At 54.1% G+C, this 52110-nt stretch carries 41 protein-coding genes and 1 pseudogene (1 of these 42 cut by a window edge); 34 read left to right on the top strand and 8 right to left on the bottom strand.

The features are described 5' to 3' along the window. From JMF85_RS19395 to gyrA, 7 genes are all read left to right on the top strand, one after another. Positions 1–1772 (top strand): dynamin family protein (locus JMF85_RS19395; protein ID WP_201318764.1); only part of this gene is annotated, 1772 nt, incomplete at its 5' end. Between the two features lie 159 nt (positions 1773–1931). Beyond that, the gene (locus JMF85_RS19390; protein WP_201318763.1) at positions 1932–3371 is read left to right on the top strand and encodes a peptidoglycan DD-metalloendopeptidase family protein; all 1440 of its coding nucleotides are present in this window, start codon (positions 1932–1934) and stop codon (positions 3369–3371) included. Positions 3372–3594: 223 nt separating this feature from the next. Next, positions 3595–4560: a GDSL-type esterase/lipase family protein gene (locus JMF85_RS19385; RefSeq protein WP_141335686.1), complete on the top strand. Its 966-nt coding sequence runs from the start codon at positions 3595–3597 to the stop codon at positions 4558–4560. Positions 4561–4577: 17 nt separating this feature from the next. Then, entirely contained in the window at positions 4578–5549 is a 972-nt protein-coding gene (locus JMF85_RS19380; RefSeq protein WP_141335685.1) for an ABC transporter ATP-binding protein, read from the top strand. Then, on the top strand, positions 5542–6534 hold the full coding sequence (locus tag JMF85_RS19375; protein ID WP_054798116.1) for an ABC transporter permease: 993 nt from the start codon (positions 5542–5544) through the stop codon (positions 6532–6534). The genes JMF85_RS19380 and JMF85_RS19375 overlap by 8 nt, the downstream gene beginning before the upstream one ends. 147 nt (positions 6535–6681) lie before the next feature. After that, on the top strand, positions 6682–8655 hold the full coding sequence (parE, locus tag JMF85_RS19370) for a DNA topoisomerase IV subunit B (protein ID WP_155615285.1): 1974 nt from the start codon (positions 6682–6684) through the stop codon (positions 8653–8655). Between the two features lie 15 nt (positions 8656–8670). Beyond that, positions 8671–11106: a DNA gyrase subunit A gene (gene gyrA / locus JMF85_RS19365; RefSeq protein ID WP_201318762.1), complete on the top strand. Its 2436-nt coding sequence runs from the start codon at positions 8671–8673 to the stop codon at positions 11104–11106. A gap of 4 nt (positions 11107–11110) precedes the next feature. On the opposite strand, the gene JMF85_RS19360 is transcribed toward gyrA, so the two are convergent. Then, positions 11111–11278 carry a hypothetical protein gene (locus JMF85_RS19360; protein WP_196426959.1) on the bottom strand — a complete coding sequence of 56 codons (168 nt, stop codon included), beginning with the start codon at positions 11276–11278 and terminating at the stop codon, positions 11111–11113. Positions 11279–11469: 191 nt separating this feature from the next. Here JMF85_RS19360 and JMF85_RS19355 point away from each other — a divergent pair, with 191 nt between their 5' ends. Both JMF85_RS19355 and JMF85_RS19350 read left to right on the top strand, forming a co-directional pair. Then, on the top strand, positions 11470–11889 hold the full coding sequence (locus tag JMF85_RS19355; protein WP_155615343.1) for a MarR family winged helix-turn-helix transcriptional regulator: 420 nt from the start codon (positions 11470–11472) through the stop codon (positions 11887–11889). A gap of 127 nt (positions 11890–12016) precedes the next feature. After that, positions 12017–14659 (top strand): PAS domain S-box protein, encoded by a 2643-nt coding sequence (locus JMF85_RS19350; protein ID WP_201318761.1) that lies wholly within the window; start codon positions 12017–12019, stop codon positions 14657–14659. Positions 14660–14715: 56 nt separating this feature from the next. On the opposite strand, the gene JMF85_RS19345 is transcribed toward JMF85_RS19350, so the two are convergent. The 3 genes from JMF85_RS19345 to JMF85_RS19335 all read right to left on the bottom strand — a co-directional run bounded on the left by JMF85_RS19345 (position 14716) and on the right by JMF85_RS19335 (position 16800). Next, positions 14716–15405, bottom strand: coding sequence for an RluA family pseudouridine synthase (locus JMF85_RS19345; RefSeq protein WP_155615287.1), 690 nt, complete (start codon positions 15403–15405; stop codon positions 14716–14718). A 3-nt stretch (positions 15406–15408) separates the two neighbouring features. Beyond that, positions 15409–16272: a class I SAM-dependent methyltransferase gene (locus tag JMF85_RS19340; RefSeq protein WP_054800273.1), complete on the bottom strand. Its 864-nt coding sequence runs from the start codon at positions 16270–16272 to the stop codon at positions 15409–15411. A gap of 315 nt (positions 16273–16587) precedes the next feature. Continuing rightward, positions 16588–16800: a cold-inducible protein YdjO-related protein gene (locus JMF85_RS19335; RefSeq protein ID WP_155615288.1), complete on the bottom strand. Its 213-nt coding sequence runs from the start codon at positions 16798–16800 to the stop codon at positions 16588–16590. A gap of 332 nt (positions 16801–17132) precedes the next feature. On the opposite strand from JMF85_RS19335, the gene glgB reads away from it, so the two are divergent. The 5 genes from glgB (at position 17133) to JMF85_RS19310 (ending at position 24646) form a co-directional block, all read left to right on the top strand. Further along, positions 17133–19088: a 1,4-alpha-glucan branching protein GlgB gene (glgB, locus tag JMF85_RS19330; protein WP_196426960.1), complete on the top strand. Its 1956-nt coding sequence runs from the start codon at positions 17133–17135 to the stop codon at positions 19086–19088. After that, entirely contained in the window at positions 19081–20250 is a 1170-nt protein-coding gene (locus JMF85_RS19325; protein ID WP_141335680.1) for a glucose-1-phosphate adenylyltransferase, read from the top strand. The genes glgB and JMF85_RS19325 overlap by 8 nt, the downstream gene beginning before the upstream one ends. A gap of 7 nt (positions 20251–20257) precedes the next feature. Beyond that, positions 20258–21367, top strand: a complete 1110-nt coding sequence (glgD, locus tag JMF85_RS19320) for a glucose-1-phosphate adenylyltransferase subunit GlgD (protein ID WP_164751902.1) — start codon at positions 20258–20260, stop codon at positions 21365–21367. Positions 21368–21441: 74 nt separating this feature from the next. Further along, a complete protein-coding gene (glgA, locus tag JMF85_RS19315) occupies positions 21442–22881 on the top strand; it encodes a glycogen synthase GlgA (protein ID WP_127608931.1) in 1440 nt (479 codons plus the stop codon). Positions 22882–22960: 79 nt separating this feature from the next. Further along, entirely contained in the window at positions 22961–24646 is a 1686-nt protein-coding gene (locus tag JMF85_RS19310) for a GAF domain-containing sensor histidine kinase (RefSeq protein WP_201318760.1), read from the top strand. Positions 24647–24745: 99 nt separating this feature from the next. Here JMF85_RS19310 and JMF85_RS19305 read toward each other — a convergent pair whose 3' ends face one another. Beyond that, positions 24746–24955 (bottom strand): hypothetical protein, encoded by a 210-nt coding sequence (locus JMF85_RS19305; protein ID WP_155615292.1) that lies wholly within the window; start codon positions 24953–24955, stop codon positions 24746–24748. 169 nt (positions 24956–25124) lie between these two features. Here JMF85_RS19305 and JMF85_RS19300 point away from each other — a divergent pair, with 169 nt between their 5' ends. The 5 genes from JMF85_RS19300 to JMF85_RS19280 all read left to right on the top strand — a co-directional run bounded on the left by JMF85_RS19300 (position 25125) and on the right by JMF85_RS19280 (position 31372). Beyond that, entirely contained in the window at positions 25125–25463 is a 339-nt protein-coding gene (locus JMF85_RS19300; protein WP_230876248.1) for a metal-sensitive transcriptional regulator, read from the top strand. Positions 25464–25744: 281 nt separating this feature from the next. Continuing rightward, positions 25745–26605 carry an iron uptake system protein EfeO gene (gene efeO, locus JMF85_RS19295; RefSeq protein WP_201318759.1) on the top strand — a complete coding sequence of 287 codons (861 nt, stop codon included), beginning with the start codon at positions 25745–25747 and terminating at the stop codon, positions 26603–26605. A 3-nt stretch (positions 26606–26608) separates the two neighbouring features. Continuing rightward, positions 26609–27919 carry an iron uptake transporter deferrochelatase/peroxidase subunit gene (gene efeB, locus JMF85_RS19290; RefSeq protein WP_397375999.1) on the top strand — a complete coding sequence of 437 codons (1311 nt, stop codon included), beginning with the start codon at positions 26609–26611 and terminating at the stop codon, positions 27917–27919. A gap of 28 nt (positions 27920–27947) precedes the next feature. Then, a complete protein-coding gene (locus tag JMF85_RS19285; protein WP_201318758.1) occupies positions 27948–29750 on the top strand; it encodes an FTR1 family iron permease in 1803 nt (600 codons plus the stop codon). Positions 29751–30106: 356 nt separating this feature from the next. Next, positions 30107–31372 carry an L-lactate MFS transporter gene (locus JMF85_RS19280; RefSeq protein ID WP_201318757.1) on the top strand — a complete coding sequence of 422 codons (1266 nt, stop codon included), beginning with the start codon at positions 30107–30109 and terminating at the stop codon, positions 31370–31372. An 88-nt stretch (positions 31373–31460) separates the two neighbouring features. Here JMF85_RS19280 and JMF85_RS19275 read toward each other — a convergent pair whose 3' ends face one another. Continuing rightward, positions 31461–33233, bottom strand: coding sequence for a SulP family inorganic anion transporter (locus JMF85_RS19275; protein ID WP_201318756.1), 1773 nt, complete (start codon positions 33231–33233; stop codon positions 31461–31463). Between the two features lie 154 nt (positions 33234–33387). Further along, complete coding sequence (locus JMF85_RS19270) at positions 33388–33714, bottom strand: ArsR/SmtB family transcription factor (RefSeq protein WP_127608937.1); 327 nt, start codon at positions 33712–33714, stop codon at positions 33388–33390. A 424-nt stretch (positions 33715–34138) separates the two neighbouring features. Between JMF85_RS19270 and JMF85_RS19265 the strand changes: the two are divergent. Both JMF85_RS19265 and JMF85_RS19260 read left to right on the top strand, forming a co-directional pair. After that, a pseudogene (locus JMF85_RS19265) lies at positions 34139–34672 on the top strand (nitrite/sulfite reductase); the annotation flags it as partial. Positions 34673–34925: 253 nt separating this feature from the next. After that, positions 34926–35756, top strand: coding sequence for a uroporphyrinogen-III synthase (locus JMF85_RS19260; protein ID WP_127608938.1), 831 nt, complete (start codon positions 34926–34928; stop codon positions 35754–35756). A 52-nt stretch (positions 35757–35808) separates the two neighbouring features. On the opposite strand, the gene JMF85_RS19255 is transcribed toward JMF85_RS19260, so the two are convergent. Beyond that, positions 35809–36810: an ABC transporter substrate-binding protein gene (locus JMF85_RS19255; RefSeq protein ID WP_127608939.1), complete on the bottom strand. Its 1002-nt coding sequence runs from the start codon at positions 36808–36810 to the stop codon at positions 35809–35811. A gap of 209 nt (positions 36811–37019) precedes the next feature. On the opposite strand from JMF85_RS19255, the gene JMF85_RS19250 reads away from it, so the two are divergent. From JMF85_RS19250 to JMF85_RS19190, 13 genes are all read left to right on the top strand, one after another. After that, on the top strand, positions 37020–38030 hold the full coding sequence (locus tag JMF85_RS19250) for a FecCD family ABC transporter permease (RefSeq protein WP_174817603.1): 1011 nt from the start codon (positions 37020–37022) through the stop codon (positions 38028–38030). Further along, positions 38023–39018, top strand: coding sequence for a FecCD family ABC transporter permease (locus JMF85_RS19245; protein WP_127608940.1), 996 nt, complete (start codon positions 38023–38025; stop codon positions 39016–39018). Before JMF85_RS19250 ends, JMF85_RS19245 begins: the two co-directional genes overlap by 8 nt. A gap of 206 nt (positions 39019–39224) precedes the next feature. After that, positions 39225–40613, top strand: a complete 1389-nt coding sequence (locus JMF85_RS19240; RefSeq protein ID WP_269103581.1) for an aspartate aminotransferase family protein — start codon at positions 39225–39227, stop codon at positions 40611–40613. Next, positions 40610–42196: a pyridoxal phosphate-dependent decarboxylase family protein gene (locus tag JMF85_RS19235; RefSeq protein WP_236595925.1), complete on the top strand. Its 1587-nt coding sequence runs from the start codon at positions 40610–40612 to the stop codon at positions 42194–42196. Before JMF85_RS19240 ends, JMF85_RS19235 begins: the two co-directional genes overlap by 4 nt. Further along, positions 42141–43982, top strand: a complete 1842-nt coding sequence (locus JMF85_RS19230) for an IucA/IucC family protein (protein ID WP_201318755.1) — start codon at positions 42141–42143, stop codon at positions 43980–43982. The genes JMF85_RS19235 and JMF85_RS19230 overlap by 56 nt, the downstream gene beginning before the upstream one ends. Further along, on the top strand, positions 43960–44649 hold the full coding sequence (locus tag JMF85_RS19225) for a GNAT family N-acetyltransferase (protein ID WP_127608943.1): 690 nt from the start codon (positions 43960–43962) through the stop codon (positions 44647–44649). Before JMF85_RS19230 ends, JMF85_RS19225 begins: the two co-directional genes overlap by 23 nt. Continuing rightward, a complete protein-coding gene (locus JMF85_RS19220; protein WP_201318754.1) occupies positions 44576–45922 on the top strand; it encodes a lysine N(6)-hydroxylase/L-ornithine N(5)-oxygenase family protein in 1347 nt (448 codons plus the stop codon). The genes JMF85_RS19225 and JMF85_RS19220 overlap by 74 nt, the downstream gene beginning before the upstream one ends. Then, a complete protein-coding gene (locus JMF85_RS19215) occupies positions 45919–47166 on the top strand; it encodes an MFS transporter (RefSeq protein ID WP_141335667.1) in 1248 nt (415 codons plus the stop codon). Before JMF85_RS19220 ends, JMF85_RS19215 begins: the two co-directional genes overlap by 4 nt. Further along, positions 47139–48998 (top strand): IucA/IucC family protein, encoded by a 1860-nt coding sequence (locus JMF85_RS19210; RefSeq protein ID WP_236595924.1) that lies wholly within the window; start codon positions 47139–47141, stop codon positions 48996–48998. The genes JMF85_RS19215 and JMF85_RS19210 overlap by 28 nt, the downstream gene beginning before the upstream one ends. Positions 48999–49022: 24 nt before the next feature. Next, a complete protein-coding gene (locus JMF85_RS19205) occupies positions 49023–50303 on the top strand; it encodes an AMP-binding protein (protein ID WP_201318753.1) in 1281 nt (426 codons plus the stop codon). Then, positions 50303–50581, top strand: coding sequence for a petrobactin biosynthesis protein AsbD (asbD, locus tag JMF85_RS19200; RefSeq protein WP_054797982.1), 279 nt, complete (start codon positions 50303–50305; stop codon positions 50579–50581). The genes JMF85_RS19205 and asbD overlap by 1 nt, the downstream gene beginning before the upstream one ends. 17 nt (positions 50582–50598) lie before the next feature. After that, positions 50599–51594: a DUF6005 family protein gene (locus tag JMF85_RS19195; RefSeq protein WP_201318752.1), complete on the top strand. Its 996-nt coding sequence runs from the start codon at positions 50599–50601 to the stop codon at positions 51592–51594. Then, positions 51587–52110, top strand: partial view of a sugar phosphate isomerase/epimerase family protein gene (locus JMF85_RS19190; RefSeq protein WP_201318751.1) — the 5' portion only. 334 nt of this gene lie beyond the right edge of the window; 524 of the gene's 858 nt are visible here — the first part of the coding sequence; it begins with the start codon at positions 51587–51589; its stop codon lies off the right edge, out of view. Before JMF85_RS19195 ends, JMF85_RS19190 begins: the two co-directional genes overlap by 8 nt.

Raw genomic sequence — 52110 nt, 5'->3', positions numbered from 1 at the left:
GCAACCGCTTCACGATCGCGCTGTTCGGGGCTTTCAGCGCAGGCAAATCGTCGTTCGCCAACGCGTTGATCGGCGAACGGGTGCTGCCCGTTTCGCCGAATCCGACGACGGCGGCGATCAACAAAATCATGCCGCCCGATGCGGAAGCGGGCTGGCCGCACGGAACGGCCAAAGTGCGCATGAAGAGCCGCGACCGGCTGATCGCCGACGTGTTGTACTCGCTCGAGGTGCTTGGCGAGAAGGCCGTTACGATCGAGCAGGCGCTGCAGGCGATCGGCGGGTTGAAGGCCGACCGGATTCCGGGCAAGGGCAAGCCGCATTATGCGTTTCTCCGTGCCGTTCAGCAGGGCTGGAGCGGCATGAGCGATTTCCTCGGGCAGGAGCTGCGCATCACATCGGATGAATTCGGCAGTTACGCCGCGGACGAATCCAAATCGTGCTTTGTCGAACTCATCGAATTATATTATACGAACCCGTTGACGGAGCAGGGCGTCGTGCTGGTCGATACGCCGGGAGCGGACTCGATCAACGCACGTCATACCGGCGTCGCCTTCGACTATATCAAGAACGCGGACGCGATTCTGTTCGTCACGTATTACAACCATGCGTTCTCCCACGCCGACAAGCAATTTCTGCTGCAGCTCGGCCGGGTCAAGGACAGCTTCGAACTGGATAAAATGTTTTTCATCGTCAACGCCGCCGACCTCGCTTCCTCCGCGGAGGAGCTGGAAGGTGTCGTCGGTCATGTCGAAAGCAATTTGCTTCAGCACGGCATTCGCCATCCGCGCATTTATCCGCTCTCCAGTTATTACGCCCTGGAAGGCAAGCAGAACGGCGATCCGCAGACGACGGAGCAATCGGGCATCGTTCGCTTCGAGCGGGACTTCGTCCGCTTCACCTTCGGGGAACTGACCGACATCGCGGTCAGAGCCGGCGAAGCGGACATCCGCCGCGCGGCGGACACGCTGCAGCGCTGGATCAACAGCGCGAAGAGCGATGCGGCCGACCGGGCCAAGCAGGCGGAAGAACTGCGCAGCGCCCTGCGAACGAGCGCCGCCCGGCTGGAGCAGGACGCCGATAAGGCTGACGTCCGGGAGCTCGGCAAGGAAATCGAGGAGCTGCTGTATTATGTCAAGCAGCGATCTTCATACCGTTTCGGCGAATTGTTCAACGTGGCGTTTAACCCTTCGCTGTTCCGTGAAGACCCGCGCGACGCCAAAGTGGTGCTGCAATCGGCTTGGGAAGACCTGCGCCGGATGATCTCCTTCGATTTGTCCCAAGAGATTTTGGCCACGACGCTGCGTATCGAGAACAAGATCAACCGGATGGCGAAGCAGGCGGCTGACTCGTGGACGGAGACGATACGTACGGAAATTCCTTCATTCGAGCCTGCCGATGTGCAGCCGTTCAAGCTGCGTACGCCGGAGTTGACGGACACGCTGCTGGCGGACGAGGTGCAGACGAAGTGGTTGGCGTCCTTCTTCAAGAATGCGAAGCAGTTTTTCGAAGGAGAGGGCAAGTCACAGCTGCGCAAGGAGCTGGGAGCGAAGCTGAACGATCCGATGCGCCGCTTTACGGAAGCGCAAGCCGCCCGGCTGGAGGAGGCTTACGCCGATCAATTGCGCAGCGTCATCGCCGAGCTGGCGGGGCAATGGCGCACGGCGCTTGAAGAGCAGGCCGAAGGGCTGCTTGAGGCGCTCGACATGAAGCTTGACTTGGAAGCGTTGAAAGAAAAGCATTGCCGCCTGCTGCAGTATTTGCCGCCGAGCTAATCCGGGTGGCGGGCCGTCCAAACCTCCGATTTCTAGCCTTACGGCGAAGTCGGGGGTATTTTTTTGTCTTTTTCGACGCAAGGTCTCATATACATGTGGGGATGCGGAGCACACCCGCCCGGGAGCGCGAAGAACGTAAATTTCAGGGAGGTAGAGACGTTGAAGAACTCGACACGTCTGTGGAAGCGTACGTTAGGAACGATTCAATGGGTCACGGCCTTTGCTGTCATTGTCACCGTTGTGCTGTCAGGCCGGTGGTTTATCAAGGCGCAAACCATTCCGCGCTATGATGTGTTTCTGGACGAACAGCTGATGGGAACCGTCTCGGATCCCGATGTGGTGAAAAGGTGGAAGAACGAACGTTACGAGGAAATGGAACGCCAACAGCCGAATTTACGGGTAACCTCGAATATGGAGAGGCTTCATTTCGTGGGCAACGAAACGTTTCACGGTGTTATCGATAACGAAGCCGTTATTGCCGCGCTGAAAGACAGAATCGTGTTTTATTTCTTTGCTGCGGAAATCCGCATTGACGGCAAATCGGTCGGGGTTGTGAAAGATGTAGCTGCGGCCGCCGAGCTGCTGGAGCAGATTAAAGCTCCATTCCTGCCGTCCCCGGACAGGAAGAACATAAGAGTGCGGGCGTTATCCGCCGAATTCGTCGGATCCTCCCCGGATTCCGCAGTTGCCGCAGCCCAAGCGCGGACAACCGGTACGTTCGTCCAAGACGTCAGCATCAACGAGACGCTCGTCAAGCCCGGGAAGGTCGAGGCTTCCGACGTAGTGAAGGAGCGCATATTATCGGGGACCTACGAAGCGCAAACGTATACGGTGGAGCGCGGCGACTGCTTGTCCTTAATCGCCCAGAAGTTTGCGATCCCGCTCGAGACGCTTCGGGCGAACAATCCGGAAATTAAACGCGATTTGATCCGCGTCGGGCAGAAGCTTGCGATTACGGTGAAACAGCCGCTGCTTACGGTCAAAACGACCGAGCTGCGCACCGAACAGAGGAAGGTGCCCAGCGGCGTCGTTTATGAGAAGGATGACAGCCTGAGGGCCGGCGTCATTCAAATTGTATCGCAAGGCAAGCCCGGGCTTAAGAAGGTGACGGTTCAATCGATCCATGTGAACGGGCGGTTTACGGAACAATCGACCGTAGGCGAGGAGTTGTTGGAAGCGCCGGTGCAAACCGTCGTCAAACAAGGTACGAAAGTGATTGCCGGCGCCGGGTCCGGCAAGTTCGCCATGCCCGTACTGCGGGGCGAAGTGACGAGCCAATTCGGGCTGCGCTGGGGCAAATCGCATAACGGCACCGATTTTGTGTCCGAGCAGCGGGGGATTATGGCGTCCGACAGCGGCAAGGTCGTATATGCCGGTTGGAAGAGCGGATATGGCAATTGCATTATGATCGACCATGGGAACGGGTATGAGACGCTTTACGGGCATTTAAGCAAAATCGAAGTCAAGAAGGACGAATTCGTCAGCAAAGGCGAAAAAATCGGAGTGATGGGAAGCACCGGAAATTCAACGGGCGTCCATCTGCATTTTGAAATTATTAAGAACGGTTCCCAGCAAAACCCGATGAAATATTTGAGTTGACCCGCAGGACCTCCGCCGCTATAAATCCCCCTTGGGCATGTTTGTTCACTCCGGCCCTATACACCATCCTATATTTCTGCCTGACTTTCTCTGTCCGCACCTTATACAAGTAGTATACAGCATAGGCATAAGTCCGTACATTTGCAAATCGGTCAATGAACGGCTACTCTAAAAAGTATAGTGGATGCTGTGACAAAATTAGACATGGGATCGGGGGAGAAGCATGAGCTCTACACGCTGGTTATGGCGTTCCGTCGGCTTCGGGGCGCTTCTGTCCACAGCGGTATGCGCTGCCGGCTTTGCGTATGCCGTCAATCAAATCATATTCCCGCAAGCGGCTTCAGGGGTAGGCACCGGTTTTGTCGGTACCGTACCTGCACCCGCTGCAAATGAAGGGGCGGCGGCGCCATCCGAACCACAATCCGGTCAAGCCTGGGAAGCGAAAACGCAGATAAGGATCGCAGCGCTCGGCGACTCGTTAACCGCCGGTACGGGGGATATTACGGGCAAAGGGTATGTGCGCAGCGTACGGGACAAGCTGGAGCAGCGACTCGGCAAACCGGTGTACGTTTATAACAATTTTGCGATTCCGGGGTTCCGCACGACCGATTTGTTGAAGGATTGGGAGGCCAAGAAGGACATCGCGAGGTCGATCTCGGAATCGGATCTCGTTCTGCTCACGATCGGCGGGAACGATTTATTTCAAGGCGGCGAAGGCATCTTCAACGCGCCGAACGGCCAAGCCGGCCAAGCGTCCAAGCCTGATGAAGCGAACCCCGGCGAAGGAACGGACGGCCGGACTGCAGCGCCCGTCCCGTCAGGCTCCGACGTTCAGCTGGGTGAAGCGTTCAACCCGCAAGCGGCACTCACGCGGATGCCGGAGGCGCTCCAGCGGCTGGAGCAGATCATCGACCGGGTGAGCAAGGCGAATCCGAATGCGCGCGTCTTGTACGTCGGGCTGTACCATCCTTTTCTCGACATCGATAAAGACCGTGCCGGCGCTCCGATCATCCAGCGCTGGAATACGGCCGCTTTCGAAATCGCAAGCCGTTACCCGAATGTAACGGTCGTTCCGACGTACGATTTATTCGAGCTGCAGGGCTCGAAATATTTATACACCGATCATTTTCATCCGAACCAGCAAGGCTATGAGCGTATTGCCGAGAGGATCGCGGACATTTTACAGTAAACGGGGGAGAGAGGGTCATGGCGGAGCGGACGAGCAAGGGCGGGGACGCCGACATCGTCTTGTCGGTGGAAGGGGTTAAGAAGAAGATCGGGAACAAGCTTATTATCAAAGGCATTTCGTTCGATGTTCGTGCCGGTGAAATCTTCGGTTTCTTGGGCCCGAACGGGTCCGGTAAAACGACGACGATCCGGATGCTGGTCGGTTTAATCAAGCCGACGGCAGGCGAGATTCATATCTGCGGGTACAACGTGCTCAAGCAGCACGAGGAAGCGCTGCAGTACGTCGGCTGTATCGTCGAAAATCCGGAGCTGTACCCGTATTTAAGCGGTTGGGAGAACCTGGAGCATTTCGCCCGCATGCTTCCCGGGGTGACGGAGAAGCGCATCCGCGAGGTAGTGGAGATCGTCGGCATGGACGCGCGCATCCGCGACAAGGTGAAGACATACTCGCTCGGCATGCGGCAGCGGCTCGGTATTGCGCAGGCGCTGTTGAACGATCCGAAGCTGCTCATCCTGGACGAGCCGACGAACGGTCTCGATCCGCAAGGCATCAAGGAGCTGCGCGAATTTATTCGCCGCCTCGCCCGGACGGGACTAAGCGTGTTCGTGTCGAGCCACCTGCTGAGCGAAATTCAGCAGCTGTGCGACCGCGTTGCGATTATAAGCCACGGCGAGGTGCTGCAGGTTGGCGAAGTGTCTTCGCTCGTCGACGAATCGGCGAGCAGGGTCGTCTGGAGCGTGCGGCCGGCCGGCAAGGCGCTGCAGGTGCTGGAGCCGCACGGCGCGGGTACGGACACGCCGGATCTGAGCGCAGATGCGGGTTCGGACGAGCAGCCGGCGAGGATCGCCATGCAGATGAACCCGGACGATATCCCGCTGTTGTCCAAGCGTCTGATTGAAGCGGGGGTTGAGCTGCACGGCATCGAAATCAAGCTTCCGACGCTGGAAGATTTATTCTTGAAAGTGACGGAGGGTGAGCGCATTGGCTAGCTTGTACGGGCTTGTGATGAACGAAAGCATCAAGATGGTCAAAAAGAAACGGCTGCTCGTCGTGCTGCTCATCCTCGCGGCGATCATTCCGATGTTCACCTACGCCCAGATGAAAGTGGCGCAAAACAATCAGAAGCAGTTCGGCACGACCGACTGGCGCGTGGAGCAGCGTCAGAAGGTGCGCGATTACACGCAAAGGCTCGGCAGCGCAAGACTTCCGGAGGAGTGGAAGCAGCGTTTGCAGGTTGAAGTGAAGCTTGCCCAATACTATTTGGATAAAGATGTGAATCCCGCTTCGCCGAACGGGGTAACCTTTACAGTAACGTTCGTTCAAAACGCCGTCGGCTTGTTTATTCCGCTGATGGTCATGGTCATCGCCGCCGATATCGTCTCCGGCGAGCATACGAGCGGGACGATCAAGCTGCTGCTGACGCGGCCGGTGCCCAGGTGGCGGGTGCTTCTCAGCAAGCTGATCACGCTCATCTTGTTCACTTCCGTCGTCGTCGTGGCCACAGCGCTGCTCAGCTACTTGATCTCGGGGCTCTTCTTCGGTTACGGGGGATGGGATATGCCGCGGCTGCTCGGCTTCTCGGTGACGGGAACGGACGTCGATTTCTCCCGCGTTCGCGTGGTGGAGCAGTGGTTTTACCTGCTGCTTGAGCTGGGGCTCGTCTGGTTTGCGGCCGTTGCCGTGGCGATCATGACGATGATGATTTCCGTGCTCGTCCGCAGCACGGCGGCGGGTATGGGCATCATGCTGGCGGTGCTAATTTCCGGCACGATCTTGACAAGCATGGTCTCCTCGTGGGAGACGGCGAAATATTTATTTATGGTCAATCTTGACCTGACGGATTACTTGACCGGCGGTCTTCCACCCATCAAAGGGATGGACCTGCCGTTTTCGTTAACGGTGCTCAGTGTCTGGGTCGCGTTGTCGATCCTCGTATCATTTGCCGTTTTCACGAAAAAAGATGTGTTGAACTAATCCGTTCAAATGTTATAATGCATGTTAGCTGAAAGCATACTTGGACGATTTGGCAGAAATGGACAAGCGGTCCAAGTTCGTCACCTTCGGCTAATGAAAACTCAGCGAAACTTTGATTTCTCGTGCTGTGTTGTTTGGGAGGCTGCGATGACGGAACAACTCGATTTGTTTGGAAATACAACGGCGGCGCCTGCGGATTACGGGGCGGACGATATTCAGGTGCTCGAAGGACTCGTTGCGGTGCGCAAGCGCCCGGGGATGTATATCGGCAGCACCACGACGTCCGGTCTGCATCATCTGATCTGGGAGATCGTGGATAACGCGGTGGACGAGCACTTGGCCAAGCACTGCTCGCAAATCGATGTGATCATACATAAGGACCAATCGGTGACGGTGCAGGATAACGGCCGAGGCATCCCGACCGGTATGCACAAAACGGGCATTCCGACACCGCAGGTGGTGTTTACAATTTTGCATGCGGGCGGTAAATTCGGCGGCGGCGGATACAAGAAATCCGGCGGCTTGCACGGCGTCGGCGCATCCGTGACGAACGCGCTGTCCGAATGGCTCGAAGTGGAAATTTACCGCGAGGGCAAAGTGCACCGCCAGCGGTTTGAATATTGGGTTGACGATACCGGGAAAGAGCATGTCGGCGAGCCCGTAACCGGTCTTGAAGTGATCGGCAATACGCGCAAAACCGGCACGAAAGTGACGTTCAAGCCCGATAAGCGGGTATTTCAGGGCGGCACGACGATCAATTACGATACGTTATCTGAACGTTTGCAGGAGATCGCGTTCCTGAACTCGGGTCTGAAAGTAACGGTGACCGACCTGCGCAACAATAAAGAGGACGTATTTCAATACGAGGGCGGCGCGAGTCAGTTCGTCCAGTTTTTGAACGAAGAGAAGAACGTGCTGCACGACGTCATTCATTTTATGGCGGAACGCGACGAGATCGAGGTCGAAGTAGCGCTGCAGTACAACGACGGCTACACGGAGACGCTCGCTTCGTTCGTCAACTCGATTCCGACGCGCGGCGGGGGTACTCACGAAACCGGATTCAAGACGGCGTATACGCGCGTTATGAACGATTACGCGCGGAAAGCCGGATTGCTCAAGGAGAAGGAGAAAAATCTCGACGGCCAGGATTTGCGCGAGGGACTGATGGCGGTCATCAACATCAAGATGGGCGAGGTCGAATTCGTCGGACAGACGAAAGATCAGCTCGGCAGCGCCTCGGCGCGAAGCGCGGTCGACGCGGTCGTGTCCGATAAGATGGCTGTGTTCCTCGAGGAAAACCCGCAGGTCGCGCAAATGATCATGAAGAAGGCGATCCAGTCGGCCCGGGCGCGCGAGGCGGCCCGTAAGGCGCGGGAGGAAGTGCGCAGCGGCAAGAAGGGCAAGAGCGAGAGCTCGAATCTCGGCGGCAAGCTGACGCCCGCGCAGTCCAAAGATTATACCCGCAACGAGCTGTTTATCGTCGAAGGGGATTCGGCAGGCGGTTCGGCCAAGCAAGGACGCGATTCGAAGCATCAGGCGATTTTGCCGCTCAAGGGCAAGCCGATGAATCCCGAGAAGGCGAAGCTGGCCGACATCATGAAGAACGACGAGTACAAGGCGATTATCGCCGCTATCGGCGCGGGTGTCGGACCGGAATTCGAAGTTTCCGAAAGCAATTATGCCAAAATCATCATCATGACCGACGCCGACACCGACGGCGCGCACATTCAAGTGCTGCTGCTTACGTTTTTCTACCGTTACATGAAGCCGTTGATCGACGCCGGCAAGGTGTATATTGCCCAGCCTCCGCTGTTCAAAGTGACCAAGAAATCGGGTAAATCCAGCGAAGTGCGTTACGCCTGGACGGACGAGCAGCTGCAAGCGCTCATGAAGGAGCTCGGCAAGAGCGTTGAGCTTCAGCGGTATAAAGGACTCGGCGAGATGAACCCGGATCAGCTGTGGGAAACGACGATGGATCCGGCGACGCGCACGCTTCTTCAGGTGCAGATCGAGGATGCGGCCAAAGCCGAGAGACGGGTGTCTACGCTCATGGGCGACAAGGTCGATCCGCGCAAACGCTGGATTATCGAGAACGTCGACTTCACGGAATATGAAGAATAAACGGGGGGCAGCAAGTTGAGCATACTTGAGAACTTTTTGCCGGCCTTTCTCGAAGAGGTTGTCGGCGACCGCTTCGGCCGGTATTCCAAATATATTATTCAAGACCGCGCCATACCCGACGTACGCGACGGCCTGAAGCCGGTGCAGCGGCGGATTTTATATGCGATGTACGATGCCGGCAACACGCCGGACAAGACATACCGCAAGTCCGCCAAGACGGTCGGGGATGTGATGGGCAACTATCATCCGCACGGCGACTCGTCCATTTACGACGGGATGGTGCGGATGGCACAGCCTTGGAAGATGGGGCATGTGCTCGTAGACGGCCACGGCAACTGGGGCTCGATGGACGACGACCCGGCGGCCGCGATGCGGTATACGGAAGCCCGGCTGTCGCAGATCGCCATGGAGCTGCTGCGGGACATCGATAAGCGGACCGTGCTGTTCAAAGACAATTTCGACAACACGACGAAGGAGCCGGTCGTGCTGCCTTCGCGTTATCCGAATTTGCTTGTTAACGGCGTCAGCGGTATTTCCTCGGGCTTCGCCACGGAAATTCCGACGCATAACCTGAGGGAAGTCATTAACGGCTGCATCTCGCTGATCGACCGCCCGGACAGTACGCTGGAGGAGCTTATGATGTTCGTCCAAGGTCCGGACTTTCCGACCGGAGGCATCATTATGGGCTCGGAAGGCATACGCGAAGCGTACCGTACGGGCCGCGGCCGCATTTATGTGCGGGCAAAGACAGCGATCGAGGAGCTGCGCGGCGGCAAGCAGCAAATCATCATTACGGAGATTCCGTATCAAGTGGTGAAGTCCCGGCTCGTGACCGCGATGGAAAATATACGGCTGGAGAAAAAGATCGAGGGCATCGCCGAGGTGCGCGATGAAAGCGGCCGAGAAGGCATGAAAATCGTCGTGGAGCTGAAGAAGGATGCCGATGCGCAGGGGATTTTGGCGTATTTGCTGAAGAAAACGGATCTGCAGATCACGTATAACTTCAACATGGTCGCGATCGTGAACAAAACGCCGAAGCAGCTCGGTTTGCTGGATATGCTCCAGGCGTATATCGAGCATCAGAAGGAAGTTGTTACCCACCGCACCAAGTATGAGCTGGAGAAGGCCGAGGACCGCGGGCACGTGCTGGAAGGCCTCGTGAAAGCATTGAATATACTGGACGAAGTGATTGCCGCGATCAAGGCTTCCAAGAACCGCCAAGACGCGCAGAACAACTTGGTCTGGATGTTCGGTTTCACCGAGCGGCAAGCGGACGCCATTCTTACGCTGCAGCTGTACCGATTGACAAATCTGGAGATCCATTCGCTTGAGAAAGAGCTGAAGGAAGTTCAGAAGACGATCGCTTACCTGCAGAGCATTCTGGGCAGCGAGAAAAAGCTGCTGGGCGTTATCAAGGACGAACTCTCGCAAATTCGCGATAAATACGGCATCGACCGGCGTTCGGTCATTCAGGACGAGGTTGAAGAGCTGAAGGTCAATCTCGAAGTCATGGTAACGGCGGAAGACGTGTTCGTTACGCTGTCCAGAGACGGGTATATTAAACGGACGGGCAAGCTGTCGTTTATCCGCTCGGGCGGCGAGATCGATAAGACGGGCTTGAAGGAAGGCGATTATCTCCGGCATTTGTTCGACGTGAACACGCTGGAAAATCTGCTCATTTTCACGCAAAGAGGGCAGTACTTCCTGCTTCCCGTCCATCAGATTCCGGAGTACAAATGGAAGGAAAACGGAACGGCGATCGTCAACGTCATTCCGATCCCGAAGGACGACCGAATCGTGAACGTGATTCCGTTGAAAGATTTCAACGAGCCCGGGAAGTCGCTGCTGTTCTTTACGCGCAAAGGCCAGGTCAAACGTACGGAATTAAAGGATTACGCGACCAACCGCTCGAGCGGAATCGTGGCGTGCAAGGTCGGCGAACAGGACGGGCTGTTGAACGTGCTGCTCAGTACGGGAACGAAGGACGTCCTGCTGATTACGAAGCAGGGAATGGCCATTCGCTTCAAAGAAGAGGAAGTAAACCCGATGGGCCGGGCGGCTGCGGGCGTTCGCGGCATCGCGTTGAAGGAAGACGACGAAGTGGTTGCGGCCGATTTGGTGGAAGGCGATGAAGGCGAAGTGGTGGTTGTGACAGAGCTTGCGTACGCCAAACGCTCGCTCGTCGCCGATTATCCGGTTCAAGGACGCGGGGGCAAGGGGATTCTCACCTTCGAGTTCAAAGAAGGCAAGCGTGTGAAACCGAACGGTTCCACGCTGCTCGGCGCGTTTACAGTAAAAGAACCGTTCGACTTGACCGCTATTCTAAACTCGGGGGAGAAAGCGACTTTCTCCACGGAGCAAACGCCGATCGATGAGCGAAAGTCGTCAGGGAAGCAGATGATCGCGCTGGACAAGAAAGATTGGATCGTCGATCTGCTAAAAATTACGTGACGGATTAATCGTAACTCGAGTACGTCGGTTCCACCCGTTCCAACAATTCAAGCATCAGCTCCAACACGGCCCACACCGGCATCGGATCGTCCAAGCGATCCAGCCAGTGTGGGTCTTTAATGATGCCTTTATGCAAAGCGCTTTCTCCGATTTTTGTTTTCCAGTCCTCCATAATGTTCCTCCTTGCTACAAGGATTGACAAGCTGCCCCTATGGGCGATCGCCCTCTGCTGCATGATATGTTGAAGCCCGTCAAATGGTACCCGAATTTATCGTTTCATGTCATAAAATATTTAGGTGATTAACCTTTTATTGGACAGGAAGAGATGTTATAATAAGGAAAACGATAGGATTCTCGGGAGTGATGGTAGTGATAACTCAAGAATTCGCCAAACTATGGTGGAAATTGTCCAAAGACCTCCGCACGCATATGGAAACAGAGCTGGCGCCTTCGCTGACAGAAGGTCAATTAACCGTGCTCGAGCTGCTGCAGGTCGCCGGTAAGACGAAGATGAAGCCGTCCGATTTTATCGATTATTTGGCCACGACGCCTGCGGCGATTACAACGCTACTGGATCGGATGGAGAAGAGCGGCTTGATCGCCCGCGAGCGGGACGAGAAAGACCGGCGCATTGTTTGGGTAATCTTAACGGAGCACGGACGGACGGAGTGTGAACGCGGCGTGCAAGTCCGCGAACAGTTTCTGCAGCAATATTTAAGCCGGATTTCATCGCACAATCAGCAACTGCTCGTGTATTTGCTCGGTAAAGTGGCGAACGCCTAACAGTTGTGCCCTTGTATATATACGAATGCCGAATACGAAGTAGACCTCCCGTGCCGACATGGCGAGGAGGTCTACTTCGTATTGGGCCTGAATATAACGTACTACATTTGAACGGGAGGATCTTTGTATGCGGAACATACAACTCGATCACCATACTTATTTTGAGCAAGCATACACCTTTGCTCCAATCGGCATCGCCTTGGTGTCCATGGATGGAACATGGATTAAGGTGAATCCCGCTTTATGCAAAATTATGGGTTATTCGGAAAAAGAATTGCTTGAGCTTACCATTAGGGACATCACCCACCCGGATGATTTGCAAAGGACGGACGATTTCATCGATGAGCTGCTGGACGGGGGCTCATCCAATCGCGAAATGGAAAAACGGTATGTCCAAAAAAACGGCAGCGAGCTCTGGACGTCCCTGCATGTTTCGCTTGTTCGCGAAGAACCGCATGGAACTCCCCTCTATTTCATTTCCCATATTATTGACATCACTGAGAAAAAAGCTGCCGAACAGAAATTGCTTGCAACAGAGGAATTGTACAATCTGATAACGAAACATGCATTAGACATTATATCGTACAACACGCCGGATGGAATAACCCGATATATTTCCCCCTCCATTCGCGAAATACTAGGTTACGAGCCGGAAGAGGTTATTGGAAAAAGCAGCCCTGCCTTTTATCATCCTGACGACCTGGAAAAATTGCGGACGATGTCTCTATCCGATAACGATGTCATTACCTACCGGGTGCGTCATAAAAACGGCAGCTATATCTGGTTTGAATCCACGCTTAGAACGATCAGGAATGAGCACGGCCAAATCGAAAAAATTTTGGGGATTGCCCGCGATATAACAGAACGAAAGAGAAACGAGGATAATCTTGCCGAGGTACAGCGCATTACGCTGGTGGGAAGCTGGGAATGGAATATCTCCTGCAATAAACTTTCATTATCGGATCAAGCTTATGAAATATTCAGCCTGAACAAAAATGAACTTCTTCCAAGCGATGTTGCGTCTCTGATTCATCCGGACGATCGGCAGCGGTTTGCAGCTTGCATGGAACAAGCCTTCCAAGGTCATGATTTCAGCTCGGAATTTCGTCAATTGAACCCTGGCGGCTCGACCAAATATTTGCATATTCGCGTATCTGTTTCATTTGATGATCACGGTCGTCCCCTGATCGTAAAAGGAATTATCCAGGATATTACCGAACGTAAAACTATCGAATTAAAACTGCAAGAGACCATTGAACGATATACCTCATTAAAAAAATATAACCACGATGCTGTCATTTCATTTGATTTGAACGGCAAGATCACGAACACAAATGTAAGGGCCGAACAGCTGACCGGCTATAGTGTTCATGAGATGATCGGCATGAAGATTGCAGCCTTCATTGGGGTCCGCAATCTGGAAAGAATATTGTTAGATTCCGCTAACCATACATTCGCAGAAAAACACATTGATAAATTCAAACATAAAGCCGGTCATGTCGTGGAGCTGATAACAACCATTGCCCCCATCATCATCAATCGGGAAACCGTTGGCTATTATATTATTGCCAAGGATATAACCGAACAGAAAAAGCTGTTAATCGCAAAGGAAGCGGCGGAAAGCACGAATAAAGCAAAGAGCGAGTTTTTAGCTATGATGAGTCACGAAATCCGCACGCCCATGAACGGTGTTATCGGGATGACAGACCTGCTTATAGAAACGACGGATCTCGACGCTCAACAACAAGAGTATGTCGAAATCATAAGCAAATGCGGACATACACTTCTAGCCCTGATCAACGATATTCTGGACTTCTCCAAAATTGAAGCCGGCAAGACGGAACTGGCGGAAGAGCCTTTTAGTGTGCAGGACAATATTTCCGAGACGCTTGACGTCCTGCTTTCAAAAGCGCTTGCAAAAAATTTGGAATCGACTGTATTCATCGATCCCCAAGTTCCTCAAACCGTTATCGGAGATTCGAACAGGCTGAGGCAAGTGCTGTTGAATTTGATCAGCAATGCCATCAAGTTCACGTATAGCGGCGGAATCACCATCTCCGTGAAGAAAGTAATGGAAGCCCGGAATCAGGTGCAGCTTCAATTTATGATTAGGGACACCGGAATCGGCATACCGGAAGATAAGATCCATCGGTTGTTTGAGCCCTTTTACCAGATAGATCACTTCTTGAACCGCAAACCGGAAGGAACCGGGTTAGGCCTGGCGATTAGCAAGAGGCTCGTCGATCTGATGGGCGGGGAAATATGGATTGAGCCTACGCATGGACCCGGGGCAACCTTTGTATTTACGGTTATGGTTAAGGCGGAAGGCGATAAGGAGTCGCTGCAGCAGCATCCGTCTATAGAGGAGGATAATTATGTTCGACAGCCTCTGAACATTTTAATTGCAGAAGACAACGTCATCAATCAGCTGGTCCTGCAAAGGATTCTGGAAAGTCTCGGTTATCGCGCCAGCATTGTTGAGAATGGCGAAGAGGCGATCCAGGCTGTCGCCCGCGAGACCTATGATCTTATTTTTATGGACATTCAAATGCCTGTGATGAGCGGTCTGGAAGCCACAAAATCGATAAAAGCATCGCTGCCGCCGGAACGATGCCCTTACATTATCGCCGTAACCGCCAATGCGCTGAATGGCGATCGCGAACAATGTTTAGCCGCTGGCATGGATGAATACATAAGTAAGCCCATTAAATGTGAGGTTGTCTCGAATCTGATGGAACAATTCTATAAAAATAAACACATACCTCGTTAGGTATGTGTTTATTTTTCAGGGGTCAGAACCGCGAGCGGAGCGGCGCAGACATCGAGCTACCGTTGCTCCCACAGCAGCCACGGATAGGCTGTCGGCGGCTGCGAATGAAAGCGCAGCGCCTCTTTCGTTACCGGGTGCTCGAACGCAAGGCTTACCGACCAGAGCGCGATCTGCTGGCCGGGGACTGCCGAAGCGCCGCCGTAGCGCTGGTCGCCGACCAAGGGGCAGCCGATTGCAGCGAACTGCACCCGAATTTGGTGCGGCCGGCCGGTATGCAGCTCGATCTCGAGGAGCGACAGGCCGTCTTGAGAGCCGACGATCCGGTAATCGAGAATCGCCTCTTTGGCGCCTTCCTTGTCGGCCGGTACGACCTTAACCATATTCGTGCGTGAATCTTTCAGCAGATGGTGGCGCAGCGTTCCGCTTGGTTCCTTCGGTTTGCCGTTCACGACGGCGCGATACTGCTTGCGAATCGTCCGCGTCCGTACCGCATCGGATAGCCGGGAGGCGGCTTTCGACGTCTTGGCGAACACCATCACTCCGCCTACGGGACGATCAAGCCGCTGCACCAGACCGAGATACACGTTGCCCGGCTTTCGGTGCCGGACCTTCAGGTCCGCTTTAATCAAGCTTAGCAAATCCGGATCCCGCGAATCGTCTTCCTGTGTCGGCACGTTCGGCGGTTTGATGACGACAATCACATGATTGTCTTCATATAACACGGGGATAGAGGGAACACCGGCCATTCGTTAAGCCTCCCAGCGTCCCAGAATGCCGCACGGCAGCATCAGCTTGGAAGCGGTAATCGGAAGTCCGATCTCGCCGCAGGTGATCGTGCCGCCGTACCGGCGTCCAAGCGATAGCGACAGCACATTCTTGAGCACGGACGCCGAGATGCCGGTCGTATACGAATTGATCAGCATAAACAACGGCTTGTCCGTTAAGATGCTCATGCAAGATTCAACGAACGGATACAAGTTGGTTTCCAGTTTCCACGTTTCGCCGTTCGGGCCGCGTCCGTAGGAAGGCGGGTCCATAATGATCGCATCGTATTTACTTCCGCGGCGCTGCTCCCGCTGCACGAACTTGAATACATCGTCGGTGATGAAGCGTACCGGGCGGTCGCCGAGGCCGGACAGCTGCAGGTTTTCCTTGGCCCACTGGACGACGCCCTTGGAAGCGTCCACGTGGCAAACCTCGGCTCCGGCCGCCGCGCAGGCAACCGAGGCGCCGCCGGTGTAGGCGAACAGGTTCAACACGCGGATCGGACGGCCTGCGCCGCGAATTTTATCCATCATCCACGCCCAGTTGACCGCTTGTTCCGGGAACAGTCCGGTATGCTTGAAGCCGGTCGGCTTGATGTGGAAAGAGAGGTTGCGATACGAGATCGTCCACCGCTCCGGAATTTGCTTCTTGTACTCCCATTGGCCGCCGCCGCTCGAGCTCCGGTGATAATGCGCGTCCGCTTGGCGCCACTCGCCCGTTTCTTTGATCAGAGGCCAAATGATTTGCGGGTCAGGCCTGCGCAGAACGACCGTCCCCCAGCGCTCCAGCTTTTCTCCGTCTCCGGTATCGATCACTTCGTAATCTTTCCAATCTTGAGCTGCATACATGCGTCTTCGTCCATCCTTTGCGTTCTCATATGTATGGCAAGTTTCAGGTCATGCGTCAACCGCTGCGAAGCTTGCGCCATTCTATCTATTTTACATGAAGGAGAGACGCAATTCCACTCGAATAGCCCTCTTGGGCAGAGGAAATACTGAAGGGGATCATCGAATCGAAGGGAGGCAAACAGGTATGTCTCGTGACAACGCCAATAACAATGGTAAAAAGTCCCAACCAGGCAACAACCAGGACTCCGAAGTAGCGGAATCAAGCAACAAATCGAAGAACAAATAAATAAGGCTGCTTCCCGGTCTTCCCGTCAACTAAGGGGAGACCTTTTTTGATTTTCTGGTTTTTTTAATCGCCACCGCCGGTAAATGTTTATAGCTTCGAATCGTCTCTCCTTGGCAAATCGGGCAAGGAGGGTAAGTGCCGGTCGCGAAATCTTCCCGAACCCAGGCTTTACAGGAGGCATCCCTGCATTTCCAAATCACGGTCGGTTTGAGTTCCGGTTTCTGTTCGTTGTTCTGCTGCATCTTGTTGTGACACCTCCTCTCCAAACCTCTGTATTTTAACCGAGGTTGGATGGTTTATGCCAGTACCTGCGCGAAAAAAAACGCAAGAAAAACAGCCGAAACCCAACAACGGGTTTCTTCACGCCAACTATGACGGTTTTCGTCGTTTGTCCGCCGTTCGTCATCCATCGGGCAGCCCGTCCCCATCCTCCAACACCGCTCCTCCATTCCCGCTATTCGCCATCCGGCAGGGACTCGAAACAATTTCTAGAAGATTTTTACTAAACGGAAAGGATTTTCTAGCTGTCATGTAGTATTTGTGTAATAGTGACAGAATACTTTATTTGAGGGGGATGTCTACTTTGAACACCGCAATCCCCGGTCCGGAGGACTTGTATCTGTTTCATGAAGGCAACTTGCATCGGAGCTACAAGCTTCTCGGCGCTCATGTCACGCAATGGGACGGAACCGTCGGCGTCCGTTTTGCCGTATGGGCCCCTCACGCGAGTGAAGTTCGCGTTGTCGGCGACTTTAATGAGTGGGACGGAACCAGACATCCGATGCATAAGGTGAGCACTTGGGGCGTCTGGTCGACGTTCATTGCCGGGGTCAGACCCGGCGAGTATTACAAGTACGAAATCCTTACCCCCGACGGGACGCTCCTGTATAAAGCCGATCCGTACGCTTTTTGGTCCGAGCTGAAGCCGGGCACCGCCTCGCGCGTATTCGATCTGGGCGATTTCAATTGGTCGGATCAAGCGTGGCAGGACCGGAAGCAGAGCGCTTCCGTCTACGAATCTCCTCTTAACATCTACGAAGTACATCTGGGCACCTGGAAAAAGAAGCCGGACGGCGCCTATTACACGTATCGCGAACTGGCTGATGAGCTCGTCCCGTATGTGAAGGATATGGGGTACACCCATCTGGAGCTGATGCCGCTGGCCGAGCATCCTTACGACCGATCCTGGGGGTATCAGGCTACCGGGTATTATTCGGTTACCAGCCGATTCGGTACGCCGCACGAGTTCATGTATTTCGTCGACTGCTGCCACAACGCCGGTCTCGGCGTCATTATGGACTGGGTGCCGGGCCATTTCGTCAAAGACGAGCACGGGCTTCGCCAGTTCGACGGGCGACCGCTCTTCGAGTACAACGATCCGGGCCTGGCCGAGAAACCGGAATGGGGCACGCTGACCTTCGATTTTTCCAAACGTGAAGTTGTGAATTTTTTAATCTCCAATGCGCTTTTCTGGATGGACGCGTACCATATTGACGGGCTGCGCGTGGATGCGGTCGCAAGCTTGCTTTATCTTAATTTCGGCAAGCCGCGCGATCAGTGGGTGAAGAACGCCCATGGCGGGGACGAGAATCCGGATGCCATCGAATTCTTGAAGAAGCTGAATCATACGGTGTTCAGTTATTATCCGAACGCGCTGATGATGGCGGAAGATTCCACCGCCTGGCCGCTTGTCACCGCTCCGGTGCACGAAGGCGGACTTGGCTTCAATTACAAATGGAACATGGGCTGGATGAACGACATGCTCAAGTATATGGAAACCGATTCGTACTTCCGCGGCGGGAGTCATCGCTTATTGACGTTCAGCTTCATGTACGCATTCTCCGAAAACTACGTGCTGCCGCTGTCTCATGATGAAGTTGTGCACGGAAAGAAATCGTTATTAAATAAAATGCCCGGGGATTACTGGCAAAAGTTTGCCAATCTTCGCGCCTTATACGGCTACATGATGAGCCATCCCGGCAAAAAGCTGCTGTTCATGGGCGGGGAATTCGGCCAATTCGACGAATGGAAGGATCTCGAGGATCTCGATTGGGAGATGTTGGCTTATGACAGCCATCGCAGCATGCACCGTTATGTACGCGACTTGAATCATCTGTACTTGCGCGAGCCGGCGTTGTGGGAACTCGACCACTCGCCCGATGGGTTCGCCTGGATCGACCCGAACGACGCGGCGCAAAGCGTCACGACGTTTATGCGGAAGTCGCGCAAGCCGGAGGATGCGCTTGTCATCGTGACCAACTTTACGCCGGTGTACCATGCGAAATATCGAATCGGCGTCCCGTTCGCTGGAGAGTATGTCGAGCAATTCAACAGCGATGCCGGCGAATACGGCGGTTCAGGCAAGCTGAACCCCGGCAGGCTGAAGACGGAAGCGTTAGCGTGGCATGGTCATCCGGACAGCCTGCATGTAGCGCTGCCTCCGCTGGCCACGGTCATTTTCAAACCGATCAAGATTGTCAATCGTAAAGCAACGAATGCGAAGCGGGGAAGGGGTCAAACCGATGCGTAAAAAAGAATGTGTAGCCATGCTGCTTGCAGGAGGCGAAGGAAGACGGTTGGGCGTGCTGACGACACAGTTGGCCAAACCTGCGGTGCATTTCGGAGGCAAGTACCGCATCATCGATTTCACGCTAAGCAACTGCACGAACTCGGGAATCGATACCGTGGGCGTGCTTACGCAATATCAACCGCTCGTACTGAATACGTACATCGGCATCGGCACGCCGTGGGACTTGGACCGTAAGCACGGCGGGGTAACCGTCCTGCCTCCGTATATGGAGCAAAGCGGCGGGGATTGGTATAAAGGAACGGCCAATGCCATTTACCGGAATATTCCGTTCATCGATCAATACGACCCGGAATATGTGCTCGTCATTTCCGGCGACCACATCTACAAGATGGATTACGACCTGATGCTCGACTTCCACAAGAGCAAGGACGCGGACGCAAGCATCGCCGTCATTGAAGTGAAATGGGAAGAAACGAGCCGGTTCGGCATCATGAGCACCGATGCGGAGCAGCGGATTACCGAATTCGCCGAGAAGCCGAAGGAAGCGAAGAGCAACCTGGCTTCGATGGGCATTTACATATTTAACTGGCAGGTGCTTAAGTCTTACTTGATCAAAGACGAAGTGGATCCGGAGTCAAGCAAAGACTTCGGCAAAGATTTGATACCGGCGATGCTGCGGGATCAACAGAAGATGTTCGCTTACCCGTTCGACGGGTATTGGAAGGACGTCGGCACGATTCAAAGCTTGTGGGAAGCGAATATGGATTTGCTTGAGGATGAGCCCGAGTTTAATCTGAACGATCGCGAATGGCGCTTCTACTCGGTCAATCCGTTCCAGCCGGGACAGTACATCGCGCCGACCGCACAGGTCAGACGCTCGCTCGTCAACGAAGGCTGCGCGGTGTTCGGGGAAGTCGATCACTCTGTTTTGTTCTATGGCGTTCAGGTGGGCGAAGGCAGCCTTGTCCGCGATTCGGTTATTATGCCGAACGTGAAGATCGGCAGCAATGTGAGTATCCACAAAGCGATTATTGGCGAAGGAACGGTCATCGAGGACGGTGCGGTCGTCGGCAGTCCGGAGGGGCAAGGCGACGAATCCATCGTATTAATCGGCAGCAACGAGTACATTGGCAAAAACACTTCGTTCTCGGTGAAAGGATGACGGGCGTATGAAACGTTTGATGGGCGTAATCAACTTGGTGAACGAACCGGATGAACTGGAGGAGCTGACTTACTCGCGCTGCGTCGCATCGGTACCGTTCGGCTCCCGCTATCGCATGATCGATTTTGCCTTGTCCAATATGGTCAATTCCGGCATAGGCAACGTTGCGGTGTTCACGCAGCACAAGTTCCGGTCGCTGATGGACCATCTCGGCTCCGGCAAGGAATGGGATTTGGACCGCAAACGCGGCGGTTTGTTCATTCTTCCCGCGGTTTTGCACGAGACGACCGGTATGGCGCGCGGCGATTTGTTCCAATTTTACAACCATCGCGATTATTTCTACCGCGGACGCGAGGAATATGTGCTCATCACCCGCTCTCATATGGTGTGCAATATCGATTTTAACGAAGTGCTCGATTACCATTTGGAAAAAAATGCGGACATTACCGTTGTCTATAAGAAAGCGGAAGAAACCGAATACGCCAAATTCCGCCGGATGGCCGTCAAGGATGACGGAAAAGTCACGCTGATGGAGGACCAGTCCGGGCGGCTGCGCACCGACAACATCTCCATGGAGATGTACATCATGAGCAAGGAGCTGCTGCTCGATATGGTGGAATCTTGCCTGGCGCAAGGCTACGATCATCTCGTGCGCGACGGCATTATGAAAAATATCGATAAACTAAGCGTTTACGCGTATCACCATCAAGGGTATACAGGTATTGTGAATACGATCCAAAGCTATTACAAGCACAGCATGCAGCTGCTCAACCCGAAGGTGTGGCGAGAGTTGTTCTTCCAGCGCAATCTCATTTATACGAAGGTGAAGGACGAACCGCCGGCACGGTATGCCGAGAACGCCCACGCCCGTAACGCTTTGATCGCTAACGGATGCATGATCGAAGGGAAGGTAGAGAACAGTATCTTGTTCCGCGGGGTGAAGATTCGCAAAGGCGCTTACGTGAAAAACAGTATTATCCTGCAAAACTGCGAAATTGAAGAGAACGTCATCATCGAGAACGCTATCCTCGACAAGGACGTGTTCATCAATCGCGGCCGCGTGCTTACCGGAGACAAACAAGCACCGTTTATCGCTTCCAAAACCAAAGTGATTTAATAAATCGGCGCGTCCGGCCTTTGCAACCGAGCGCACGGCCGGATGCGCTCTATATAAAGGAGTGGTAGGAAGCCATGAAAGTGTTATTTGCAGCCTCTGAAGCCGTCCCCTTTGTCAAAACGGGAGGACTCGCCGACGTGATCGGCTCGCTCCCCAAAGCGCTCGTCAAGCAGGGTGCGGATGTTCGCGTCATTTTACCCAAATACGAAGACATTCCGGCCAAGTACGTCGAACGGATGGAGCAAGTGGCCTCCTTCGACCTTCAGATGGGGTGGAGAAAGCAGTACTGCGGCATCTTGAAGCTGGTGCACGAGGGTATCGTCTTTTATTTTGTCGATAACGAATATTACTATCGCCGCAGAGGCTGCTACGGTTACGGGGACGACGCCGAACGTTACGCGTTCTTCTGTCGCGCTGTTCTGGACGCGATGCCGCACATCGGCTTCATACCGGATTTGATCCATTGCCACGACTGGCAGACCGGCATGATTCCGGTCTTGTATCGGGCTCATTTCAGCTACCAGCCCCCGTACGCGCACATCAAAACGATCATTACGATTCACAACCTCAAGTATCAGGGCGTCTTCGACAAGGAGGCGTTCAAGGACTACTTCGCGCTCGGCGACGAGCATCTGCACGGTTATGCGCTGGAGCTGCACGGCGGAGCCAGCTTTCTGAAGGGCGGGCTGCTTTACTCCGATTATATGACAACAGTAAGCCCGACCTACGCGGAGGAGATTCAAACGCCTTATTACGGCGAATGTCTCGACGGTCTGCTGCGCAGCCAAAATCACCGGTTGCAAGGCATTATCAACGGGCTGGATTACGAAGAGTTCGATCCGATGGCCGATCCAAACCTCGAGGTCCGATACCGCGACTCCTACCCGAAAAAACAGCAAAACAAGCTGAAGCTGCAGGAACGGCTTGGCCTGCCCGTCAACAAAGAGGTGCCGTTAATCGCGCTCGTTACGCGCTTGGTCGATCAGAAGGGGCTCTCTTTGATCGACCGCGTCATCGCGGAACTGATGCAGCTTGACGCGCAATGGGTCATCGTCGGAACGGGCGAACCGCGCTTCGAGGAGCTGTTCCGGTGGGCGGCTGCCGCAAATCCGGACAAGCTGTCGGCGCAAATATTGTTCGACGAGTCGCTTGCACGGCAAGTGTATGCGGCCTCCGATATGTTCCTGATGCCTTCGTTATTCGAGCCCTGCGGCATCGGCCAGCTGATCGCGATGCGTTACCGCAGCGTGCCGATCGTACGGGAGACGGGCGGCTTGAAGGATACGGTGAGCCCGTATAACGAAGAGACCGGACAAGGCACGGGCTTCACGTTCACCAACTACAACGCGCATGACATGCTGTATACGATCGACCGTGCGGTCAGGTTGTATCGGCAGCCGGACGTGTGGGCGAATTTGCTGGCGAATATAAAGAAGAAAGATTTCAGCTGGCGCAAGTCGGCCCAGCAATATATCGATTTGTACGAATCGTTAATTCCATCCGTGAAAGTGTAATCCCTCGATCAACGATCAACGACCAATGTCCGCATGGACATTGGTTTTTTGTGCATGGATGAAGGAGCTGGACCGCATTGTGTCGAATAATATCAAGACTACATTTCAAGTCGAGGGTGCGTGGGCGAGGGTGCGGTTGAACATCGTAAAGTTCTCGGATGAAGACGAGCGACGAAGACTTCAGGAGCTGTATGCTTTAGATATCGTGGATACGCCCGGCGAGCCGGCCTTCGATCGGATTACTCGATTGGTTGCGGACGTGTTCCAGGTGCCGACCTGTTTAATTACGCTGGTTACCGAAGACCGGCAATGGTTCAAGTCGTGCTTCGGGCTTCAGGAAGAATTAGAGCGTTCCCGCTCGACGGAGCGGGAAGCCGCCATCTGTCAATATGTGGTCGCGGAACGGGAACCGGTCGTTGTGACGGATGCCCGTCTGGACGAGCGGTTCGCGGACAACCGGTTCGTACGCCAAGAGAACGGGATCCGCTTCTATGCCGGGGTCCCGATCCAGACATCGAAGGGGAACATTCTCGGCTCACTGTGCATCATCGATACGGAGCCGCGAACGATCGGAGAGCGCGAATTGGCCCGGCTTGTCGAGTTTGGCCGTTGGGTCGTGACCGAAATCGAGCTTCGCCGGGACTTGCGGGAAAAGGAATTACTGGCCGAACGACTGCAGCAGGTGATCGCGAAGAGCGAGTCTCAAGCGGTATTGATCCGACAAGCGTTTGAGTCGGGCTTGGAGGGAAGGCTGCTGTGCGACGGGAGCGGCCGTATCGTACTGCATAACGAAAAGCTGGTGGAATGGTTTCGCGTTCAACCGGCCCATTATCCGGATGTCAGAGCTTTCGCCGAGCACCTGCTGCAAAGCGGCGAGGCTCGTTCCCCCCAGCTGCTTGAACGTCTTGAGCAACTGTTAAACGGACATGTGGAGCTGTTCGCCGAACGTCTTGATTACCGGTTGAAGGACGGCGAGCGCCGTGTCTATGAGGTGACGGGATATGTCATCGGCTTAACGGAAACCTCGCCGCAGCACTATTACATCGGCATTCGCGATCGGACGGACGAGGAGAAAATCGATCGGATGAAAAGCGAGTTTATGAGCGTCGTTTCGCACGAACTGCGGACACCGTTGACAAGCATCATGGGTTTCGCGGAAATCATCAAGGAACGGAATCCGGAGGCGGACAAGAGGCATAGCTATTTGCAAACGATACACCGGGAAGCGAAGCGGCTTACGTTATTGTTGAACGATCTGCTGGATCTGCAGCGGATGGAGGCGGGGCAGCAAAGTTATTTGTTCTCGCCAACGGACATGCGCAGCCTTGCGGCCGAGGCCGTCGAAGGCTGGAAGGAGCATGCGACGCACCGCATCCTGCTGCAAGCCGGCCCGAACCCGTTGTTTGTCTATGCGGATCCGGAACGGATGAAGCAGGCGCTTGTTCATTTGATCAGCAATGCGGTGAAATACTCGCCGGAGTCGGATCGGGTCGAAGTGAAGCTGATGGAAGAGGATGGAAGGATTCACGTTACGGTTCGCGATTACGGGCTGGGTATTCCGGAGCGGGCAAGGGAGAAGCTTTTCACGAAATTTTACCGCGTCGACAATTCGGATCGCCGTAAAATGGGGGGGACCGGACTCGGTCTTGCCGTTGTGAAACAAATCGTCACCGCGCACGGCGGCTCCATTCATTATGTATCGGAGGTTGGTCAAGGCTCTTCATTCACGCTTGCGATGGAGAAGTATGCAATACCCTCCCCCTGAATTTCAGCAAACCGTCCGAAAGACGGCTGCCGGGAGGGTGTGCAGGAATTCAGGACCATCTATAAATCGGTGGGTTCATCCGGTTTGGAGGCGCTGCATCTATGCTTCGTCGTAGTACATCACTTCTTGGTTGAATGTGCGATTGATGGTTAGGAACGTATGCATCAGTTCGAATAACTCCGATTGGCTCAGCTCCAGCGCCTTCGGCGCCGCCGCAGCCGCTTCCTCCCTGATGCGTAAGCGGACGGCCTTGTCTCCGGAGTTGATTTGAATTTCCAATTGCTGCATTTTTAATACGCTTTCCCACATAACGGTATCACCTGTCCCTTATTGTTATTCGGTCGTCCTGTTTACGGACGCGAGATTAAGTATATGCGAGGATCGGATTGAATATGACAACTCTTTCCCGTATCACGGGAGGGACGCTTCAAATTCGATTCGGGAGCGGTTATAATGAAGGTTGATAGGAGGAATGGCCATGGAGACGCAAGACCAGAACGGATGTCATACGGAGAACGGGAGCGCCGATGCCGGAAGCGAACGCAAGAGCCACCACTCCGATAAAATGAAAAGCAACCTCGTCACCCGGCTCAACCGGATCGAAGGCCAAATTCGCGGCGTTCGCGGGATGATCGAGAAAGATACATACTGCGACGACGTGTTGAACCAGATCGCGGCCATTCAATCGGCGTTGAACGGCGTAGGAAAGTTGCTCCTGGAAGGGCATATGAAAAGCTGCGTAGTCGAGCGGATTCAGTCGGGCGACCGGGAGGTCATCGACGAAATTCTCGTCACGATGAACAAGCTGCTGAAGTAGCTGCGCCGGGTTGACGACAATCGAAATTCTTAGAAGTCCGCATGGGTTGCCGCGGGCTTTTTTGATTTGCGGCGCAAGAAGTGCTCCTGTTTCAGTCGCGGCTGTCATAGCAAGAGAGGGGATAATGGGCGCCTCCACCAATCATGCAACCTTGACCTTGCTTGTGGCAAATAATTGAACATTCAATAGTTTAGCACTAAACAACTTTCCACCCCCAGTATTCTATGGTATTTTATATTGAGAATAATTATCATTATCATATGTGGGGGGGTTATGAGGTTATGAATCATAAAGGCTGTATACTTTCATCCGTTTTACTAGGGTCAGCGCTTCTGTTCGGCGGGTGCGCTGCCCAAACAACGCCTGCGGCGACGCAAGGGACGGAAGCGAAGAAGCCCGCCGATGCCGCAGACAACGCCGCACTGAAGCAAGCCGCCGAAACTTACCGCAAATACGTCATTGAGCAGTGCGACTTATTCGTGAAATCTACGGGCGAATTCGCAGCCGCTGTCAAAGCGGGCGACGTGGCCAAGAGCCAGACGCTCTACGCGCCTACCCGCATGTTCTACGAGCGGATCGAACCGATCGCGGAATCGCTCGGGGAGCTGGATCCTAACTTGGATGCACGCGAAGGGGACGTCGACGAGAAGGAATGGAGAGGGTTCCATCGGATCGAAAAAGCGTTATGGACAGACAAGACGACCAAGGGACAGGAGATCTACGCCGACCAATTGCTGAGCGACAGCAAGCTGCTGCGGGCTAAAGTGGAGAATGTGGAGATTGATACGTCAATACTCGTAACCGGTGCGGTCGAGCTCTTGAATGAAGTGTCCTCCTCTAAAGTGACGGGCGAGGAAGAGCGGTATTCGCACACGGACTTATACGATTTTGCCGCGAACGTTGAGGGGGCGAATAAAATTTTTGACATCCTTAAGCCGGAAGTGGAGAAAAAGGATGGCGTACTTGCAAAGCAAATCGCCGACCGGTTCAACGATTTAAGCACCGCGTTGGCACCTTATAAAAAAGGCGACGGGTATGTGCTGTATACGGAATTGACGCCGGATCAGACAAAAAAGCTTAGCCAGGCACTCGATGCGCTCGCCGAGCCGCTGTCCCAGATGGGCAAAGTACTGGAGGGCTAAGACGTGAAGCTTAACGGAAAGCAACAACCGTTGCCGCCTGCGAACGAAGGGCGAGGACCCGGCCAGTCGGGGAAGTCGGTTGTCAGCCGCAGGGAATTGTTGAAAATGGCCGGTGTCGGCGGGCTCGGGTTACTGGTCGGCTCGGCTGGCGTCGGCAGCGTGCTTGCGGAGTCCGGTATGTGGAGGGGACGCACCGCACCCCGTTCGAACGAGCAAATTCCGTTTCACGGAGATGTTCAAGCCGGGATTGTAACCCCTTCGCAAAACTTTGTTTGCTTCGCCGCCTTCGATCTGATCACGACACGGGCGGAGGATCTTCCGGTGTTGCTCCGGAAATGGACGGACGCCGCCGCCCGTATGACCGAAGGCCGTCCTGTCGGCGACGAGAACAGCAATCCCAACCTGCCGCCGGCGGATACGGGAGAGGCATTTGGGCTCAGCCCGTCGAAGCTGACGTTCACGTTCGGCGTAGGCCCTGCGCTGTTCGACAGCCGATTCGGGCTGGCGGCCAAACGGCCCTCGGCCTTAGGCGAGTTGCCGCGATTTCCCGGCGATCAGCTGCGCGCCGAATGGTGCGGAGGGGACATCGGGGTGCAGGTATGCGCGGACGATCTCCAGGTTGCCTTCCATGCAGTGCGCAACTTGGCGCGAATTGCTCGCGGCACTGCCGTTCTGCGCTGGACACAGGAAGGCTTTCAACGCACGGCTGCCGCTTCGGGTAGCGGCGATACGCCTCGTAATTTACTCGGCTTCAAGGATGGAACGGCCAACCCCGATACGAAGGACGCGAAGCTGATGAATCAGGTTGTCTGGGTGCAGCCTTCGGATGAACAGGGGTGGATGCGAGGCGGCAGTTATATGGTAGTGCGGCGCATCCGGATACGGGTCGAGGTGTGGGACCGTACGCATTTGAACGAGCAAGAGGCGACGTTCGGCCGTCATCGCGATAGCGGTGCGCCCTTAGGGGCGAAGAGTGAATTCGATCCGGTGCAGCTTGACACGAAGACGGCTGCCGGCGACCCGGTGATCCCGGTCAACGCTCACGTGAGGATTGCGCGCGGAGACGGCTCAATGCAAATCTTGCGGCGCTCCTACTCGTATTCAAGCGGAATAGATAGGCAGACCGGACAGTTGGATGCCGGACTTCTGTTTATTAGCTATCAGAGGGATATTTTCAAACAATTTGTTCCGATGCAGCAGCGACTGGCAAAGATGGACGCCCTGAACGAATACATATCGCATGTGGGAAGCGCGGTATTTGCCTGTTTCCCGGGCGTGCAGCCGGGCGGTTATATCGGTGATGGGTTATTTTAGTGGAGAAAAGACATTCGAGGTGATCCGTATGAGCAATAATCGATTGGCCGGCGGTTGCAGCAAATGGGGAGCTGTGCTTGCGGTTCTCCTTCTGCTGACGGGGCTGTATGGATCCAAGGGAGCACAGGCAGCAGAGGAGAGCCCCGAGCGGCTGTTGCCGGTTGTAGGGGGAGCGCTGGTCGAAGCGGGCGAGCGCCACTGGCCGAGAACGAACGAGGAGCTGGAGCTGTTCGACACCGAGTGGAAGGCGCTGCAAGCGCCGGGCTCGGATTTGGCCGGACAGGTCGCGAGCGCTTTGACAGCGGCGAAGACGGCGCTGGCCGAAGCGGAAATCAAGCCGGATGCCGCCTATCAAGCGGTATCGCAGCTTGCGAAGGCGACGGGCGATTACGTCGCTGCCTACGAGAAGCAGCAGCATCCGGATGCAGGCAAGCAGGCGGCAGCGTCTTTGCTGCCGATGCTGAGGCAAATATCGGCTGAAATCGGTCAAAAACAATGGACAAAGGCAAATGCGGACTACAAACAGTTCGTCAATCATTGGTTTAAAGTCGAAGCCGCGATCCGTTCCGATAACACAAGCGTGTACGGCAGCATTGAAACGAAAGTCAGCCTGACGCGTATCGCGCTGCAGGCCGAACCGCCGAGAGCGGAAGCGGCGAAGAACGGCGTCGCCGACTTGATCAAGCTCGTCGACGATTACGCTCAGGGCAAATCGGTCCAGGCGCAGGCGTCGGGCGGCGGGCAAAGCGTTGCGGGTGCGCTCGCGCTGCTGCAGAACATTCAGCGCGAGCTGCGTGACGGCAGCGTGTCAACGGCGACGGACGACTTGCAAAGCTTTATTGGCCTATGGCCTGCGGTGGAAGGCAGCGTGCAAACCCGCTCCCCGGAGACGTATACGCGTATTGAAACGTTAATGACGCAATCCGCCAGCCTGCTGTTGTCGGAACCTCCGAGAACGGCAGAAGCCGAAAGTCTCTTGATCGAGATGGAGCAGGCGCTGGCGCCTTATACGGCCAACGCGGCTTATTCGGCTTCGGACGCGGCCTTAATCCTGCTCCGCGAAGGGGTGGAGGCGCTGCTCGTGCTGACCGCATTGCTCGCATTCGTGCACCGGACGGGGAACGCCTCCAAGCAGAAGTGGATTTGGAGCGGGGCCGTCGCGGGTTTGATTGTGAGCGGCGCTCTTGCCTTGGTGTTGACGCTTGCGTTCGCCAGCGTGGAGGCAGGCAGCACCCGGGAGATGCTGGAGGGCGTGACGGGCCTTGTATCCGTCGTCCTGATGTTTACGGTTGGCGCCTGGCTGCACAGCAAATCGCAGACTGAATCGTGGAACCGGTTCATCCGCGACAAAATCGGCATTGCGCTGGCGAGCGGTAACTTGTGGTCGCTGTTCTTTATTGCTGCTCTGTCTATTTTGCGCGAAGGGGCGGAGACAACGATCTTCTACATCGGGATGGCGCCTTCCATCGAGCCTCTACAGCTGCTGCTCGGCATTGGCGCTGCAGCTTTGCTTCTGATCGTACTCGGTGTGCTGCTGGTCAAAGGGATCGTGCGGCTGCCGGTCCGACCGTTTTTCTTAACGGCGACGCTGCTTATTTACTATCTGGTCGTTAAGTTTCTCGGCGAGAGCATTCACTCGCTCCAGGTGGCCGGGCGAGTACCCGCTCATGTGCCCGGTTACTTGCCGACCTTCCCGGGGCTTGGCGTCTATCCGACATGGGAGACCTTGGCTCCGCAGCTGCTCGTATTGCTGTTCATCGTGATCCAGCTGGTGCGGTTCGAACGCAAGCGCAAAGCCGGCACGACCGGCCTGGAGTCCAGGCCGGCGTAACGAAGGCAGCCATTCCTTCAAGGAACGGCTGCCTTCGTTTGATCCCTTATCACAAAGAGACGTTCGCTGGACAGAACAAAATGTAATCATAGCTATTTACGCTGTCAGCGTTTTCATGATATATTGTAATGGATAAGCAGGACACAGAATGTTCACAAAATCAGCCGAGTAGAAATCCGTTCACACGGGACAGCGATCCTGTTACCGGTTAACGGTTCACACCAATTGAACAGTGTGCCGTTGGCGCTTGGTAGAATTTCTGCTTAAGGCTAACCGCCGCATTCGGTTTACTTCGGGCTTCCCGTGTAAAGCGATTCGCGGCTTTTTTATTTGATACAAAAGGGAGGAATGAATTTATGGAAAAAACGAAAAACCGGTGGCTGATCGCCGCCGCAGCGGTCGGCATCCACATCTCGATCGGCTCGGTGTACGCTTGGAGTGTGTTTACGAAGCCGCTCATCAATGAATTCGGGTGGAGTATTAAACAGGTTACTTTCACGTTCAGCTTGGCTATCTTATTTCTTGGCTTGTCTGCGGCGTTTCTGGGTCATTTTGTCGAGAAGCACGGTCCCCGAAAGGCAGGGCTGCTGGCTACCGTTTTCTTCGGGATCGGCATTGCCGGGTCCGGCCTTGCCGTGAACTTATCGTCGTTGCCGTTGTTATATTTGTTCTACGGCGTTTTCGGAGGCATTGGTCTGGGCGTCGGTTACATCACGCCGGTCTCTTCCTTGGTCAAATGGTTCCCGGACAGAAGGGGCCTCGCCACCGGACTTGCGATTATGGGTTTTGGTTTTGCGTCGTTGATCAGCAGTCCGGTCATGGCTCGTCTGATCGACTCGGTCGGCATAGCCAACACCTTTTACATCTTGGGCGCCGTCTATTTCATTCTGATGGGCGGCTCCTCGCTCTATCTTTCTCCGCCGCCTGCCGGTTGGATGCCGGAACAATTTAAGGCTGCGATCGAGTCCGGCAGGAAGAAGATAAAGGTCGATCTCTCACAGCTTACAGCCAACGAAGCGGTAAAGACGGCGCGCTTCTGGATGCTTTGGTTGATGCTGTTTATCAATGTCACCTGCGGTATCGCCATCATCTCCGTGGCCTCTCCAATGGCACAGGAAATTGCCAAAATGGCACCGCTCGCAGCGGCTTCCATGGTCGGGCTGATGGGCTTGTTTAACGGATTGGGACGGATCGGGTGGGCGTCGTTCTCTGATTATATCGGCAGACCCAATACATACACAGCGTTTTTCGTTATTCAGATCGGAGCTTATTTATTGCTCCCCGCCGTTTCCAACGCCTGGCTGTTTCAAATTTTGATCTTTTTGATTCTTACATGTTACGGCGGCGGCTTTGCATCCATACCGGCCTATATCGGCGACCTGTTCGGCACCAAACAGCTCGGGGCGATACATGGTTATATTTTGACCGCATGGGCGGCGGCAGGGCTGGCCGGACCTATTATCGCGGCCTGGGTGCGTACCGCGACGAACAGCTATATCGGCACACTGTATATTTTTGCGGGACTGTTTGCCATTGCGCTCGTGGTTTCGCTGCTGATCCGGATCGAGATCAGGAAGCTTCAGTCGGTTAATCCGAGCGTTGCTACCGAACCGGCAAGATAACCTCCAGGCTACAGGGAGGACCCCCGGGCACTAACACTGCGTTAGTGCCTTTTTTGTCCCTGAAATGGAAAAATGGAGTATCAGGGACCTAATCGGAAACCTGAAGCGAAGAGGAATGAACCAGTTGGGGTTGAACCGGAATAGCCCTGGGCCTTGATAATTGTTGACATTCACGAAAAGCATCATGTTCGCAACCAAGACATTGAGCGTGATTAAGTTTGGTTAAGGCAAAGCTAATGGCATTGCCTGTTTGGTCAAAAAAGTGATCTTGCCCGATGATTTCGTCCAAGCCTGTTTTTTTCAGCAGTTGGCGCGGTTGGTCTTGGATTTCAGAAATGATCACGACGCCGCCGTGCTTCTTTAAGTGTTTGGCTATACTTGCTAAATGGGCTTCTCCGGTTGCGTCCATATATGGAACATGGCTCATTTTCAATAGGAGCACTTTAGGTTTGTTATGAATCTCGTCCATGATGGACTTTTCAAAACGATTGGCAACCCCGAAGAATAAAGCTCCCTCTACGGTGTAAATGCTGATTTGCGGGCAATTATGCTGCTCGTGGATCATGTGAGCGGATACTTTTTTGTTGTTGTCGGAAGGGTCGGGCAGTACCTTGGTCGTACTAAGGAGAACGCTCATATGCTTCACAAAGATTATGCCTGATAATACTAATCCCACTTCAACCGCGGTCGTCAGGTCTGTAAAGACAGTAAGAAGAAATGTACTCACCAAAACGAAAGATTCCGCAGTTCGGGTTTTCAGGATGTGGGCAAACTCTTTACGTTCGCTCATATTCCAAGCGACAACCATTAAGATCGGAGCCATACTGGCAAGAGGGATATTCGAAGCGTATGGAGCAAATAGGAACAAGACTAAAAAGACGACAATACCGTGAATGACCCCGGAGAGGGGAGACGCCGCGCCGCTTTTTATATTCGTTGCCGTTCTGGCTATAGCCCCGGTGGCAGGAATCCCCCCGAACAACGGAGTGATCATATTGGCGATGCCTTGACCGATCAGTTCACGGTTGCTGTTATGTCGAGTGCCTGTCATTCCGTCAGCAACTATGGCTGAAAGCAAGGATTCGATGCCGCCTAACATGGCAATGACTAGAGCTGGTTTTATTAAATACAGCATATGTTCAATGGAAAGCGAAGGCATGCGAATGCCGGGGATGCTGTTTGGAATTGCGCCGTAGGTCGAACCAATCGTTGCAACCTTGTCAGGATACAACAAAGAGGCGACAACAGTCGAAACCAATAACCCGACTAAGGATCCGGGAACTTTCGGGAACAGTCGTGGTGTTAGGATGATAAACACGAGACAAATCAGCGCTGTTGCTACACTGTAACTATTGGTTGACGCCATGTGTATACCTAATTCCTTCATGTTGGCCATGAAATTCTCGTGCTTTTCAAGCTGGTGCAAACCAAGGAAACTGGCAATTTGACCTGTAAATATAGTAACGGCGATGCCAGAGGTAAAGCCGATAATAACGGGGCGCGGAATAAATTTCATCACCTTACCAAGTTTGAACAGACCCATGATTACCAGAAGGACCCCAGCCATAAAACCGGCGATAAGCAAGTTTTCGTATCCATACTGCATCACGATGGCAAACAGAATAGGAATGAAAGCTCCAGTCGGACCGCCAATTTGAAAGGTTGACCCGCCCAATAAGGATATGATGATTCCAGCAACAATCGTTGTGTATAACCCGTATTCAGGCTTGACACCTGAAGCAATGGCAAACGCCATTCCTAATGGAATGGCGATAATACCTACAATCAACCCCGAAATGAAGTCCTTTTGAAAGCTTTCTCTGTTATAGCCCTGAAATCTGCCGGTAAACGAAAATTTCATATCCAGCATCGCCTTTCTGAATATTTGAATATTTGAATATATACAAACATATAAGGAATACGTTTAATTGTCAATTTCGGATTCCGTAGAAATGTTCAAAAAAAAGGAGCAAATCGAGTATAACAACTCCAATTCCTCCTTATGAAGAAGCAATTTAATTGTTTTTAATGTTTTCCAGCATGGAAATGGCATTCACAAGGTGATTGTCAAAAATTTGTTTCGCAACCAGCAGCAAGTCCTTAATTAAAGGATCGGTTAAAGAATAAATAACAGAGGTTCCATCCTTAATCCCATAGACCACGTTCTTATTTCTTAGTACGGCTAACTGTTGGGAAACCGCAGACCCTTCGCTTCCCAAAATCGTTTGAATCTCATTCACGTTCTTATCGCCCTCGGCTAAAACTTCAAGAATTTTAATACGCAAGGGGTGGGCTAACGCCTTGAAAAAGTCGGCTTTAAAATCTTGTATTTCTTGATACATAACGTTCTCTCCTACATGTTCGGAAATTTGAATATACAGATATCATATCACAAACCGGCAATCGTTGAATAAAGTTTCAGAGAATGGGGGCATCCGGGCAGCAGCGAATATATCCCCGGAGCCGGAGGGACTTCATGAGGCCGCTAATCAATGCCCGTGTTTTGTTTTTATCATAACATTTGATTTGAAATAAAGCGTTTTTCTTTTTCCATCAAAAAAAATGACGAATGTATATCAATCTGTTGAACATGGATGGTGATATGGGCTCATCATTGGATGGGTTTTTCCAGCGAAGTGGATGGTCATAATTTATGCCCTTTTGGATGGTTCGTTTTATCGCTTTTTCTTTTATTATAGTTGTTAAGTTGGAATTCCTTTCTCGTTTGGTTTTGAAGTACAGTCATAGGGTTAGGGGGATGATAAGATGGCTTATGAAACCGTTTGGGCAGAAGATCCATCGAAGCTTAACAAAATCGAAATGATGAAGCTCGAAAAGGACGGTCTGGATGTTATTCGTACCATTATTGAAAGGTATGCGAAGTAAGGATATGAATCCATACCTGAAGATGAGTTGAACCGGTTCAAATGGGCCGGCGTGTATGAGCAGAAGCCGAGGGATGGCCATTTCATGATGCGCATTCGAATTCCTTCGGGCATGCTCACTGCCAGGCAAGCGCGGACACTTGCAGGTATTTCACTCGATTATGGCCGTAATCTGTTGGACGTGACGACGCGGCAATCTTTTCAATTTCACTGGTTGCGGGTAGAACACTTGCCCGACATCTTTAATCGGCTTGAAGAAGTTGGCTTGTACTCCTATGAAGCTTGCGGCGATTGCCCGAGGGCCATTGTCGGTAATCCATTAGCGGGCATTGACCCGGATGAAATGATGGATACGTCCGAAATTATACAGCAGGTCAATGATTTTTTTGTTCTAAACCGCGATTTTTCAAAGGTGGAATTTTGGGTCCAAATGCGCAGTTTAATGAAAAATTGAAAGGTCGTGTGCCAGCGGATCAGGTTGGGCCCGTACTCGAATCCTTCATTTAGTTCTATAAAGAGCATCGTACGGGTCAGGAAACTTTTCATCAATTTTTCAAGCGTGTGGGCATTCAACAATTTCAACAACGATTCGATGAGGCAATAGCTCGTCCAGCAAAAAGTTTGATTTCATAACATCAGTGTCGCTGCTTAAGAGAGGAGTATCCGGAATGACTGGAGGGTTGGAGGGAAAACGCATTGTCATTGCGGGGTCCCGAAAAATAAGTGAACTGAGCACCATTATTGAAAAGCAAGGAGGCATCCCCGTTGTTCGTTCACAGCAAGGGACCTTGTTCCTTGCAGAAAGCGAGGTAGAGCGCGATCTCCTTCGTGTAGTGGAAAGCGGATCGGACTGGATGATGTTCACAACGGGAACCGGGCTTGAAGCTTTGTTCAATCAGGCGGAACGAATCGGTATTCGCTCCGCTTTTCTCGAAATTGTGAAACAGTCCAAAGTAGCGGCAAGAGGGTATAAAACCTATGCCCTGTTGAAAAAAATGGGAATTCAACCCGTTGCCGTTGATGATGACGGAACGACACAAGGACTTATTAAAGCGCTTGAAACTTATGAATTTACGGGTCAAGGCGTAACTATTCAGCTGCATGGCGAGCCTATGCCATCGTTAGTGAACTTTCTGGAGAACAAAGGAGCCGTTGTCAGGACCCTGTTACCTTATAAACATATGGCTCCGGATGATACCGTGTCGCGCCAATTGTGCCAAGAACTGGCCGATGGTTCCGTGGATGCGGTCTGTTTCACGACGGCGGTTCAAGTCCGGTATTTTTTTCAATTTGTCAAAAGCAACGGGTATTATCCGGCTATTCATGAAAGCTTCAAAAAGAAGGTGCTGGCGGCAGCGGTTGGCAAAGTGACGGCTGAAGCTTTGAAAGAGGAAGGGGTCGAGCGTGTATTAGCCCCTGAAAGCGAGCGGATGGGCGCGATGATTATCGAGCTCGCTCATTATTATCAGAATAAATCTACAGTAAAAACCCACCGATAAAGCTGAGCGGTGGGTTTTTGTGTCTTAATGTGGCAGAAGCCGCCATGAGATCCTACTTGATTTCAAAGTATTTGCTGATTTCATCCAAGAGCAGGTTGGCCGCTTTGTAGCCGCCCGCCAGATTCCAGACCACTTCATTCACTTTATGGGCGTTGTTCGTTTTGGCCACTTTCAAGTTTTTGAATAACGGATCCGTCATCCATTCCTCAGCTATCTTGGCGGCATCGTCCTTGCCCGGGGTTTCGTTCAGGAAGTAGAACAGCACATCGCCATCCATATCCGGGATACGTTCCTTGGTCAGCTTCTCGACGAACTGGTCCTTATCCTGGGAAGCGGGACGGGCAATGCCTAATTGATTAAACAGCACGCCGCTGAACGTCTGCTTCTGATAAATCCGCACATCGCCGGCGGAAAAGCGTACGACGGATACTTGGGTTGCCGCTTTAGCGCCCAGCTTGGCCTTCACATCAGAGACGCGCTTATCGAATGCTGCCAGCGCCTTTTCCCCTTCTTCCTTCTTGTTCACCGCTTCGGCGTACAGCTTGAAATTGATTTTCCAGTCGCCTGCCAAGTCTTGTGCGAAGACGGTCGGAGCGAGTTTTTTCAGTTGTTCGTAAATTTTCTCGTGCCTTACTTTATTGCCGATAATCAGGTCCGGCTTTAGACCGGCAATCAGCTCGATGTTAGGCTGCGTTTCTTCCCCCAGCACCGTAACGCCCTGCATTTCCGCTTTGATATGATCGTACCACGGGTCTCCAACCCAGGATTGGACGGCGCCGACCGGCTTCACGCCTACGGTAAGGAGAGCTTCCGTTCCTTCATTGGTCAAAATGACGACGCGCTTCGGCGTACCCTGTATCGTTTCTTCGCCCATTGCATGCTTAATGGTTCTTGCGGCTTCGCTTTTGGGTGGAGCGGACTCCGTCGCAGCCTGTTGGGATGCGGCGGGGGGCGTTTCCTTCGCTGCGCTGCCGCAGCCGACCGCCGTTAAGAACAGAACAGTTATAAGGATGAACAGCAAGGGAATGCGGTTGAGTCGAACAATCGAAAGCATGATTTCGTCTCTCCTTAATGATTTAGTTTCGCTGCGTACGCAGACTGATAATGGGAATCATTATCATTGCCAATATAAGGGATTAGGTTTTGGATGTCAACCGTTAATTGATAATGAGAATCAAAATCATTGACAAGGGGGTAGCCCGCCCATACAATGAAAATGTCATTTTTTTAGTAAAATTGCACCTTGTGGAGGGATGAACTTGTATGGCTCATTCGATGAGCAGCCGCATGATGAAGCTGTTCGGATTGGCGGCGGGAGTGCTCTTGTTGCTCGGCTGTATGCTCTCTAGCGTTCTGTTCGGCCTTCAACACTTTGGACTGAGCGAAGTCTGGCAGGCTTATGTACATTTTAACGGCTCCAATGAGCACGTCATTATTACGAATACGCGAGTTCCCCGGGCATTGATCGGAGCTGTGGTAGGCGCGAGCCTGGCCATTGCCGGTGCCTTGATGCAAGTACTGACGAAAAATCCGCTCGCCTCTCCCTCCGTATTCGGGATCAATGCAGGGGCCGTACTGTTCCTTGTGCTCAGCATTTCGGTCCTCGGTTCGGGGCTTACCCTGAGAAGCATGATCTGGGTCGCGTTTGCGGGGGCGGCGCTCACCGCGATGTTCGTGTTTCTGCTGGGCTCGCAGGGCAGGGGAGGCTTCGATCCGGTCAAGCTGACGTTGGCGGGTGCTTCCGTCGCTGCTTTAGCTTCTTCAGTTACAGCAGGCGTCATCCTGATCGACAAGCAGTCGCTTGATCAAGCGCTGTTCTGGATGATCGGCTCTGTTGCGGACCGGGAGTTGAAGCATCTCGCGGTCGTTCTTCCGTATGTTGCTGCTGGCTGGGTGCTGTCGATGATTTTATCCGGGTCGCTGAATGTCGTGGCCTTGGGAGACGATGTAGCGAAGGGATTGGGCCAACGAATTGTGCTGATCCGTACGACGTCCGCCATTGCTATTGTATTGCTGGCCGGTGGCTCCGTTGCCGTAGCAGGTCCGATCGCCTTTGTCGGGCTTATTGTGCCGCATCTGTGCCGTTATTTGGTGGGGAACGACCACCGGTGGCTCCTGCCCTATTGCGCGATCACAGGCGCGGTACTGCTTGTTGCGGCAGATCTCGCCTCCCGCTTTATCATCATGCCGAAGGAAGTCCCCGTAGGTGTCGCAACGGCCCTTCTGGGGGTTCCGTTCCTGATTTATGTGGCAAGAAGGAGGGCCCATGCTTAAATCCGGAAAACGAAAGGGGCTCCTTACCGCCCTCGTGCTTTGCCTGGTTTTACTCGTCCTGTCCTTGGTCAGTTTGTCGATGGGCAGTGTCCGTATTCCGTTTACCGAAGTGATTATGGCGGTCGTCGGGCATAACGGCGAAAGCAGCGGGGTGGTCGTCGTGGAGTTTCGGCTGCCGAGGGTTGTCGCCGCTATATTAATCGGCGCCGCCATGGCGGTTTCGGGCGCATTGCTTCAGGGGGTCATCCGCAACCCGCTGGCCGCTCCGGATTTGTTGGGCGTAACCGGAGGAGCATCCGTTGCCGTTGTGGCGTTCATGACCTTGTCCGCAGGCGCCTACAGCATCCACTGGGTTCCCGTCATCGCAATTGTGGGGGCGTTCGCTGCAGCTGCATTAAACTACATGCTGGCATGGAAGAAGGGGGTCTCCCCATTTCGGCTGGTGCTGATCGGTATCGGTATATCGACCGCAATGGGCGCGCTGACGACGTTCATACTGATAAGCGGCCCCGCTTATCTGGCCTCCCAGGTGCTGAACTGGATAACCGGCAGTATATACGGAACAAACTGGAAATATATAGCTGCACTATTCCCGTGGGTTGCCGTGTTCCTGCCGCTTGCCTTTCTCTTCGCCAAAGAGCTGAATGTTCAATCGCTGGGGGAGGACGTTGCCGTCGGTCTTGGAAGCCGGCTTCAGCTTAACCGCTTTATGCTTCTTGCTATTAGCGTCTCCCTGGCCGGGGCTGCTGTCGGCGTAGCGGGGACGATATCGTTTATCGGTCTGCTTGCGCCGCACATGGCCAGAAAGCTCGCTGGCAATTCCTATAAAATTTTGCTTCCGATTTCCGCGCTTCTTGGAGCAATTATCGTACTGTTAGCGGATCTGGCGGGGAGAATGCTTTTCCAGCCGCTGGATATCCCTGCGGGCGTATTTACGGCGGGGATCGGCGCACCGTTTTTCATGTATCTTTTGTATAAACGCAGATAAACCGACAGTCCGTTCCGAAGAGGGGACCCATCCGCAGGGAAGGGTTCCTTTGTTTGCGTTCGGGCCAAAAAGTAGGTTTGACGGATCAAGTTAGAGGGACAAAATAACTATTGCACTGATAATGATTATCATTTACAATTAGCAACTGTAGCGGTGTAAAATATTACCAAGTACCTCGACAGTTAAGAACAGGCAGGTTAGAGACCATTCCCCAAAGGAGGAAAGTTTATATGACGAAGGGCAATGCGATATATCTTGAAAGCCAGCAGCGACGCGAATCTAATGCCCGTACGTATCCGCGCAAGCTTCCCATTGCCATTATTGAAGCCAGAGGAGTGCAGGTGAAAGATGCGGACGGCCGGACGTATTACGATTGTCTTGCCGGAGCGGGAACGCTTGCCTTAGGCCACAACCACCCCGTGGTGGTCGAGGCCATGAAGGATGTTTTAAACTCCGGTATGCCTCTGCTTACGCTTGATCTGACAACGCCGGTCAAGGAGCGATTCGTCGATGAGCTCTTCGAAGCCTTGCCATCGGAATTTGCGGGTAAAGCCCGTATTCAGTTCTGCGGCCCATCGGGAGCAGATGCCGTTGAAGCCGCCGTGAAGCTGGTCAAGACGGCAACGGGAAGAAGCGTCATGATGTCCTTTCACGGGGGATACCACGGTATGACGAGCGGCGCGCTTAGTTTGACGGGGAATTTGCAGCCTAAGCGCCAGGTAGGTACGTTGATGCCGGGCTCACACTTCCTGCCTTATCCCTATGATTACCGCTGCCCCTTTGGAATCGGCGGGGAGGAAGGGCATCAAGTCGGAAGCCGCTATATCGAGCATTTGCTCGACGATCCGGAGAGCGGTGTGCTGCCGCCCGCCGGCATGATTATGGAGTTAGTTCAGGGAGAGGGAGGGGTCATTCCCGCGCCCGATGCCTGGGCTCGGGAGATTCGGCGAATAACGGGCGAAAGGGAGATTCCGCTCATCATTGACGAGGTGCAGACGGGGATCGGCCGAACAGGCCGCATGTTTGCTTTCGAGCATGCGGGCATTCAGCCCGATGTGATCGTTATTTCCAAAGCCGTGGGCGGAAGTCTTCCGCTGTCCGTGATCGTATACCGGGAGGAGCTTGACCGATGGGAGCCGGGAGCGCATGCGGGTACGTTCCGCGGAAATCAATTGGCGATGGCAGCAGGTACAGCGTCGCTGCGGTTTATCCGCGAAGAACGGCTGGTCGAGCATGCGGCCCGTGTCGGTCAGCGCCTCGTCAAGCACTTGGAGCAAACCCGTTCTGCCGTAAATTGCATTGGGCAAGTGAGGGGCAGAGGGCTGATGATCGGCGCGGAGATCATCGATCATGAACGCGCTTCGGACAGGCTTGGAAGCTATCCCGCCTACAGTGAGCTGGCTCGCGAAATTCAACGGCAATGTTTGAAACGAGGCCTCATTCTGGAGCTCGGCGGACGTCATGGCAGCGTAGTTCGTTTCCTGCCTCCGTTAATCGTAACGGAAGAAGAAATCGATCGAATCGCGGAAATTTTCCATGAGGCTGTTCTGGCGGCGGAACGCCATAACCGCATTCCCCAGGGGGTCTTCAGGTGAACGGTACCTTCGCAACGGATTTTTTGAATCACAGCGAGGAAAGCCAGGTGCTCTTCCGCAAGCATATGAATACGGCTTTGGGCGTGTTAATTCGCGATTTCGCAAGTGCCAAGCATCCCTACAGCGGAGCTCTGCCTGATCAATTGGCGGCTTCCTTACGGCAGCGGCCGGTTTGTCCCGAGCAGGGCGTCGGTATGGCGGAGCTGCTGGATTTCATAGGTGAGGCTGTACTGAAACATTCAGCGGTAGTGACCCACCCGGCTTGTATGGCTCACCTTCACTGTCCGCCCCTGCAGGCTTCATTGGTTGCGGAGGCGCTGCTTTCCGCGGTGAATCCTTCCATGGATTCGTGGGATCAAAGTATGTCGGCCACGATGCTGGAGCAAGAGGTCATCGGCTGGTTGTGCGGGTTGTTCGGATTCGCAGGCAGCGGCAGCGACGGCGTGTTCACCAGCGGGGGAACGCAGTCCAATTTCATGGGATTACTGCTTGCCAGAGACCATTATTGCTACATGCGCTGGAACTGGAATGTGCAGCAGCGGGGATTACCTCCACAGGCTGACCGCCTCCGGGTGCTGTGCTCGGAAGAGGCCCATTTTACAGTCAAGCAATCGGCGGCTTTATTAGGTCTGGGACAACAATCCGTCATCACGGTGCCCGTGGATTCGAAGGGCCGAATGCACAGCGATCTTCTGGAAAGCACAATCGCCCGTTTGCGCGAAGACGAACTGATTCCCTTCGTACTCGTAGCTACAGCCGGGACCACTGATTTCGGCAGTATCGATCCGCTTCCGGAATTGGGAGAAGCGGCTCGAAGGCATGGTCTATGGCTCCATACCGATGCGGCATACGGCGGCGCGCTCGCTTTGAGCGATCAACACGCCTGCCTGCTTAAGGGGATCGCTTTGTCTGATTCGATTACCGTTGATTTTCACAAACTGTTTTATCAACCGATCAGCTGCGGAGCTTTTTTGCTTCGGGATCGATTGCATTACCGTTATTGGAGGCTTAATGCCGACTACTTAAACCCGGAAGCGGATGATCAGGCGGGAGTGCCTAATCTTGTAGGCAAGTCGGTCCAGACAACGCGCAGGTTTGACGCGCTCAAGCTCTACATGTCGCTGCAGCATGTCGGCCGCGAGCGGTTTGCCGCGATGATCGATCATACCCTGAAGCTGGCGGAGGAAACCGCGGAGCGGATTCGACAGGAGGACGCGCTGGAACTGATAGCAGAGCCGACATTGAACGCTGTTGTTTTCCGGTATGTACCTTCAGTTGGAGCGGAAGACGGCGCTGGCTGGACGGATGAGTTGAACTGCCGGATTCGGGATCGGCTGCTTGAAGGCGGCATAGCGGTTGTCGCCCGGACGAAGGCGAAGGGGAAGGCTTGCTTAAAATTTACGCTGTTGAATCCGTTAGCGACGCTGCAGCATACGGCCGGAATATTGAGGCATGTCATACGCATCGGCAAGGAATTGGAATGTCAATATGCTGCGGAGCTGCTTGCTCGGAAAGGAGTGTTGTCACATGATCGGGGAACGGCCGCTGGAACTTACGGAAGTTTTATGGGAAGAGGGTTGTGAGGCGCGTACAATCGCAGCAAGGGCTACGCTGCAAAGCTTGCTTAACAGTTTCCTCAGGGAGACCGGGTTGGGAGATTGGCATGAATCAGACGAGGGTTGGATGCTTCAGCTTCCTCTGGTCAACCAACACGGGACGGTAATCGTCCCGGTGAAGTATAAATCTCCGACCGGAAGGCATCTGTTCCAATTTCCACTCCAATGGAAAGGAAGCGAAGACCTTGGGGCGGTCACGGAGGACGAGCTGGCGATCGCGGAGCGTCTGGTCCGGGAATTGGGACAACGGGTTCAGGTTGACGCGTCCGGGCGAACAGAGGAACTGCTGCAGCGAATCAGGGAAAGCTGTGAACGTATCGAACAGTTTGTTTCCGCCCGTGACGGGGACCACGAGCAGCTGTACGGCTATGACGGTGATTTTCTTACTGCAGAGCAATCGCTGCTGTTCGGACATCTGCTGCATCCTGCACCGAAGAGCCGCGAGGGTGTTCCCGATAACGCACAGTCGGTGTATTCCCCTGAGCTGAAAGGACAATTTCAGCTGCACTACTTCAGGGCGCACCGATCCATTGTTCGTGAAGACTCGGCGCTTGACCGCATGACGGCGACGGAATGGATTAAATCGGAACTGCGGGATGGTCCGCAGACGGAACCGGATTTTATATCCGCCTATACGGGGCTCGACGACTACACATTGATTCCGCTTCACCCGCTGCAGGCCCGGGATATGCTGCGTAAACCGTCCGTACTGAAGCTGATCGGGGAGGGCTTGCTTCAAGATTTGGGTGCACGGGGACGATTCTATTCGGCGACATCGTCGTTTCGGACCGTGTATCACCCGGAGTCGCCATGGATGGCTAAAGGATCCGTTCCCGTGAAAATTACAAACTCGCTGCGGGTGAATAAATTCAAAGAACTGGAGCGGGGCGTTGAGGTAGCACGGTTGATGAACACGCGAATCGGCGAGGTTTCAAGCCGTTATCCGGCGTTTTCAATCGTGAAGGACCCGGCTTATGTGTCGATTGCTTTGGAAGGGGAGGAGGAATCGGGCTTTGAAGTGGTGCTGCGTGAAAATCCGTTTCAGGGTGATCGGGCGCTTCAAGCGGCGCTAGTCGCTTCACTCATTCAGGATCCGCTGCCCGGTTCCGAATCCCGCCTCAGCCGCATCGTCCGCCGTTTGGCTGAACGGGAGGACCGCACGACGGAAGCCGTCAGTCTGGACTGGTTCCGCCTTTATCTGGAGATGTCGCTGAAGCCGATGCTGTGGCTGTATTTCACGTATGGCATCGCTCTGGAGGCGCATCAGCAAAACAGCGTCGTTCAGCTGCGTGAAGGGTACCCTAACCGCTTCTATTATCGGGATAATCAAGGCTATTATTTCTGCCGTTCGATGTCAGAGCGCTTGAAGCAAGAGCTTCCTGATCTTGGAGTCAAAAGTCAGACGTTCTGCGATGACGCCGTTGCCGATGAGCGGTTTCGTTATTATCTGGTCTTCAACCATTCGTTTGGCTTAATTAACGGCTTCGGCACCGCAGGGCTTGTTGATGAACGTCTGCTGCTTCGCGAGCTGCGATCCGTGCTGGCCGGGTTTCTCCCTATGAACAGGGAGCCGTCCACCTTCCTCCAAAGCTTGTTAGCGGAGGAGAAGCTTCCGTGCAAGGCCAACTTGCTTACCCGGCTGTATGACATGGACGAATTGGTCGGATCGCTCGAAAACCAGTCGGTTTACGTTCTGGTGGATAATCCGCTTGTCTTGGAGGTGCCGGAGGATGTCGGGCGTCTTGATTCGTAATTTAAACCAGCTTTACGAGGATCATCCTCTAGCTACTATCCAGGATCGAACGATCGGTAGAACGATTTCCTTTCGTCCGGTCACGATGGAGCACGATTTGCTGCGGCTGCACGCCTGGCATCAGGAGCCTCATGTCGTTCCCTTTTGGCAGCTCCAAATTCCTCTGGATGCGTACCGCAACCACTTGGAGCGCTTCTTGGCCGACCCGCATCAGACGCTGTGCATCGGTCTGCTGGATGGGGAGCCGATGAGCTATTTCGAATCGTATTGGGCGGCGTCCGACTTGATCGGTCAATATTACGAGGCGGCTCCGGAAGATCAGGGGGTGCATCTGCTCATCGGCCCGCCGAACTATCTCGGGCAAGGTTATGCGCTCCCGCTGCTGCTTGCTCTCGTACGTCTGCAGTTCCTGCACCCGGGGACTATGCGAATCGTCGCCGAACCGGATATTCGGAATGCGAAGATGCGGCATATTTTTGAAAAGTGTGGCTTTCGCTTCCAACGGCAAGTGCAGCTTCCGGATAAAACGGCAGCGCTGATGCTTTGCGAGCGTGAGATCTTTGAAGCTTGGGATAGAGAAAGGGGAATGGCTTATGTCGAGGACGGGCGCCGGTCTGAATCATTCAGACGTGCTGGATGTGCTGGGCGTCGGAATCGGTCCGTTTAATCTCGGTTTAGCTGCGCTGCTGGATCGCGTACCGGAGACGAAAGCTGTCTTTCTGGAGCGGAAAGCGCAGTTTGATTGGCACTCCGGCATGATGATCGAGGGCACGACCCTCCAGGTTCCATTCTTTGCGGATTTGGTAACGATGGCTGATCCGACGCATCCGCTCAGCTTTTTGAATTATTTGCATGAGCATGGCAGATTGTACCACTTTTACTTTCGGGAAAAGTTTCATATTTCGCGCCGGGAATACAACCACTACTGCAGGTGGGCGGCAGAGCGGTTGGCCTCTTGCCGTTTCGGCTGCGAGGTGACCGGGATCCGGCTGGAAGAAGCCGGATCAGACGCCCGGTTTGTGGTGGAGGTGCGAGAGCTTGGCACTCCGCGCATGATAAGCTACCTTGCCAATAATCTGGTTATAGGCGTAGGGAGCCGTCCTCAAATGCCGGCTCGCTTCCGATCGCTGTGCGGTCCGCATGTATTCCACTCGGCGGATTATTTAACGCATCGGGAGCGCTGCCTTCAAGCCCGTTCGATTACGGTGGTCGGTTCCGGGCAGAGCGCAGCGGAGATTACGCTTGATCTGCTAAGCGGGCAGCGGGAATACGGGTATCGGCTGGACTGGTTTACGCGATCGGCGGGATTTTTCCCGATGGAATATTCCAAGCTCGGACTTGAGCATTTTTCCCCTGATTACACGCGGTACTTCTACGGGCTTGCACCCGAGCGCAAGGATGCTGTCCGAGCAGGACAAAGCCTGCTGTACAAAGGGATCAGCGCCCGCACCATCGCCGACATCTACGATGCCTTGTACGACGCGGGAGACGGAGGGGAGGAAAGCCCCCGCGTTCGGCTCATGGCGTCCACGGAAGTGGAGCAGCTACTTCCGTTCTCCGGGAGGGGAAGCGATGGATACAGGCTGGTTTGCCGACAACTGCAGCAGGACATTTCGTTCGAGCATGTCAGCGATGTCGTCATATTGGCCACTGGCTACGAGCATGCCGAGCCGGCTTGCTTGAGCCCGTTGGAGCCGTATATTTGCCGGGATGCGAAAGGCCGGTATGACATTTCCGAGAATTACGCGCTGAAGCTTCGAATCGGCGGAGGCAACCGCATATTTATTCAAAATGGGGAGCTGCATACGCACGGCGTCGGCGCCCCGGATCTGGGTCTGGGCGCATACCGGAACAGCTTGATCATCGAACAATTGACGGGACGCGCGGTGTATCCTCGAAGGGAACGAAACGTATTTCAGCAGTTCGGAGCGAACGTATGAGGCGGCTTGCTCAAGAGGCGGGAGGGCTTCGCTCGAGAACCGGCATGCAGGCTGCGCTCCTTGGCTGCGTGTTTCTCGGCCTTTTCACCGAAGTGCTTCTGTCGCCGTATTACCCGCAGTTTTTTCGTCAGGTGTTCGGCGTCGAGGACTACAGCTACACGGGCTTTTATTTGTTCGTCTGCCGGTTGACCGTCGTTCTCTGCTCCCCGGTTTGGGGCTGGCTGGCCCGCAAGGCGGGAGCCAAGCGGCTGCTGTTTGCAGGTCAGGCCGGCACGGCATTGACGACAGCGCTGCTGGCGTCGGCGGATAGTGCGACGGAGTTTCTGATTTTGACCGTATGTCTGCTCCTGTTCAAAAGCAGCTACATGCTGATTTATCCTATTCTGATGGAACTGACCGATAGGGGTGGTCAGGCGGGTTCGGCGGCCAAGTTTCACACCGTGCACCATACAGCCGTTCTGTTAGCTGCGCTGACCGGCGCCCACATGCTCCAAATGGAACGGCCTCTAACGCTGTTTTATGGAGCGGCGGCCGCCGATGTCGTTCAATTGCTCGTATGCATAGGGGTGCTTTGGGGGTGGCGGGGCGGCTCCCGGCAAGCGGGCGAACCTGAGTCTGCAGGCTCGAAACTTTCGTTAATAGGGCTGCTGCGTGATCGATATATCGTAACGCTGGGACTGTTGTTTTTTACTTTGACGGTCGCGAATCAAGTGGTCAGGCCCTTTTTTACACCATACGTAGAGGAAGCCTTCCGCCTGTCGACGGGCATAGCCGGGGTGCTGTTCCTTCTGCCGCATGCATGCGCCTTAACGCTGCTGCCGTTTCTTCGCAGTATTTGCAAACCGGGGCGGTTGCATGTCGCGTACACGTTGGGCGTTGCGACGATGGCCGCCGGCTTGATGATTCAAGCGCTGTCGGAGGGCATTACAGGATTGATCATTGGGCGTATGCTGTACGGCATGTTTCTGGCAATAACGATGGCGGTGCTGGACGTCATTCTGTTTGAAAGGGAACGAGGGACGGGCGCTGCTATGACCTTCAGTGTCATGGTATCGTTTCAGACGGCCGGGGAGTTGTTGTCTCCGCTGCTTGCCTCGTTCCTGTCGATCCAGGCGGGGTTGAATACGCCGCTGCTTGCCGCCGCCTTGTTGTGCCTGGTGAATACCCTATTGTTCAGATGGTCTGCTATTCACAGATCGCCGAAGGAGGCAGCGAAGTGGAATGTACATGGCAGCAAGACCTAATGGCTGCTCAAGCTTTACGATCCGAGGCCTGCGTGCATGTGCGCAGAAGAATTTTCCGGCAATTGGCGGAGTCGGTCATCTATGAAGGAATCGTCACGCCGCTGATGGAAGCGGAAGGGGAAAAGATATTATACAGCCTTCAAGGTCAAGATGCTGCGGGCCGGAAGGTGATCTACCGGTGTCTTGGGCAAAGAAGGTTCACATTCGGCCGGATTCGGATGTTAACGGAATCTCCGCTCATCCGGCTTGGCGGCGGCGTAGAAGCGGAGGCGTCTTCGCTGCGTTTATTTGTCGAGGAAGTGCTGGATGTGCCGGGTGTGGATCGGTCCAAGCTGATCTCGTTTGCGGAGGAGCTGGAGCAGACGCTGCTGAAGGATGCCATAGCTCAGTTTCATCGGATTTCGGAAGGCCGTGAGTTGCGGCGGTTAAGCGGTGATGACTTGGAGTCGGCGGTCATGGACGGGCATCGGTACCATCCGAGCTATAAGTCGCGGATCGGCTTTGATTATGCCGACCATCTTGCTTACGGCCCCGAGTTTGCCCGGGATGTGACGCCTATATGGCTGGCCGTGCGGAAGGAGGAGAGCCGGGCGGCCGTGCTGCCGGGCATGTCGCTCGACGGCTTGCTGCGTGAGGAATTGGGGGATGCTGCTGTCGATTCCTTTCAAGCGTTGTTGCGGAGCGAGAACTGCGACCCTGCCGACTATTTCTTCGCGCCGGTACACCCGTGGCAATGGCGCCGGGCGATCGTTCCGGCTTGCGCGGAAGAGCTCCGCACGAAACGTATGGTGCTGCTGGGATGTTCTCCTGATGCTTATCGCGCCCAGCAGTCGATTCGCACGCTTGCGAACCGGACAGAGCCGCATAAAGCGTATATCAAGCTGTCGATGAATCTGTTGAATACGTCAAGTTCCCGTCAATTGCTGCCCCACTATACGGTAACGGCCCCGGTCTTGTCCTTCTGGCTTCAAAGCTTAGTGGATGGAGACCGCTATTTGAAGGAGGAAGCGAAACTGATTTTGCTGCGGGAGGTGGCTGCCGTCTCGTATGATCCGCAGGATCACAAGGGCGACGGAAGACGCTCGGGCCGGGAGCATGACCAGGCCCCGCACCCGCTGTACGCAGCAGTGGGCTGCATTTGGCGGGAAAGCTTGCACCGCTATTTACAGTTGGGGGAAGAATGCGTGCCCTTCTATGCGCTCTGTGCTTCGGAACGGGATGGCACCCCGCTCATTGAGCCATGGCTTCAAGCCTATGGGATCGAGGCGTGGCTGAACCGGCTTCTGGAGCGGTGCGTGCTGCCTGTCCTCCACTTGGCCGCAGTTCATGGCGTCGCTACGGAATCGCATGCGCAAAATATGGTGATGGTGCACCGGGAAGGTTGGCCAGAGCGGTTGGCGCTCAAAGATTTTCATGAGGATGTGCTGTACTGCCGTTCCTTTCTGAAGCAACTGGAGTTTTGCCCGGATTTAACGGTTGTTCACGAACGGTATGCTGTCCAGGAGGAGAGAGCCAATTTTGAAACGGAGGATGTGACGCCGCTGCGGTATTTGACTTTGGGGGCGCTATTTTTCGTCAACCTCGGTGAACTGGCTATGATGCTAGCGGACCGGTACGGCTTTGAGGAAAGGCGATTTTGGCGGATGACGTCTGCATGTATACATCGCCATCAGGCAAAAGATCCGCATTGGAAAGAGCGGTTTGAGGCTTTGGATTTGTTTGCCCCGACCACCAGAGTGGAGCAGTTGACGTATAAACGATTGACGGTTCAATCAAAAGGGCTATCGCACAGGGTGCCCAATCCTTTGTCGGCTTTCCAATCGCCCGACTAGTACAAGTAGAGAGGAGGTCCGCATGTGAATGGGAAGCTGTTTGCCGTCAACCAATTGTATTTCGGCCAAGAGGATGTGGATATACGCTGGAAAGCCTGGGGGCTTTTGCCGCATTATCGGGACGCGGGGAAAGCTGGAAGCCGGATCGCGGTCTGCATGGCGAACGCGGCCGAGTTGATTATACTGGTGCTTTTTTTGCGGGAGCAAGGGGGATCGGTGCTTCTGCTCCACGGAGAAACTCCGCTGGAGACGGCCAAGTCTCTGGCGATTGAAGCAGGGTGCAGCGGCCTCGTGTACCGATCCGTCGAGGACGGCTTTCTGACGCTTACGCCGCCGGAAGGAGCGAACGATACCCTTGTCTCCGCCCAGGAGGCTTCGCTTTGCATGTTCAGCTCAGGTACGTCCGGCAAGCCTAAGCTCATTTGCCGAACGTGGTCGGCTGTAGCGGAGGAAATCACGGCTTATAATGAAGCGATTGATCTGGACGGTTCGGTTACCCCGGTCATCATCTCGCCGGTAAGCCATGCTTACGGCCTGATCAGCGGAGTGTTGTCCGCTATGAAGCGGCAAGCGGTGCCTCACGTCGCGGCCTATACGAATCCGAAGCTGACTTTGGCTCTCCTTCGGGACACGCCGAAGCATATCGTGTATGGGGTACCGTTGACGCTGCATGTGCTGACATCTTTCGCTTCCGGCTTTCGTTATCATCAGTTGATGAGCTCGGGCGCTCCTCTGCCGCAAGGTTTGTTGGATAAGCTTGCTCCTCTGGCGGACGGTGTGCTTCAGCAGTATGGCTGCTCCGAAGCCGGATGCATCAGTGTCAGCCGCTCCCTTCGGTTTAGCGCAGATATCGGCAAGCCGTTAGGCCACCTTCGGATTAGGCAAGCCGGGGCTTCAGCAGACATGCCGAAAGAACTGATCATAGCCGTGCAAGACCGGGTGATCCGCACCGGAGATCTTGGGTATATGGAGCAGGGAGAGCTGCGGCTTCTAGCCAGGGCCGACGATGTGATCAACGTATCCGGCCTTAAAGTATATCCTACGGAGGTAGAAAACGTCGTCTCCGAACTGGACGGCATCCGCGAGTGCGTCGTCTACCGAGGGCGGCATCCGGTGATGGGCGAGGTCGTTTGCTGCATGGTGGCGGCCGATCATCAGGTTACGCCCGAGGCGGTTCGCGCATGGTGCATACGCAAGCTGCCTCCCTATAAAGTGCCGGCCAAAGTGGAGTGTGTCACGAAGCTGCCAAGGAATGCGACGGGTAAAATCAGCCGTAAAATGTTGGAGGAGGCGGATCTAAGCTGATGAGACGGAATCAACGGATAACAGAGCTGCATTCATTGATGAAAACCAGGCTTCTTCTGACAGACTTGTCTCCCTTGGAGGAAACGCACAGGCTGAATGAGGACCTTCGCGTCGATTCGGTGATGATGCTGCAGCTGTTGGTCTGGATTGAGGAGGAATTCGGGCTTCGTATACCGGAGGAGGAGGTGGATCCGCGGGTCTTTCATACGGTGGGCTCACTTCTTGATTTCATGGAACGTTTGGCTCCCGCCGGTACTGACGAGGAGCAAAGAGCGTAACAGAAGGAGGCGAATTTATGTTCGGATGGAAGGAGCAGCGCATTAAGGTTCACTGTGTGGTGAGCTGCTTGTGCGAGGTGGTCAAAAGGTACAGCGATGTCGATTACCGCCCTTTTTATTTTGGCGTGTGGGATGCGGAGTTTGCCTGGACGGAGGCGGGTTTGTCGTATTATTCAGATACCATTCAGCATGAGCGATCGATGAAGTGGTATGAACGAATGTTCGGAACTCGGGTGATCCAGTGGCATGACCGGCATCAGGATTCGGCAGCAAATGCGGTCAGACTGGTGGAACTTGTTGAGAATGCCCCTAAGCACAGGCATGTCGTCGTGCAGATTGACATGTCTCTCATGCCGGAGCGGGATAATAAGTTCAATCTGAATCCGTTCCCTCATTATTTGCTGGTTTCGTCTACCGAACGAGAGGGCGAATGGTTCATGCTTGACGCGGATATGAAGTGGGAGGGGGTCGTCAGCCGGGAGCAGGTGCTCCAGGCTTTTGTTCATAACCCTTATCCGGACGGGTTTTATATCGAAGCCCTCGCTATCCAGGCGCCGACACCGAATACGGTCGTTTCTTACTTTTATGACGGATTTAATCTCCATGGCAATGAGCTGGTATCCAAGCTGCGAGCGCTTGTCTCAAGATTGGCCGGGGAGCCTGAGAAGCTGCCTCAGCTCGCGGATGCGCTCAAGCATCTGCACGTGATTGTGATTCGTAAATACGGGTATGATTACGCGTTCATGTACTTTCACGATGAGCTGCAGTTGCCACGGGAACATTATGAGCATTGGGCGCAGCAAATCCGCGATTTGGTTCAAGCCTTCAACACGATGCAATATATGGCTGTCAAACTATCGCTGACCGGCCGTACCGAGCTGCTTCCTTCACTATTGGAAACATTGGATAAGGCCGAAGCGATCGAACGTGGGCTTAAACAGGAACTGGAGCGGGAGCTTGCCTTATGGTCTGCCCGCTACTCCAACGCAGGGGGGCTTCTTATTGATGTCTGATTCATTCAGATTAGGGTGCTCGTTGTGCACCATCTCTTTTCGCCACACGTTGATTTCTTTCGAGCAGCTGATCGAATTTGCCCGAGTCCATGCCTTCAACGGAATGGAAGTATGGGGAGTTCACGCCCGTCACCTGTATGAGGAGCGCAAGGGCTCCAGGATGCATTTGCCGGAAGCCGCAGGGCTGACGGTTTCAATGATCAGCGATTATTTGGAAGTGGGATCCCGGGTGAATTTCCCGGATACCGTTACCCGATGCGAGGAACTGCTCACGTTGGCGGGCTGGCTTAGAACGAGGCGGATTCGTACTTTTGCGGGGAGGCGCGGCAGCAGAGAGGTGAGCGCAGGCGAGTTCGAGGATACGGTTCGGCAGCTTCGAATCCTTGGCGACCTGTGTATGGATCATGGAATCGATTTGCTGGTGGAAACACATCCGGGGACGCTGGCCGATCACAAAGCGGCGGCTCATCGGCTGATGACGGAAGTGAGCCATGAAGCGGTTAAGCTGAATATGGA

It is taken from the genome of Paenibacillus sp. EPM92 (genome assembly GCF_016586185.1).
In the GTDB taxonomy this organism is placed as follows: Bacteria; Bacillota; Bacilli; order Paenibacillales; family NBRC-103111; genus Paenibacillus_G; species Paenibacillus_G validus.
Note: the sequence above shows the minus strand (reverse complement) of the source record. Positions and strands in the feature narration are given on the sequence as shown.

What these genes read in the sequence shown, in the direction of transcription:
- parE (WP_155615285.1), top strand. Translation starts at nt 6,682, where the DNA reads ATGACGGAACAACTCGATTTGTTTGGAAATACAACGGCGGCGCCTGCG.
- JMF85_RS19280 (WP_201318757.1), top strand. Translation starts at nt 30,107, where the DNA reads ATGGAAAAAACGAAAAACCGGTGGCTGATCGCCGCCGCAGCGGTCGGC.
- JMF85_RS19305 (WP_155615292.1), bottom strand. Translation starts at nt 24,955, where the DNA reads ATGTGGGAAAGCGTATTAAAAATGCAGCAATTGGAAATTCAAATCAAC.
- JMF85_RS19250 (WP_174817603.1), top strand. Translation starts at nt 37,020, where the DNA reads ATGGCTCATTCGATGAGCAGCCGCATGATGAAGCTGTTCGGATTGGCG.
- JMF85_RS19285 (WP_201318758.1), top strand. Translation starts at nt 27,948, where the DNA reads ATGAGCAATAATCGATTGGCCGGCGGTTGCAGCAAATGGGGAGCTGTG.
- JMF85_RS19260 (WP_127608938.1), top strand. Translation starts at nt 34,926, where the DNA reads ATGACTGGAGGGTTGGAGGGAAAACGCATTGTCATTGCGGGGTCCCGA.
- JMF85_RS19215 (WP_141335667.1), top strand. Translation starts at nt 45,919, where the DNA reads ATGAGGCGGCTTGCTCAAGAGGCGGGAGGGCTTCGCTCGAGAACCGGC.
- JMF85_RS19340 (WP_054800273.1), bottom strand. Translation starts at nt 16,272, where the DNA reads ATGTATGCAGCTCAAGATTGGAAAGATTACGAAGTGATCGATACCGGA.
- glgA (WP_127608931.1), top strand. Translation starts at nt 21,442, where the DNA reads ATGAAAGTGTTATTTGCAGCCTCTGAAGCCGTCCCCTTTGTCAAAACG.
- glgB (WP_196426960.1), top strand. Translation starts at nt 17,133, where the DNA reads ATGTCTACTTTGAACACCGCAATCCCCGGTCCGGAGGACTTGTATCTG.
- JMF85_RS19325 (WP_141335680.1), top strand. Translation starts at nt 19,081, where the DNA reads ATGCGTAAAAAAGAATGTGTAGCCATGCTGCTTGCAGGAGGCGAAGGA.
- glgD (WP_164751902.1), top strand. Translation starts at nt 20,258, where the DNA reads ATGAAACGTTTGATGGGCGTAATCAACTTGGTGAACGAACCGGATGAA.
- JMF85_RS19275 (WP_201318756.1), bottom strand. Translation starts at nt 33,233, where the DNA reads ATGAAATTTTCGTTTACCGGCAGATTTCAGGGCTATAACAGAGAAAGC.
- JMF85_RS19230 (WP_201318755.1), top strand. Translation starts at nt 42,141, where the DNA reads ATGATCGGGGAACGGCCGCTGGAACTTACGGAAGTTTTATGGGAAGAG.
- JMF85_RS19225 (WP_127608943.1), top strand. Translation starts at nt 43,960, where the DNA reads ATGTCGGGCGTCTTGATTCGTAATTTAAACCAGCTTTACGAGGATCAT.
- JMF85_RS19300 (WP_230876248.1), top strand. Translation starts at nt 25,125, where the DNA reads ATGGAGACGCAAGACCAGAACGGATGTCATACGGAGAACGGGAGCGCC.
- JMF85_RS19220 (WP_201318754.1), top strand. Translation starts at nt 44,576, where the DNA reads ATGTCGAGGACGGGCGCCGGTCTGAATCATTCAGACGTGCTGGATGTG.
- JMF85_RS19270 (WP_127608937.1), bottom strand. Translation starts at nt 33,714, where the DNA reads ATGTATCAAGAAATACAAGATTTTAAAGCCGACTTTTTCAAGGCGTTA.
- JMF85_RS19335 (WP_155615288.1), bottom strand. Translation starts at nt 16,800, where the DNA reads ATGCAGCAGAACAACGAACAGAAACCGGAACTCAAACCGACCGTGATT.
- asbD (WP_054797982.1), top strand. Translation starts at nt 50,303, where the DNA reads ATGAGACGGAATCAACGGATAACAGAGCTGCATTCATTGATGAAAACC.
- JMF85_RS19385 (WP_141335686.1), top strand. Translation starts at nt 3,595, where the DNA reads ATGAGCTCTACACGCTGGTTATGGCGTTCCGTCGGCTTCGGGGCGCTT.
- JMF85_RS19355 (WP_155615343.1), top strand. Translation starts at nt 11,470, where the DNA reads ATGGTAGTGATAACTCAAGAATTCGCCAAACTATGGTGGAAATTGTCC.
- JMF85_RS19195 (WP_201318752.1), top strand. Translation starts at nt 50,599, where the DNA reads ATGTTCGGATGGAAGGAGCAGCGCATTAAGGTTCACTGTGTGGTGAGC.
- JMF85_RS19380 (WP_141335685.1), top strand. Translation starts at nt 4,578, where the DNA reads ATGGCGGAGCGGACGAGCAAGGGCGGGGACGCCGACATCGTCTTGTCG.
- JMF85_RS19255 (WP_127608939.1), bottom strand. Translation starts at nt 36,810, where the DNA reads ATGCTTTCGATTGTTCGACTCAACCGCATTCCCTTGCTGTTCATCCTT.
- JMF85_RS19345 (WP_155615287.1), bottom strand. Translation starts at nt 15,405, where the DNA reads ATGGCCGGTGTTCCCTCTATCCCCGTGTTATATGAAGACAATCATGTG.
- JMF85_RS19360 (WP_196426959.1), bottom strand. Translation starts at nt 11,278, where the DNA reads ATGGAGGACTGGAAAACAAAAATCGGAGAAAGCGCTTTGCATAAAGGC.
- efeO (WP_201318759.1), top strand. Translation starts at nt 25,745, where the DNA reads ATGAATCATAAAGGCTGTATACTTTCATCCGTTTTACTAGGGTCAGCG.
- JMF85_RS19350 (WP_201318761.1), top strand. Translation starts at nt 12,017, where the DNA reads ATGCGGAACATACAACTCGATCACCATACTTATTTTGAGCAAGCATAC.
- JMF85_RS19245 (WP_127608940.1), top strand. Translation starts at nt 38,023, where the DNA reads ATGCTTAAATCCGGAAAACGAAAGGGGCTCCTTACCGCCCTCGTGCTT.